Origin of the sequence: Actinokineospora inagensis DSM 44258, from assembly GCF_000482865.1 — a bacterium.
In the GTDB taxonomy this organism is placed as follows: Bacteria; Actinomycetota; Actinomycetes; order Mycobacteriales; family Pseudonocardiaceae; genus Actinokineospora; species Actinokineospora inagensis.
In genome coordinates this window covers 15,043-72,713 of record NZ_KI519521.1, presented here as the reverse complement: position 1 = coordinate 72,713, position 57,671 = coordinate 15,043, and the positions used below count along the sequence as shown (strand labels likewise).

Genomic DNA, 57,671 nt, shown 5'->3' with positions numbered 1-57,671 from the left:
CCGCCGCCGGGGAAGCCCATGCCGGTGCTCTGGGTGATCGTGGTCGCGGTGGCCGTGTCACCCGAGACGGTGGCCATGATGACGACCTTGTCGCCCTTCTTGGCCGAGTTCTGGGCGGTCTTCGCGTCGATCACGTAGGTCTTGGTGTAGCCGTCGGTGCTCTTGGCGGTGACGGCGGTCGCGGTGAGGTCGGTGATCTCACCGGTCTGGATGAGCTCGGTGCGGTACTTGCCGTTGCCGTCGGGCAGCACGAACTCGCCGTGCAGGGCGGACATCAGGCCCATGATCGCGCTCAGGCCGCCGCGGCCGTCGCCGCCGGGGAAACCGGGGAAGCCCATGCCGCGGCCGGGCTGGTTGTCGGCGGAGTTGCTCGCGGCGTAGACGGCGTACCCGCCACCGGCGGCGATGGCGACGGCCACCACCCCGGCGATGGCGGTCTTCTGCCAGGACCAGCGCGGTTGGGTGCGTTCCGGCAGCGGCGCGCCCCAGGCCGCGGGTTCCTCCCGGGGCCCGCTCGGCTCGGTGGTCGGCTGCTCGGTCATGCGTCCTCCTGGTTCGGGGCACGGTCGGGTGGACCGGGGTACCACACAAGATCACGCGCGACCCTGTGCGCGCGCTGTGTGAACCTTGGGCGGCCGCTATGACCCGTTCCCAGTTCAGGTGACCCAGTGTGGTCGAACACGAGGGAAACGGACACAGGTGGTACACAGGAACGGCACAGCGAGGGCCAAACCCGACCGAGCACCATCGAGGACATGACCGTGAACTCCCCGTCGAACCCGTCCCGCCCCGAACTGCGTCGGCCGGACGGCCAGCCCGTCCGGGTGCTGGTCGTCGACGACGAGCCGACGCTGGCGGAGTTGGTGACGCTCGCCCTGCGGTACGAGGGGTGGGACGTGCGCAGCGCGCTGGACGGCTCGTCGGCGGTGCGGGTGGCCAGGGAGTTCAAGCCGGACGCGGTGGTGCTGGACGTGATGCTGCCGGACTTCGACGGCCTGGAAGTGCTGCGCAAGATGCGCGCGGAGACCGACGCGCTGCCGGTGCTGTTCCTGACCGCGAAGGACTCGGTGGAGGACCGGATCGCGGGGCTGACCGCGGGCGGCGACGACTACGTGACCAAGCCGTTCAGCGTGGAGGAGGTCGTGCTGCGGCTGCGGGCGCTGATGCGGCGCACCGGGGTCACCGAGTCGGGTGGTGGTTCGGCGCTGGTGGTGGGCGACCTGACGCTGGACGAGGAGACCCGCGAGGTGTTCCGGGCGGGTGAGGCGGTGACGCTGACCGCGACCGAGTTCGAGCTGCTGCGGTTCCTGATGCGCAACCCGCGCCGGGTGCTGAGCAAGACGCAGATCCTGGACCGGGTGTGGAACTACGACTTCGGCGGCCAGGCCAACATCGTCGAGCTCTACATCTCCTACCTGCGCAAGAAGATCGACGCGGGCCGGGAGCCGATGATCCACACGATGCGGGGCGCGGGCTATGTCCTCAAACCCGCGGGCTAGGGCCGAGAAGCAGCCGCGGGCGATGTCGCTGCGGGCGCGGCTGATCGCCGAGCAGTTGGTGCTGCTCGGGTTGGTGCTGCTGGTGATCGGCGTGGTCACCGTCGTCGGGTTGCGGGCGTTCCTGGTGGACCAACTGGACTCGCAACTGGCCGACTCGAGCTTCCGGGCGGTCGGGTACTTCACCCGACCGGTGCAGACGCCGGACCTGAGCCAGGACCAGCACCCGCGGCCGCCGAGCCGGGCGCCCGCGCAGAGCGCCGGGACGATCAACGCCGCGTTCCGGGACAACGAGGCGATCTCGGCGCAGCGGCAGACCAGGGCGGGCGACCCGGAGGACATCGACGCGTCGCTGTACCCGATCCTGCTGGCGCTGCCGGTGGACCAGGGCGCGCGCGAACGCGACCTGGGCGACCTCGGCTGGTACCGGCTGCTGTCGGTGTCGACGCCGACCGGGGCGGTGGTGGTCACCGGGCTGCCGATGTCGCCGGTGGAGGACACGCTGTGGACGGCCGGGCTGGTGCTCGGCGGGGTGTCGCTGATCGGGTTGACCATCGCCGGGGTGGCCGGTGTGCTGATCGTGCGGCGCACGCTGCGGCCGCTGGACCGGATGGCGGCGACCGCGCGCCGGGTGGCGGAGCTGCCGCTGGACCGGGGCGAGGTGGCGCTGTCGGTGCGGGTGCCCAAGGCGGACACCGATCCGCGCACCGAGGTCGGCCAGGTGGGGTCGGCGCTGAACCGGATGCTCGGGCACATCGGGGCGGCGTTGACCGCGCGGCACGCGAGCGAGACCCGGGTGCGGCAGTTCGTCGCGGACGCCAGCCACGAGTTGCGCACGCCGCTGTCGGCGATCCGGGGCTACTCGGAGTTGGCCCGGCGCCGGTTCGACGAGGTCCCGCCGGACGTGGCGCACGCGATCTCCCGGGTGGAGTCGGAGGCGCGCCGGATGACGACCCTGGTGGACGACCTGTTGCTGTTGGCCCGCCTGGATTCCGGCCGCCCGCTGCTCTACGAGACGGTCGACCTGTCCCGCCTGGTCCTGGACGCGGTCGGCGACGCCGCGGTGGCCGGGCCGGAGCACAACTGGCGGATGGACCTGCCGGAGGAACCGGTGCTGGCGGTCGGCGACCAGGCCCGGCTGCACCAGGTCCTGGGCAACCTGCTGGCCAACGGCCGCACGCACACCCCGCCCGGCACGACGATCACGGTAACCCTGCGACTGGCCGACGCGGACGCCGTGTTCACCGTGGCGGACAACGGTCCGGGCATCCAGCCGGGCCTGCTGCCGGAGGTGTTCGAGCGGTTCGCCCGCGGTGACGAGTCCCGGTCGCGGGCGGCGGGCAGCACCGGCCTGGGACTGGCGATCGTGTCCGCCGTGGTCGCCGCGCACAACGGCGCGGTGACCGTGTCGAGCAAGCCGGGCCAAACCGTGTTCACGGTGCGCATCCCGGCGGCTGAGGCACCGGCGGGGACAGCGCAGGCCGAGGCCGCGCACGCCGGAGAGCTCGATCAATGAACGCCGTGGACAGGCCGTCCCCCGGCTCGGGCCGCTAGTCCACTCCTCGATCCGCCGCCGCCGCTGAGCGGTCCGCTCGCGGTGGCGGTGGGTGATGGGATTGCGGCATTCACTTAGCGACGCTTGGCAATTCCCCACGATCGGGTGCCTTTCCGGCGATCACGCGGGTACGGCGGGAACAATTCCGCATGAATGCGCATGAATTCACCGAGAGAGGGCCAATAGTGAAACATGTTCGCCGTCTGGTCGTCATCCTCCTCGCAGCGGTGCTCGGCGTGACCGCGATGGCTCCCCAGGCCGTCGCGGCCAGGGGGATTTTCCTGTACTACGAACCCGATGGCGGGCTCGGCATTGTCGACCCGGACGACGACTGGTGCTATCAACTCGGCTACACCGTGCGAGAACTCAACAACGACACAAACCGAACCGCTTTCCTGTTCGCCGACGACAGTTGCCTCGGCGGGCCATTCACCAGCATCCCGCCGCACAGCACCTTCCCCGCGCCCGACTCGACGCTGTCGGTCGTGTTCCACCGCGGTTCCAATTCCTGCTGCATGACCATCCGGAATCTCCCCGACAGCGCCCGCAAGGCCAAGACCACCAGGCACTGCACCCACTAGCGGCCCACTGGCGTTCACACAGGCGGCGCACAGGATCCACACACGCCCGCCCCAGCGCGGCCACCCATGGTGGGCCCATGACACTCGTCGCAGACCGCCCGGTCGTCGCCGCCACGGCGGCGCGGGCCAAGGCCCACCTGGGGAACCGGCTGTCCGTCGCCGCCATGCTCGTCGGCACCGCCCTGCTGTACCTGTGGGACCTCGGCGCGTCCGGGTGGGCCAACGCGTACTACTCGGCGGCGGCCCAGGCGGGTGGGCAGAGTTGGTCGGCGTGGTTCTTCGCCGCGACCGACAGCGCGGGCGGCATCACCGTGGACAAGACGCCCGCGTCGGTGTGGCTGATGGGCCTGTCGGTCCGGCTGTTCGGGCTCAGCTCGTGGAGCGTGCTGGTGCCGCAGGCGCTGGCCGGGGTCGCGTCGGTGTGGCTGCTGTACGCGGCGGTGCGCCGCTGGTCCGGCCACCACGCCGGGCTGATCGCGGGGGCGGCGCTGGCGCTGACCCCGGTGGCGACGCTGATGTTCCGGTTCAACAACCCGGACGCGCTTCTTGTCCTGCTGCTCACCGCGGGCGCCTACGCGACCGTGCGGGCACTGGAGAAGGCGAGCGTCAAGTGGTTGATGCTGGCGGGTGTCTTCGTCGGGTTCGGCTTCCTCACGAAGATGCTGCAGGCGTTCCTGGTGCTGCCCGCGTTCGGCCTCGTGTACCTGCTCGCGGCGCCGACCGGGCTGGGCAGGCGGATCGCGCACCTGGGTGCCGCGCTCGGCGCGATGGTCGTGGCGGGCGGCTGGTGGGTCGCGGTGGTCGAGCTGATCCCGGCCGGGTCGCGGCCGTTCATCGGCGGGTCGCAGACCAACAGCGTGCTGGAGCTGACCCTGGGCTACAACGGGTTCGGCAGGATCACCGGCGACGAGGTCGGCAGCGTCGGCGGCGGCATGGGCTGGGGCTCGGCGGGCTGGTCGCGGCTGTTCGGCACCGAGATGGGCAGCGAGATCGCCTGGCTGCTACCCGCCGCGCTGCTGGCGCTGGTCGCGGTCGGCTGGTTCGCCCGCCGCGCCGACCGGACCGACCGGGTGCGCGCGTCGGCCCTGCTGTGGGGGCTGTGGCTGGTGGTCACCGGCGCGGTGTTCAGCCTGATGGACGGCATCATCCACCCGTACTACGCGGTGGCGTTGGCCCCGGCGGCCGCGGCGCTGGTCGGCATCGGCGCGGTCGAGGCGTGGCGGCACCGGCACGAGGCGGTGGCGGTCGGGCTGCTCTCGGCCGGGGTCGCGGTGACCGCGCTGGAGTCGTGGCTGCTGCTGAGCCGGGCGTCGGACTGGCAGCCGTGGCTGCGCGCCGTGATCCTGGTCGGCGGAGTGGCCACCGCGATCATGATCGTGTTCGTGCCGGTGCTGCCCAGGCTCGCCGCGCGGGCGGTGGCGGTGCTGGCGCTGCTCATCGCGCTGGCCGGTCCCGCGGCGTACTCGCTGGCGACGGCGGCGCAGGCGCACTCCGGGGCGCTGCCCTCGGTCGGGCCGGCCTCGGCCCAGCGCGGTCCGGGCGGGTTCGGTGGCTTCGGTGGCGGCGGCCCGGGTGGTGGACAGGGTGGCGGTCGCGGCGGCGCGGGCGGGTTCACCGGCGCCGCGGGCGGGTTCGGCGGCCTCGGCGGTCTGCTGGGCGCCCCGACCCCGGGCGCGGAGCTGTCCTCGGTACTGGCCGAGAACGCGAGTGGCTACACCTGGGCGGCCGCCGTGGTCGGGTCCAACAACGCCGCCGGGTACCAGCTCGGCTCCGGCGCCCCGGTACTGGCCGTCGGCGGGTTCAACGGCACCGACCCGGCACCGACCCTGGCCGAGTTCCAGCAGCTCGTCGCCCAGCACAAGATCCACTGGTTCATCGGCGGCAGCTTGATGAGCGGCGGCTCCGGCAGCGACGACGCCGCCCGGATCGCCGAGTGGGTGGCCCAGACCCATCAGTCCACGACCGTTGACGGGGTCACCCTCTACGACGTGAGCGGTGGGTGAGCGGTCCGTGTCCGTCACCCGTTCATCCCACGCCGGTTCATTTCACACAGCGGACGCACAGGTTCAGCACACCGATCTCCCAGTGCGCCCCGAGACCGTGAGCACCATGACTCCCACTGAGATGGCGGCGGACGGGGCCGCGGACGGCTTGACGGGTGACACCGCCGTGGCCGGGGCACCGCTACCCCGGCAAGCGGCCACCCGCGGGCCGGTGCGCACCTCGGGACCGGCGCCCGTTCTGGACGTCGTGGTGCCCGTGTACAACGAGGAACGCGACCTGGAGCCCAGCGTGCGCAGGCTGCACGCGCACCTGCGCGACCACTTCCCGTACCGGTTCCGGATCACCGTCGCCGACAACGCCAGCACCGACCGCACCTGGTCGGTCGCCCAGGGCCTCGCCGACGAGCTGCCCGGGGTGCGCGCGGTGCGGCTGGAGCAGAAGGGCCGCGGCCGGGCACTGCACAGCACCTGGCTCGGCTCCGACGCCGAGGTGCTCGCCTACATGGACGTCGACCTGTCCACCGACCTGAACGCGCTGTCCCCGCTGGTGGCCCCGTTGATCTCCGGGCACTCCGACGTGGCGATCGGCAGCAGGCTGGCCCGCGGCGCCCGGGTGGTGCGCGGGCCGAAGCGGGAGCTGATCTCCCGCTCGTACAACCTGCTGCTGCGCGGGGCGCTGGCCGTGCGGTTCTCCGACGCGCAGTGCGGGTTCAAGGCGATCCGCGCGGACGTGGCCCGCACGCTGCTGCCGCACGTGGTCGACACGGGCTGGTTCTTCGACACCGAACTGCTGGTGCTGGCGCAGCGGGCGGGGCTGCGCATCCACGAGGTCCCGGTGGACTGGGTGGACGACCCGGACAGCCGGGTGGACATCGTCAGGACCGCGCTGGCCGACCTGCGCGGCATCGCCCGGCTGGCCCGGGGTCTGGCGACCGGCAGCCTGCCGATCGCGCAGTTGCGCGCCCAGCTCGGCCGGGACGCGATCGCGGTCGACCCGCCGGGTGTCCCCAGTGGACTGTTGCGGCAGGTGGTCCGGTTCGCCGCCGTCGGGGTGGTCAGCACGCTGGCGTACCTGGTGCTCTACGTGCTGCTGCGCGGCGAGTTGGGCGCACAGGCGGCGAACCTGGTCGCGCTGCTGGTGACGGCGATCGGCAACACCGCGGCCAACCGGCGGCTCACCTTCGGCGTGCGCGGGTCGGCGGGCGCGGCCCGGCACCAGTTCCAGGGGCTGCTCGTGTTCGCGCTCGGCCTCGGCCTGACCAGCGGATCGCTCGCCCTGTTGCACGGGATGACCGCACCGAGCAGGCTGACCGAGGTGGCCGTGCTGGTCGCGGCCAACCTGTTGGCGACCATCCTGCGGTTCCTGTTGATGCGTAGTTGGGTGTTCCGCCGCACCACCGATCCCGTCCTGGAGAACACGGAGAACACGCTGTGAGCACGGCAACGGCCGACTCCCTGTCGCAGCCCACCCCGGCCGACTCCCACCCCGGCACCACCACGTCGACCGCCACCGGGCGGCCGGGGTGGGAACTGCCCGCCGCCGTCACCCTGCTGGTGGCCACCGCGGTGCTGTACCTGTGGGACCTCAGCGCGTCCGGCTGGGCCAACTCGTTCTACGCCGCCGCGGCGCAAGCGGGCACACAGGACTGGAAGGCGCTGTTCTTCGGCTCGCTGGACGCGGGCAACGCGATCACCGTGGACAAGCCGCCCGCCGCGCTGTGGCTGATGGGCCTGTCCGGTCGACTCCTCGGGTTCTCCTCGTTCAGCATGCTGCTGCCCGAGGCGATCTGCGGGGTCCTCGCGGTGTGGCTGCTCTACCGCGCCGTGCGCCGCTGGTCGGGTCCGGCGGCGGGGCTGCTCGCGGGCGCCGGGCTGGCACTGACCCCGGTGGCGGCGGTGATGTTCAAGTACAACAACCCGGACGCGCTGCTGGTGCTGCTGCTGGTCCTCGGCGGGTACTGCACGGTGCGCGCGGTCGACAAGGCGAGCCCGGTGTGGCTGGCGCTCGCGGGCGCGGCGATCGGGTTCGGCTTCCTCACCAAGACGCTGCAGGCGTTCCTGGTGCTGCCCGCGTTCGCGCTGGTGTACCTGGTCGCCGCGCCGACCAGCCCGCTCAAGCGCGGGCTGCACCTGTTGTGGGCCGCGGTGTCGCTGCTGGTGTCGGCGGGCTGGTTCGTGCTCGTCAGCGACCTGTGGCCCGCGTCGTCGCGGCCGTACATCGGTGGTTCCACCGACAACACCGAACTGCAGTTGGCGTTGGGCTACAACGGCCTCGGCCGGATCTTCGGCGGTGAGGGCCCGGGTGGCGGCGGCGGTCCCGGCGGTGGCGGTGGCGGCGCTTTCGGCGGCAACTCGATGTTCGGCGGCACCAGCGGCATCGGCAGGCTGTTCGGGTCGTCGTTCGGGCTGGAGGTGTCCTGGCTGCTGCCCGCCGCGCTGGTCGGGTTGGTCGCCGGGCTGTGGTTCACCCGCCGGGCGCAGCGCACCGACCGCACCCGGGCCGGGCTGCTGCTGTGGGGCGGCTGGATGCTGGTCACCGGACTGGTGTTCAGCTTCATGCAGGGCATCGTGCACCCGTACTACTCGGTGGCGCTGGCGCCCGGCATCGTCGGCGTGGTGGCGATCGCGGCCCGCGAACTGTGGCGCGGCCGGGACTTCGTGCTGCCCAGAATCCTGTTGGCATTGATGATCGTTCTCAGTGCGGGCTGGGGCATCGTGCTGCTGCACCGGGTCGGGTCGTGGCAGCCGTGGCTGCCGTGGGTGGTCGGGATCACCGGCGTGCTCTCGGCGACGGCCGTCGCGGTTGGCGTGCACGCCTTCCGCCGGGCCGCGGCGCCGGTGGCGGTACTCGGCCTGGTCGCGTCGTTCGGCGCGACCGGGGTGTTCGCCATCGCCACCGCGACGACCGCGCACAACGGCCCGATCCCGACCTCCGGTCCGGAATCGTTCGCGAGCAGCACGGGCTTCCCCGGCGGCGGTGGCGGTGGTCGTGGCGGCATGGGCTTCCCCGGCATGGGCGGCGGCGAGGTGAGCCCCGACCTGGTGGCCGCGCTCAAGGCGACCACCGGTCGGTGGGCCGCGGCGGCCAACGGGTCGCAGGGCTCGGGCTCGCTGCAGTTGGCCAGCGGCAGGCCGATCATGGCGATCGGCGGGTTCAGCGGCAGCGACCCGGCGCCCACCCTGGCCGAGTTCCAGGCGTATGTCGCGTCCGGACAGGTGCGCTACTACGTCTCCGGTGGCGGCATGGGCGGCTTCGGCGGCGGGTTCGGTGGCGGCGGCCAGATCGCGACCTGGGTACAGGAGAACTTCACCCAGGTCACGATTGGCGGCCAAACGCTGTACGACCTGGCCAAGCCGTTGAGCTGAGCCCGCTGAGGTCTTTGGACCTCACGACAGCGGCGTCGGGCCCGCGTAGGCTGCCGTCCACTCGGTTCCGACGCCGCTGGGAGGGCTGGCCGTGCTGCACGACGCGACGCCGTCCCGGCACCCGCTGGGCGGTGGCGGCGATCACTGACCACCTGTCGTCCCCCGCGGTGAACCTCGACCAGGACCCCGCCCCGCCCGCGCGGCTGTCCGGCCAGGCCGACCTGCGCACCCGTCCGGACTTCGAGCAACTGTTGGTCGCGCTGTGCAGGCAGGCCACCGGGGACGTCCACTTGGACCTGGCCGAGCTGGACTTCATCGACGTGTCCGGTGTGATCACGCTGTTGCGCGCGGCCGACACGCTCCCCGAGTCCAGCCGCCTGGTCCTGCGCAACCCGCCCGCGTCGATGCGGCGGATCCTGGAACTGCTGGGACCCGCCGTCACCGACGCTGGTGTCGCCATCGAATAACGCGAACTCCGGTCAACGCGACAGCAGGTCGCGGACGACCGCGTCGTCGACCTGGGTGAAGTCCTCGTACCACTGGCCGACCGCGTCCAGGTCCACCGGGGCCAGCGGGCACACCACCTCGTCGGCGATCTCGCCGAGCCGGTCCAACACGGCCGCGGGCGCCACCGGGACGGCCAGGACAACCTGCTCGGCGCCCAGGTCGCGCACCACCCGGACGGCTGCCTCGATGGTGGACCCGGTGGCCACGCCGTCGTCGACCACCACGGCCGTGCGGCCGGCGAGCGACCGGGGTGCCACGTCGCCGCACAGCCGTCGCGCCCGGTCGGTCAGCTCCGCCTTGACCGCGGCGACCGTGTCGGCGACGTCCGACCAGGACAGTTCCAGCAGAGCGAGCACCGGTTCGGCGCGCACCTCCACCCACTGCTCGCCGTGCCTGCCGATCGCGCCCACCGCGAGTTCGACCGCGCCGGGAGCGCCGATCTTGCCGACCAGCACCACGTCCAGCTCCGCGCGCAGCAGGGCGGCGACCTCGGCGGCCACCGGCACTCCCCCGCGCGGCAGGCCGAGCACCACCGGGTCCCGCTCGCGCAAGTGCTCCAGGCGGGCGCCGAGCACCCGCCCGGCGTGCACGCGGTCGGCGTAGTGCATACGCCCAGTGTGCGACATCCCCGCCGTCGCCGCTGGTCGGACCGGGGTGGGCGAAAAACATGAATCACCGGACGAGTGATCCGGGTTCCCCCGGGGTACATCCCCGGCAGAACCGCTTGGCCCCACCCGACGAAGTCGAGGAGCGACGAATGACCGTCACCGGTATCTTCACCGCGCTGATCATCGGTTTGATCATCGGGGCCCTGGGACGCCTGGTGGTCCCGGGCAGGCAGCACATCCCGATCTGGCTGACCATCGTGGTCGGCATCGTGGCCGCGTTCCTCGGTACCGCCCTGGCGCGGGCGGTCGGGGTCGCGGACACCGCTGGTGTGGACTGGATCGAGATCATCTTCCAGATCGGTCTCGCGGCGATCGGCGTGTCCCTGGTGTCCGGCTACTACGGCCGCCGCCACCACGTGCACCGCTAAACCCCGGCGGGTCCCGACAGTCCCCGGGCGCGGCAAGGCCCCCGAACCTCCCCTTGGGTTCGGGGGCCTTGCCGCGTCCGATCAGCCGGTCAGCCGATCGGGGTCAGCTCGCGGGTCTCCTCGAACTCGTCGGCGACCGGGCGGCGCGGCTGGAGGAACCGCGGCACCCACCAGTTGCGCTCACCGAGGACCGCCATCAGGGCGGGCAGCACCACGGCCCGGATGATGGTGGCGTCCAACAGGATCGCGGTGGCCAGGCCGACGCCCATCTGCTTCATGTCGATGGTGCTGAGCGTGCCGAAGATGGAGAACACCCCGACCATGACCGCGGCGGCGCTGGTCACCACACCGGCCGAGGACGTGATGCCCCTGGCGACGGCGGCCCGGTTGTCCAAACCGGACTGGCGGGCCTCCCGGATGCGGCTGACCACGAACACGTGGTAGTCCATGGACAGTCCGAAGAGGACGACGAACAGCATCAGCGGCAGCCAGGCGGTGATGCCGCCGTTGGCGGTGAAGCCGAGCAGCCCCTCGGCCCAGTGGTGCTGGAAGACCAGCACCAGCACGCCGTAGGCGGCACCCGCGGAGAGCATGTTCAGCGCGATGGACGACAGCGCGATGACCGGGGCGCGGAACGTCCAGGTCATGATCAGGAAGGTGAGCAGCAGCACCACCGCGATCACCCAGGGCAGCGACTCGGTCATCTGGTCGACGAAGTCGTTCTCCCCCGCCGTCTGACCGCTCACCGCGAACTGCGCGCCCGCCACCGAACCGACCGTCTGCGGCAACGCGACGGTGCGCAGCCAGTTCAGCGAGTCGTCGGCGAGCTTGCCTGCCGCCGGGCCGGAGATGGCGGCGTCGAGCAGGAAGATCCGGCCGTCGGGCGAGCGCAGGACCTGGATCTCGCGGTCGTGGGCGAACGCCGGGTCGGCCTTGATCCGGCCCTCGAGCGCGCTGACCGCGGCCTCGGTCTGGGCGACCTTGTCGGCGGGCGCCCGGACGCCGATCTCGTGCGAGGCGCCGGTGCTCGGGAACGCGGCGGTCATCCGGTCGTAGGACTGCATGATCGGGATGCTGCGCGGCAGGTCGGAGGTCGACGGCGAGTTCAGGTTCATGCCGAACGCCGGGATGGCCAGGGCGATCAGCGCGATCGCGGCGACCAGCAGGGTGCTGCCGGGGCGGCGCAGCGACGGGCGCAGCACGGCCTTCCACACGCGGGGCTCGCCGCCGCGGTTGGACAGCCGCCAGATCAGCGGGACGCGCGGCTTGTCGATCCAGCGGCCCAACTTGGCCAGCATGGCGGGCAGCACGGTGATGGAGCCCGCGACGGCGACCAGCACGACCAGGATGGAGCCGATGGCCATCGAGTTGAACACCGAGTTGTTGGCCACGAACATGCCCGCCATCGCCACCACGACGGCGAACCCGGAGACCACGATGGCGTGGCCGGAGGTCGCGGCGGCCATCTCGACCGCGTCGAGGTGGGTGCGCCCCTTGGCGCGTTCCTCGCGTTCGCGCCGGACGTAGAACAGCGAGTAGTCGACACCGACGGCCATGCCGATGAGCAGGATCATGCTGGCGGTGTTGTCGGTCGCGGGCACCAGTTGCGAGACCAACGCGGACAGACCCATCGCCGCGCCCACCGCGGACAGCGCCAGCAGCACCGGCACCCCGGCGGCGATCACCGCGCCGAACGCGACCAGCATGATGACCAGGGTCACCGGCAAGCTGATCAACTCAGCCCGACCGAAGTCGTCGCCCAACGTGTCCGACAGCGCCTTGTTCAGCGACTCACCACCGACCTCCTCCACCCGCAGTTCCGGGTGCGCCGCCTGCACGGCGGCGGTCGCGTCGAGCAGTGGCTGCAGCCGCTCGTCAGCGGTCTTGCTGGCCCCCGCGATGTCGACGCTGACCAGCACCGCGGTCCCCTTGGGCGACGGAACCGGGTCGCTGACCTTGCCGACCTCCTTGAGGCCGGACATCTTCGCCTTGACCTCCCCCGCCACCGCGAGCGCCCCGCCCTGGTCAAGGGCGCCGTTCCTGGCGGTGATCAGGACGTTCTCGGTGGCCGGGCGGTTGAACCCCGCGTCGTCCACCATCTTCTGGAAGACCGCCATCTCGCCGGTCAGGTTGTCGTCGAAGTTGGTGGTCTTGGTGCCGACCATGTTCCCGACACCAACGCACACCGCGACGAACAGCAACCACGCGGTAATCGAGCGCCACGGGTGCTCCGCACTCCACCGCGCCACCCGAACGGTGAACATTGGTCTTGCCGAACGACTGGACATAACTGGGTTTCCCCCCACTGACCGGAAGCGGACTGCCCGTTCTCGGCGTGAAGGCTGCCGGCCCGAAGACGAACGCGAATCGGGACTCATCCCCGATCTTCACACCCGGAGCCACCCCTAGGGGTGACCCCCGTCACCCCCAACCCCGACACTTCCCGTACTGCGGTCCGGAATCACCCAGCCCACAGTCCACAGAAAACACGACCAAGCCCCACACCACACCCCTCGAAACCCGCCCCATATCGACGAAGCTCTACACCGACACTGCGCGCCGACAAACCCAGCCCTAATCGACGAAGCCCCACTCCCGCACCGCGCGCCCAAAAACCACCCCTCATCGACGAAGCTCCACACTGGCACCGCGCGCCTCGGGACCCGCCGATCCCAACCGCCCGTTGTGGTGAAGTTGTTTTGTTTGGGGGGAGCGGTGGCCTAAGCCAGCTGGCGGGTAAGGCCACGCTTTCCAGTGGCCCCGCCTTTTAGCCTTACCTGAGGCTGCCGCTAGGGGCCCCAAACAAAACAACTTCACCACAACGGGCACCCCCGCTTTATCTGGCGCCCGAGCGCCGGCGTCGCCGAAGGCGACCAGGCCGACCCCGAGGCGAAGCCGAGGCCCAGAGACCCCCAAACCCCAACAGTGGACACCCCAACCAACTCAAGGGTAACTTCCTGAACGATTGGTCAGCTCGACTCGGGGAGGGTGCGTGGACCAGCGCATCGCGATCGTCACCGGTGCCGCGCGAGGTATCGGAGCCGCGATCGCCCAACGGCTGGCACGCGACGGCTTCGCCGTCGCCGTACTCGACCAAAACGCCGCCACAGACACAGTCGACACGATCACCACCGCAGGCGGAACGGCGCTGGCAGTCGAGGCAGACGTGACCGTCACCGAGCAAGTCGACGCCGCCGTAGCCGAAGTGGCAGAGCGGCTCGGCCCACCAACAGTGCTGGTGAACAACGCAGGCATCACCCGAGACAACCTGATCTTCAAGATGGCCGACGACGATTGGGACGCGGTCATCGGCGTGCACCTGCGCGGCGCGTTCCTGATGAGCCGCGCGGTGCAGCGGTACCAGACCGAGCAGCGGTACGGCCGGATCGTGAACCTGTCCAGCACGTCGGCGCTGGGCAACCGCGGCCAGGCCAACTACGCCACCGCCAAGGCCGGGCTGCAGGGCTTCACCAAGACGCTGGCGATCGAGCTCGGCCGGTTCGGGGTCACGGTCAACGCGATCGCGCCCGGGTTCATCGAGACCGACATGACGGCGGCCACCGCCGAGCGGCTCGGGATGTCCTTCGCGGATTTCAAGGCCGGGATCGCGGCCGGGGTGCCGGTCGGGCGGGTCGGACAGCCGGAGGACATCGCGGCGACGGCGGCGTTCCTGGTCAGCGCGGAGGCCGGGTACGTGTCCGGCCAGGTCATCTACGTCGCGGGTGGTCCGACCGACTGAGCACGGACTGGTTCGACGAAGGGGGACGCGTGATCTCGCAACTGGTCGACGACCTGCTCGCCGCGCACGACCCGGCCACGACCGACCGGCTGGAGTTCCTGCGCGCCCGGTTCGACGCGGGCCTGGCGTGGGTGCACTTCCCGGTCGGGCTGGGTGGTCTCGACCTCCCGCGCGGGCGGCAGCAGGAGGTGGACGAGGCGCTGGCGGCGGCGGGCGCTCCGGACAACAACCCGCGACGGATCGGCATCGGGTTGGGCATGGCGGCGCCGACGATCCTCGCCTTCGGTTCGACCGAGCTGCGACAGCGCTTCCTTCGTCCACTGTGGACGGGCGAGGAGGTGTGGTGCCAACTGTTCTCCGAGCCCGGCGCCGGATCCGACCTGGCGGCGCTGGCGACCAGGGCCAGGCGCGACGGCGACGACTGGCTGGTGACCGGGCAGAAGGTGTGGACGTCCAGCGCGCACAACGCCCGCTGGGCCATCCTGGTCGCCCGCACCGACCCGGACCTGCCCAAGCACGCGGGCCTGAGCTACTTCGTGTGCGACATGACCGATCCCGGGGTCGACGTCCGGCCACTGCGCCAGATCACCGGTGAGGCCGAGTTCAACGAGGTGTTCTTGACCGACGTCCGCATCCCGGACGCGCACCGGCTCGGCGCCGTCGGCGACGGGTGGCGAGTAGCGCAGACCACGCTGATGAACGAGCGGGTCGCCATCGGTAGCCGGTCGGCCGCCCGGGAGAGCGGGATGATCGGCGTGGTCGCGGAGACCTGGCGGTCCTGTTCGGACGGTCGGACCGCCGCGGGGTTGGACCGCCTGCTGTCGCTGTGGGTCGAGTCGGAGGCGTTGCGGTTGGCCGGGGTCCGGCTGCGGCAACAACTCGCCGCGGGCGCGCCCGGCCCCGAGGGCTCGGCGATGAAACTCGGGTTCGCGCGGCTGTCGCAGGCGCTGTCCGGGTTCGAGGTCGAGTTGCTCGGCGCGGACGGGCTCCGCTACGACGACTGGACCCCGCGCCGCCCGGAACTCGTCGACTTCACCGGTCGCGGGGCCGGGTACCGGTACCTGCGCGCCAAGGGAAACTCCATCGAGGGCGGCACCTCGGAGATCCTGCGCAACATCATCGCCGAACGGGTCCTCGGCCTGCCCGCCGAACCCCGCGTCGACAAGGACGTACCGTGGAAGGACCTCCCGCGATGAACCTCCTCCACACCGACGTCGAGGACGACCTGCGGGCCAGCGTCGCGGGCCTGTTGACCCGGGGCGCGTCGTGGTCCGACCTCGTCGAGATCGGCGCGAACTCGCTGCACGTGCCGGAGGAACTGGGCGGGCAGGGCGCGGGATACCGGGAAACCGCTGTGGTGGCGGAGGAACTGGGACGGACGGTCGCCACGGTCCCGTTCCTGGGCAACGTGCTGGCGACGGCGGCGTTGACGCACCTGTCGGATGACGCGACCGCGCGGGAGACCCTGGGGCGAGTCGCCGGCGGGGAGATCACCGCTTGTCTGGTGGTGCCGCTTTCTTCTTGGGGCAAACAGGTTTCCGCCGACAGCGTGGTTCGGAGTGTGGCGGACGCTGACGCGGATGTGTTCCTCGTTCCGCGTTCCGGGGTGTTGCACCTGGTTTCGTCGGCCTCGGTCGTTCCGGTGACCTCATTGGACGAAACCCGCCCAGTGTCCGATGTAGATGCTTCGGGCGCCTCCGTGGCGCTCGCTGGTTCCGGCGACGACGCCGTTCGGGCCGCTTTGCTTGCCGGGGCTGGGATTCTGGCGTCGGAACAGGTCGGCATAGCACAGTGGTGTTTGGACACCACGGTCGCCTATCTGAAGGAACGCCACCAGTTCGGCCGGGTGCTGGGCTCCTTCCAAGCGCTGAAGCACCGACTGGCCGACGTGTGGCAGGACCTCGTCCTGGCCCGCGCCGCCGCCCGCAACGCCGCCGACGCCCTCACCACCGGCGTCGACGTGGAGATCGCCGTGTCCGTCGCCCAGTCGCTCTGCGCGTCGGTGGCCGTGCACGCCGCCGAGGAATGCGTCCAACTGCACGGCGGCATCGGCATGACCTGGGAACACCCGGCCCACCGCTACCTCAAACGCGCCAAGGCCGACGAGATCGCGCTCGGCACCCCGGCCCAGCACCGGGCCACCCTCGGCCCGCTGGTCAACCTCACCGTCTGACGCCGACCTGTTCGGCATGAGTCCCCGCGAGGCCGCGACCACCGACCCGCAGCAGCGGCTGCTGCTGGAGACCGCGTGGGAGGCGTTCGAGCGGGCCGGGATCGCGCCGAAATCGGTGCGCGGCAGCCGGACCGGCGTGTTCGCCGGGGTCATGCACAACGACTACGGCACGCGGCTACACCGGTCCGGTGCGCCGACCGCTCGTCCTACAGTGGGTGCATGAGCGCTTTCGGCGAACTGTTCCCCGGCCCCAAACTGCAGAAGGAATCCCCCGACGACCCCGGCTCCGGCCAGGACCCCGCCGTCGAAGACGACCCCACCACCGGCCCCATCGACCTCGACGCGGGCGTCATCTACATCCGCCGCCCACCATCCGAGCCCTAGTGGCTAGTGGCCCCGGCAGGCGTCATCGACCTCGCCCACCAACTTCTCGAACGCCGGCGCGTCGAAGGCCCCCTGGGCGATTCCCGTGCCCACCACGAGCGCCTTCGTCGCGGCGTCGTTGAGGGCCACGGAGACCCCGCTGTCCAAGTCCTTCTTGACCGCGTCCGCGCTGAAACCCGACAACGCGTCCGTCGCCCGGGTGGCCAGGTTCACGTCGATCGCCTGCCCTGACGCCCGTTGAGCGCGGAAGTCCTTGAGCGCCTTGTTGTCCGCGAACCGCTTGCACACCGCCGCCGTCACCTCCACGGATGCGGTGGACGTCGCCGTCGTGGTCCCCGCTATCGGCGTCCCCGCCGTCGGCCCCGCGTCACACCCCGCCAACGCCAGCAGAGCGGCCACCCCCACAACGACCGCTCGACCCACCACAACCCCCCGATCAGGCGAAAATCCCACCCGATCGAGTGTACTGAGCCCAGCCGCCCACCCACACCCAACTCAACCCGAGTCATCCACTCGGCCCGAGTTGTCCACAACCCTTCGACCCGCCCACAGCCCAACCGCCACCCCACCACCGACCCCGCCAAGCCGGTAGACTGGCCTCGGGGACGCCCCCCGGGAAGGGTGGGGGCCGCCCGGAGGGGTAGTGGTGGGGAGCGCCTGCTGTCAAGCGGGGTGGGTGGGTTCGGTCGGAACGGGTGGTGCGGGTCAGCCGATGCGGAGGGTGGCGTGCATTTCCCAGACCAGGACCTCCGCGCCTGCCGCGCCTGCGGTGAGGGTGCGAGGGCCCGCGTCGGTGAGGCGGACCGCGTCGCCGGTGGTGAGGGGGGTTGGGGTGGCTTCGAGGGTGGCGGCGCCCTGGGGGACGAACACGTGCACAAGGGGCGCGTCCGGCAGGGTGACGGTCGCGCCGGGGGCCAGGCGGGCGGCGTAGAGGGCGGCGTGGCGTTGGCCGATGCGGATGGCGGCGTGGTCCTGGTGTTTCGGCATGCCGGAGGCGACGGGGACGAGTCCGCTGGTCAACGTGTCGGCGGGGATTTCCAACTGCTCGTAGCCGGGGGTGCGGCCCGCCTCGTCGGGGACGACCCACATCTGGACGAAGTGGACGGGATCGGCGTGTTCGGGGGCGCCGGTGAGCCGCCAGGAGTCGTTCTTCTCGGAGTGCAGGATGCCGGTGCCCGCGCTCATCCGCTGGGCCAGGCCGGGGTAGATGACGCCGTTGTGGCCCTCGGAGTCCTGGTGGACGAGGGCGCCGCGCAGGACCCAGGTGACGATTTCCATGTCCCGGTGCGGGTGGGTCTCGAAGCCGGTGCCAGGGGTGACGATGTCGTCGTTGTTGACCAGGAGCAGGCCGAAGTGCGTGTTGGCCGGGTCCTGGTGGTGGCCGAACGAGAACGAGTGCTTGGAGTCGAGCCAGCCGAGGTCGGTCTTGAACCGGGTGTCGGCGGGGCGGATGTCGACGGTCATACCACTGCCTCTCCGTACATCTCGCCGAGCGGGTCGGCGATCAGTTCGACGCGGGCGCCGTCGGGGTCGGTCAGGTACACCGACGTGCCGCTTTCCTCCTGGTAGGTGACGCCAGCGGCGTCGAGTCGGGACTTCGCGGCGCGCCACTGGTCCAGCGCCATGGAGATCGCCAGGTGGTGCAGGCCGCCGAGGACCTCCGCGTACCGGCCGAGGTCGAGGCCGGGCAGGTCGAAGAAGGCGAGCGCGTTGCCGTTGCCCACGTCGAAGAAGAAGTGGGTGGACCCCGGGTAGTCGCGGTTCTCGAACACCTCGGTGAGCGGGAAACCGAGGACGCCCTGGTAGAAGTCGACGGTGCGGCGGACGTCGGCGGCGATCAGCGCGGTGTGGTGGATGCCGCGACCGGGGCTGGCCGGGCGGTCGGCGCGGTCGCGCAGCAGTTCGGCGCGCAGCCGGTCGCGGTCGGCGGTCAGCTCCGCGACCCGGCCTTCGGGAAGTCCCATGATCAGCTCCCGAGATGGTTAACGGTTTAACTACCTCGTACTGTAAGCCGATGTAATTGCGTTGTCAACAACCGCCGGGTTCTAGACTGACCGGGTGACGCCCTGGTTGGACCCCGCCCAGCAGCGGTCCTGGCGAGCCCTGGTCGAGGGGGCCGGTCAACTGCTCGCGCGCGTCGACCGGCACCTGCGCGACGCGCACGGCCTCACCCTCGCCGAGTACGAGATCCTGGTGCGGCTGTCCGAGGGCCACCTGCACATGTCCGAACTGGCCGACCAGGTCAGCCATTCCCGGGCCCGGGTCACCCAGACCGTCGACCGGCTGGTCCGCGCCGACCTCGTCCGCCGCTCCCCCTGCCCGGAAGACCGCCGCGGCGTGCACGCCGCCCTCACCGACCGGGGCCGCGCCGTCCTGGACACCGCCGCCCGCGACCACGTGCTCGAAGTCCGCCGACTCGTCATCGACGTCCTCGACCCCGACGAACTCACCGCGCTCGGCTCGGCCATGGCCAAGATCAGAGACGCCACCCAGGACTAGTGGCTCACCCACCGCGCCCACCGTCGAACTCGGCACCTCGGTGGCCTGCGCGGAACTGCCAGGTCGGGGACGATGCCGGGCGGGGACGAGGGGGCGGGTGGCGGGGGAGATTTATACCGTGTGTACTTCTACGCCCTCGTCCTCGAAGGCGATGACCGCTTCGGCCGGGGCGGCGGAGTCGGTGATGAGCAGTTGGATGGCCGACACGGGGCAGATCTGGGCGAAGGCGTGCCTGCCCAGCTTCGAGCTGTCCGCGATGATCACGACCTGGCGGGCGCGCTCGGTCATCAACCGGTTGATGCTGGCCTCGCCCTCGTGGTGGGCGTACGCGCCGTGCACCGGGTCGACCGCGTCCACGCCGAGGAACACCACGTCCAGGGTGATCTCGTCGAGGATGCGGGTGGCCAGCGGGCCGGACAGCTCGAACGACTGCGGCCGGGCCACTCCCCCGGTCACCACGATCTTCACGTGCGGGCGGACGGCCAGCTCGTTGGCGATGTTGAGCGCGTTGGTGACCACCGTCAGCGCGGGCTCGTCGTTCTGGCTGAAGTCGGGGCGGATGGCCAGCGCGCGGGCGATCTCGGTGGTGGTGGTGCCCCCGTTGAGGCCGACGACGGTGCCGCGGGCGACCATCGCGGCGGCGGCTTTCCCGATGCGTTCCTTCTCGGAGGCGTGCCGGGCGGTCTTGTAGCGCAGCGGCAGGTCGTAGGCCACGTTGTTGGCGACGGCGCCGCCGCGGGTGCGGGTGAGCAACTGCTGCTCGGCGAGGTGGTCGAGGTCACGCCGGATGGTGGCGGCGCTCACCGCCAGCTCGTCGGCCAGGTCGTCGACGTCGACCTTGCCGCGCTGACCGAGCATGTCCAGCAGCGTGCTGAGCCGCTCGTACCGGTCCACCCCACCCACCTCCAGATCACGCCGCGATCAGGCGCGGCGTTGCAAGGTATCGCCCCGTGAACGCACATTCAACGACCGAAACGCTTGGCATCGGCTGACCGATCACGCAGTATTCGTGGCGCGCGCGAGCAGATTCGAGCGTGTTATCAGGTTGCCCAGGGGAAGGAAGCGCATGGCAGCGGACCAGCACGTGGTCGCCGTTGACGTCGGAGGTACCTCGATCAAGGCGGCGCTGGTCGACCGGGACCTGCGCGCCATCACCACGTTGCGCGAGCCCACCCGCCGGGTCGGTGAGGTCGCCGACGTGGCGCAGATCGCCGAGCTCATCAACAAGTTGGGCGAGGGCCACGAGGTCGTCGGGGCAGGCGTCGCCGTCCCGGGCATCGTGGACGACAACCTCGGCCTGGTCCGTGCCGCCGTCAACCTGGGTTGGGTGGACGTGCCACTGCGCGACCAGGTCGCCGACGCCACCGGCGTCCCCCTGCTGGTCCGCCACGACGTCCGCACCGGTGGTCTCGCCGAGTTCACCGTCGGCGCGGGCAAGGGCGCCGACGACGCCCTGTTCCTCCCGGTCGGCACCGGCATCGCCGCCGCCGTCCAGGTCGACGGCCGCATGCTCGGCGCCGCCGGGTACGCCGGTGAGATCGGCCACGTCGTCGTCGACCCGGACGGCGCCGTCTGCGGCTGCGGCACCCGTGGCTGCCTGGAAACCCTCGCCGCCGCCCCCGCCTTCGCCCGCCGCTACGCCGAACGCACCGGCCGCACCGTCGCTGACGCCGCCGGGGTCGCCGCCCTGCTCTCCACCGACCCCGACGCCCGCGCCGTCTGGCGCGACGCGGTGGATGCCCTCGCCACGGCGTTGCTGGCAGCCGTCACCCTGTTCGGCCCGGCGGTGATCGTCATCGGTGGTGGGGTCGCCGAAGCCGGTGAAGCCCTGGTCGGCCCGGTTCGCGAGGAACTGTTGAGCCGCCTGCAGTTCCAACGCCGACCGGACGTCGTCCGCGCCGCCCTGGGCCAGGACGCGGGCCGCGTCGGCGCCGCCCTCCTCGGCTGGCAAGCCGCCGAGTCCCACTGAGTCGACGACCGCGCCTCACCGTGGCGGCGCGGTCAACTCGCAATCACCGACGCCCTGTCGTCAATCCGGGCGTTCTCCGCGTCGAAGACCCGCCGGAACGGGTTGTCCCGCACGCGATCCCACTTCCTCGCCAACCAGCCGCAGGCCCCCGCGGCCGCGGCCAGCGCGAATATGACACCCAGCAGTGTCAATGGCAGGGACTGAAAGCCGGAAACAACACCGAATACGAACAAGACGATGCCTGCCGCAATGCAGATGCCCATACCCAACAGGGAGTCATAGAGGAAGGTGAGAAGCTCGAACACCGCCCAGTCGAGCCCGTCGGTCACCGTGGCAACGCCGAACAAGACGACCGCGGCCAGAACGGACCAGGACAACCAGTCGGGACCCAACGGCCACAGACCCAGCAACGACAAGACGCACCTGATGGCACCTGCCAGCACTGTGCCGCCCCCGATCGCCCCCAGTCCCCACTTGCAGACGCGCCACAGGTGACTGGTCTGACCCCGGACGTCGCGGACCGTGGACCAGTCGGCTGTCCTGACCACAGCGCTCGTGCTCCACCCGAGTACCGCGAGAGCCGACCGGGTGTGTCTGCCCAGCAGTCTCTCCACCGGCGACACGACACCGATTCTCACGAGTGCTTCGCAAATGCGGAACACCAACTCGTCTGGTGTGGACCGATCCTCGAGAACAGTGGAGACCGGCCGGTCACCGGCGAGTCGACTGACCTCGTCCGCCTGAGTCGTGGTCGGGGTTCCCGACCGCTTGAGGCCCAACACCGCCAGCGGGATGGCGAGCCGGGAATCAATGGTGGTGATGTCCTGCGGGATGGCGGCGCCATGGAGCAACGCGGCCATCCGGCCGCAGATCGCCGTCAGCGGGTCATCTCGCCCCGACGCGAATGGCTGCCACACCCAGTCCCATTCGTGGTCTACGTCCGTGGGTGGGGTCAACTCGCGCAGTTGCTGCTCCACACCGGGATTGGGCAGGAGTTGCGCCAACCGCCACGCCGCCCGGACAGCGATCGCGTCCGGAGATGACCACAGCAGAAGTCCCGCCAGTACCTCGGCGGCCGCCGGAGTGCCCACCCGGCCGATGTCGTCCACCGCCGACACAACCGCGTTCGCCGCCTGCACCGCGAGGGCGGGCAAGGCCAACTCCCCCATTCCCCACAACGCGGCGCGAGCGGAATGGTTCTGATCGACCAGCCCCGCCAAGACATCGGCCGCTTGGGTCAGTCCAGACGCGGCCAGCGCCAACGCGGCATCCGCGTTACCCACTCGCGCCAATCGAGTGAGTTCGTCGAAGACCCGAATGCCTCGGGGTCGGGTGTCGGACGCGACCGCGCCCAGTGCGGCGATGATGGACTCCCAATCGGGATCGTCGCTGTCCAATCGGGCCAGGAAGTGCTGGATGACATCGTCGGCGAAGTCGGCGTCGACCCGGGTGGCCTCGGCCAGGCATTCCAGGGCGAGTATCCGGTGGTGTGGCTCGGTGGTGGCGAAGATGGCCCGGATCACCTTGGTCGAATCGCGGGTTGTGGCGCCACACCAGAGTTTGACCGTTTCGCGCCAGGCGGACGGGTCGGCGGCGTAGCGGCTGAGCAGGCCGTCCGGGTCGTCGGCCAGTTCGACGGCGGTCAGGTACTCCTGGAGGGTCAGGTGGCCGAAGGTGAAGTTGACGCCCACGCTGTCGACCGCCACCAGGAGTTGACTGCGCTCGATGATCTCGTCGATCAGGTCTTTGACGTGCTTCTGGTCCAGGTTGAGGTCGGGTAGCAGCTTCTTCGTGGTGGCTTCCAGCGAACGGCGGGCGATGGTGCGGCGGTCGTCGCCGGTCAGCTCCATCGAGCGCAGCGCGACCTGTTGCAGGACGGCCAGTTTCTCGCCGGGCTGGTAGATCGACCGGTCGCGGCCGAGTTGGGCGTCGCGGTCGAGGAGGTGCGCGATGGCCTCCTGGTAGAAGGCGGGGCGGGAGGTCGGCAGGCGGCGGCCGGATTTGGTGAGGACCTCGGTGTGCAGGTAGACGACCATGGTCAGCAGCAGCGGGCTGCGGGCCAGGCGCATCAGGGCGGGGTTGGTGCGCAGGCTGGTGAACAGTTCCGTGGGGTTGGCGAGGCCGCGCCAGTTGCGCAGGAACCTGACCACGGCGGCGTCGTCGAACTCGGCGACCCGGACGACGTGGGAAAAAGCGGGGCCGAGGGGTTGGCCCTGGTAGACGACGTCGCGGCAGGTGACGATGTACTGGCAGTCGGGGTATTCGCGGACCAGGTCGCGCAGGGCCTCGTGGACGCGGTGGCGGTCGTCCCGGCTGACCTCGTCGAGGCCGTCGAGCAGGAGCGCGAAAGACCCGTCGGTCAGGCCGCGCAGGACCAGGTCGCGGATGCGTTCGCCCCGGTTGAGGCGGGAGCGGGACAGTTCGGCGACGATGTGGTCGACCAGGGAGAGCTCGCTGGCGTTGCAGCGGTGCAGCTCGATGAGCACGGGGACGCGGGTCGAGCGGGGTTGGCGGGCCCACAACAGCATGGAGTGCTTGAGCAGCATCGACTTGCCCGCGCCTGCCGGACCGATGACGACCGAACAGGACTTCTCGCGGATGTTCTCGTAGATGTCCTGGCGTTCGCCGCCGCGTTCGTACTGGAGCGGGACGTAGACGTCGTCGATGTCGATGGTTCGGTCGGTGACGAAACCCATGGCGTGCGCGGGGAAGTCGCGGGCGATGGCCTCGGCGTAGCGGCGGACCAGGCGGCGACCGAACTTGGCGCGGCCGGAGAACCAACTCGCGGACCGGTCGAAGGCGGAGGCGCCCGACTTCTTGAAGTACTCGCCGAAGAACTGCTTGGCGGCGAAGGCGAGCACGACCGCGACAGCACCGAGCACAACCGTCACCACCGTGCCAGTCACGATCTTCACGTCGTGCCTGGCCGGTCAGCCGTTACAGCTGTGCGACTAGACCAAAGGGAGCAAGCTGGGTTTCCACACCCCGTCGGCGGCCAGGGCGGTGGTGCGGCGTTCGTCGGGGACCTCGCCGTACAAGGTGGTTCGTTGGCGGGCGGGGCGACCCGCGGCGGTGGCGAGGGCTTCGAGGTCGGCGATGGTTTTGTAGCTGCCGTTGTCGCTGCCCGCCATGCGGCTGATGGTTTCCTCCATGAGGGTGCCGCCGAGGTCGTTGACGCCGCCGTTGAGGACGTCGACCACGCCGGGGTCGCCGAGTTTGACCCAACTGGTCTGGATGTTGTGGACGCGGCCGTGCAGCAGGATGCGGGCGAGGGCGTGGACGGCGCGGTTTTCCAGGTGGGTGGGGCCGGGGCGGGCGATTCCGGCGAGGTAGAGGGGAGCGTTGGTGTGCACGAAGGGCAGCAGGACGAACTCGCTGAAGCCGCCGGTCTCGGCCTGGAGGTTGGCGATCAGCTTGATGTGGGCGACCCAGTGGGCGGGGGTGTCGACGTGGCCGTACATCATGGTCGACGTGGTCGGGATGCCGAGCCGGTGGGCGGTGGTGACGACCTCGATCCAGGTGGCGGTGGGGAGTTTGCCCTTGGTGAGGACCCAGCGCACGTCGTCGTCGAGGATCTCGGCCGCGGTGCCCGGCAGGGAGTCCACACCGGACTCTCGGGCGGCGGTCAGCCAGTCCTCAATGGACAGATTGGACCGAGTGGCGCCGTTGACGACCTCCATCGGGGAGAAGGCGTGCACGTGCAGCCCGGGTGCGCGTTTCTTGACCTCGGCGGCGATGTCGAAGTACGCGGTGCCGGGCAGGTCGGGGTGGATGCCGCCCTGCATGCAGACCTCGGTGGCACCGACCGACCAGGCTTGTTCGGCTCGGGTGCCGACCTGGTCCAAGGACAAGGTGTAGGCGTCGGCGTCGGTGCGGCGCTGCGCGAAGGCGCAGAAACGGCAACCGGTGTAGCAGACGTTGGTGAAGTTGATGTTCCGAGTGACCACATAGGTCACTTCGTCGCCGACGGCCTCTTGCCTTAAGGCGTTCGCGAACCCGGCCAATGCCTCGATCTCCGCGCCAGGGCCTGCGGACAAGAGCGTGAGTGCGTCCTCATCGGACAGTCCAACCGGGTTCCGTTCGGCATGCCGGAGAGCGGTGGCGAACTCGGGGCGCACCGCTCCCCCACCACCGACGACACGGTCCGCGTGGATCACCTGTTCGCGCAACGACTCCCAGTCGCCGTAGATGGAATCGAAGTCATCGCGGCGGTCGGCGGTGCGGCCCGTTGTGTCGATTGTGGAGTGGAGATCGGTTCGGCCGGAGTCGACGAGGGCGACTTCCGTTTCCTGCCAAGGTTTTCCGACCAGCGGGGCGTCCGCAATGGCCAGACCGGTGTCCGGGTCGGCGAGCGCGGCGACGTGCGCGGAGATCCTCGGGTCGAGCCAGGGTTCACCGCGCTTGATGTACTCCGGGTAGATGGTGAGCCGCTCGGCCAACCGGAAACCGGACTCGGCGGTGCGCGCGGCGAGGTCGTCGATCTGCGGCCACGGGCGTTCCGGGTTGACGTGGTCGGGGGTCAGCGGCGAGACACCGCCCCAGTCGTCGATTCCCGCGCGCAGCAACAAGGAGAACTCGCCGCCGATGAGGTTCGGCGGGGCCTGGATGCGGGCCTTCGGGCCGAGCAGGACCCTTGCCACCGCCACCGTCGCCGCCAGTTCCTCGGCCTCGGCGTCCGGCATGCCGCGCATCGCGGTGTCCGGTTTCGCCCGGAAGTTCTGGACGATCACCTCTTGGATGCCGCCGTAGCGCCGCGCGACCTGCCGGATGGCGAACAGCGACTCGACCCGGTCCGCCAACGTCTCGCCGATGCCGATCAGCACACCGGTGGTGAACGGGACCGCGGACCGCCCGGCCTCTTCCAGCACCCGCAGCCGCACCGCCGGTTCCTTGTCCGGCGAGCCGTAGTGCGGGCCACCTGGTTCAGACCACAACTGCTCCGCGGTGGTCTCCAGCATCATGCCCATCGACGGCGCGACCGGCTTGAGGCGCTGGAAGTCGGTCCAGGTCAGGACCCCGGGGTTCAGGTGCGGCAGCAGCCCGGTCTCCTCGAGCACGCGGATGGCCATGGCGCGGACGTACGAGAGGGTGTCCGGATAGCCCGCCGCCTCCAACCACTCGGCCGCCGCCGTCCACCGGTCCTCGGGCCGGTCACCGAGAGTGAACAGGGCTTCTTTACACCCCATCGCCGCACCCTGCCGCGCGATGTCCAGGACCTCGTCCGGACTGAGAAACGGCGCGGGCAACCTGCCGGGAACGGTGGCGAACGTGCAGTAGTGGCACCGGTCCCGGCAGAGGCGGGTGAGCGGGATGAACACCTTGCGGGAGTAAGTGATCACCCCCGGCCTGCCCGCCGCGTCGAGACCCGCGTCGCGAATCCGGGAGGCGGTGTCGAACAAGTCGGTGAGGTGCTCGCCGCGGGCGTGCAGCAGGACCTCGGCCTCGGTCTGGTCCACCGCGGCCCCGTCACGGGCCCTCCGCAGGGCACGGCGGAGCGCGGACTCGGTGGGCACGGCCACGGACACCTCCAGTGAGCGACTCCCACCAACCTATCCCGACCGCCCCACCGGTCCCGGTGATCCCCGACTCAGCGGAACCGGTCGCTTGACCCGGCCGGGAATCCACGCTGGTTACGGGTCTGGGCCCGAGTTGTCCACACTCCGTCCGGTCGTCCACAGCTCACCGACACAACTCCTGTCGATCATGGCTTACCGGTAGACTGGCCTCGGGGACGCCCCCCGGGACGGGTGGGGGCCGCCTGTTGGGGGTCGGATCGCCTGGCTGGGGGCTCTGGTTGATCTTGTGAATGTCTGAGTCTGCTGCTCCGGTTGCTGTTGCGGTGGATTCCGGTGTCTGATCGGCGCGGCGCTGGCCTGCGGGATTGTCGGTCGGGGCACCGATCCGCGGGGTGTGGGGGACCGCCGGTCGCGATGCCTGCGGTCGCAGTCGCCGTCGGGGGTGCGTGTGATCACGGCGATCGGGGAATGGCTGCGGGCGCCCAAGAGTGGGTGATGTGCGCGCTGGCGGCGTGGGGTGCGCTGGTGGCCGGGATCGCCTATGACGCCGGCGTGGTGATCGGTCGGCGATTTGGGTGGGCGGGCCCCTGTGTGGACCTGGGTGGCGGCGAAGCCGAGGGCCGGATCAGGCGGCTTTCCGGGAGGCATGAAGGGAGCCGCAGCCAGAGGACCGGGGTGAGCCGCGATGAGATGGGCGAGGTAGGGCGCCGGAGGCTCGCGTGCACGGTGTCGAGGCTCGCGTGCGCGGTGTCCAGGCTGGGTCAGGGGCGGCAGGCGAGCTCATCCGTGTGGTGGCGCCCGGCAGTGCGGAGATGCTCCCGGTCGCGTTGGTGGCGACCGGGAGCGGATGTGGTGGGTGGCTGGGTCAGCCGGGGAGGGCGTCGGCGAGAGCCTTGCGGGCCTTGTGGGGAGCGGCGGTCACCGCGTCGGTGACGGTGTCGGTGGTGTCGGAGAGCCAGTCGCCGAGGTCGTGGGTGGCGTGGCGGGTGCGCCAGGCCAGGGACGGCTTGCCGTGGGTGTCGGCGGTGGCCAGCAGGAGGCCGCCGAGGAGGCCCGCGTTCTTGAGGAAGTGGATTTGCTGCTGGCGGCGTTCCGCGGGGTCCTTCTCGTCCCAGAAGCGGTGTGCGGCCACTGTCGTGGGGACGATGCTGCCCGCGAGCAGCAACGCGGCCAGGCGGGGGGCTTTGCCGAGGGCCAAGGCGATCCCGGCGACGACCTTCACGGCGCCGTCGATGCGGACCAGGGTGGCCGGGTCGGTGGGGACCTGGGCGGGGAGGCGGGCGCCGAGCTTGGCGAAGGCCGGTTCCAGCAGGGGTTTGGCGGCCTCGGCGTGCGCGTCGGGGGCGCGCAGGGCGTTGACGCCGCCGCTGATGAAGATGGCGGCGAGCATCGGACGGGCCAGTCGGCGCAGGATCACGGTGTTGTCCTCTCTCGTCAGTCGACCCGGTCCTTGGTCTGTTCCACCAGGTCGCGGACGTGGGCGACGTCGCCGCAACCCGCGTCCAAGGCGAACTGGCGGGCGGTCAGGAACTTCTCGCCGAGCTCGGCGCGGCGCTGGTCGGGGACGGAGTCGCGCGCGGAGTTGAGAATGGTGCGCTCCTCCTCGTCCAGGTGGTGGTTGACGGCCTTGACCAGGTCTTCGAGCTTCTCGTCCCACTCCTCGGCGGCGGGGTCGGCGACCTCGAGGAGGGCGAGCAGGGCCTGGTGGCCCTCGGCGTGCTCCTCGGCACCGTGCTCGACCTCATGGTCGTCGACGTCGTCGAAACGGCGCAGTGCCGGGTAGACCTCGGACTCCTCGGCCTCGGCGTGCGCGACCAGCAGCGCGGACAAGTCCCGCAAGGCGGCGCGCTGGTCGGCCGAGTTGTCCCGCAACTGGCGGAACAGATCCTCGAACCGACGGTGATCGGCCAGGATCAACTCGATGACATCTCCGGACAACACGGCCTCCCTACGGTCGCTCTCACCCGGGTCAGTACCCCTCCACACGACCGGTCAACCCCCGCCAACGTAGGACGACCCTGCCGGCCCGGCCGCCCACGTCACACGATCGGGGACGCTGCCGGCGCTGGTGCTCGGCGCTGGGTGCTGGTGTCCGCGCTGGGTGCTGGCGCCGGTACCGGTGCTGACACTGGCGTCAGTGCTTGGCGCAGGTGCCAGCTCTGGAGTTGGGTGCTGGTGCCAGCGCTGGCACCCACGACCAGCATGGTGCGCTCACCACCCCGCACGCCGCCGATCCGCCGCGAGTTGTCCACACCCTCTTCGGCCGCCCACAGCCCACCACGACCGACCCTGTCGATCATGAAAGACCGATAGACTGGCATCGGGGACGCCCCCCGGGCAGGGTGGGGGCTGGGTTGGGGGCGGCCGGGGGTCAGTGGCGGTTGACAGCAGGGTGATGGGCTCGTGTGAAGCGGGCAGTGATCCCTGAGTGGTTGGGTGGTTGTCGACGCTGGTGGTGGGGAAGCCGCGTCTGGCGTGTCGTCGTGCTTGATTGGCGCAGGACGACGACACGCCGCGCGAGACTGGCGATTTCGACCACTCGGCAGCACCATCTGGTTAGCGCCGAAACCCCGCTGGGGAGCTACTCGGAACCGGCCTCGATGTCGCCCTCGACTTCCAGGTAGAGGGCCTGCAGGTGCCGCAGGGTGTCCGGGTCGGGGTTGGCCCACATCTTGCGGTCGGCGGCTTCCAGGAGGCGTTCGGCGATGCCGTGCAGAGCCCAGGGGTTGGACTCGGTGAGGAACTTGCGGTTCTCCGGGTCGAGCGCGTAGGTCTGGGCGAGTTGGTCGTACATCCAGTCGGCGACGACGCCGGTGGTGGCGTCGTAGCCGAAGAGGTAGTCGACGGTGGCGGCGAGTTCGAACGCGCCCTTGTAGCCGTGGCGGCGCATGGCCTCGATCCAGCGCGGGTTGACCACGCGGGAGCGGAACACCCGGTTCGTCTCCTCCGCGAGCGACCGGGTGCGGACCGACTCGGGGCGGGTGCTGTCGCCGATGTAGGCGGCGGGGGCGCGGCCGGTGAGCGCGCGGACGGTGGCGATCATGCCGCCGTGGTACTGGAAGTAGTCGTCGGAGTCGGCGATGTCGTGTTCGCGGGTGTCGACGTTCTTGGCGGCGACGGCGATCCGCCGGTACGCGGCCTCCATGGCGGGGCGGGCGGCGACGCCGTCGAGGTCGCGGCCGTAGGCGAAGCCGCCCCACACGGCGTAGACCTCGGCGAGGTCGGCGTCGTCGCGCCAGTTGTGGCTGTCGATCAGCGGCAGCAGGCCCGCGCCGTACGCGCCGGGTTTGGAGCCGAAGATGCGGGTGGTGGCGGTTCGGTCGTCCTTGTCGGCGTCGGCGAGGACGTGGGCGCGCACATAGTTGTCCTCTGTGGACTCATCGAGGGCGGCGACCAGCCGGACCGCGTCGTCGAGCAGGTACACGACGTGCGGGAAGGCGTCCCTGAAGAACCCGGAGATGCGCACGGTCACGTCGACCCGGGGACGGCCCAGTTCCGCCAGGGAGATGACCTCCAGGTCGCTGACCCGCCGCGACGCCTCGTCCCACACCGGGCGAACACCAAGCAGGGCAAGGACTTCCGCGATGTCGTCACCGGCGGTGCGCATGGCCGAGGTGCCCCACACCGACAGGCCGACCGACCGGGGCCACTCGCCGGTGTCCTTGCGGTACCGGGCGAGCAGCGACTCGGCCATCGCCGACCCGGTCTCCCAGGCGAGTCTACTCGGGACGGCTTTCGGGTCGACCGAGTAGAAGTTGCGGCCGGTGGGCAGCACGTTCACCAGGCCGCGCAACGGTGATCCGCTCGGGCCCGCCGGGACGTAGCCGCCGTCCAACGCGTGCAGGATGTTGCCGATCTCGTCGGTCGTCGCCGCCAGCCGGGGCACGATCTCCACGGCGGCGAACGTCAGAACCTCGACCACAGCAGGGTTTTCGGCGCCCAGAACGTCCACACAGACCTGTCGGGCGTCGCCCCAGCCCGCGTCTTCCATGCCCTGCACCAAAGCGAGCGCCTGCGCGTCGATCTCGTCGACCCGGGTGCGGCTCTCCGAGCCGTCCTCGGCCAGTCCCAACGCCTCGCGCAGGCCGGGCAGGGCCGCCGCCTGGCCGCCCCACATCTGCCGGGCGCGCAGCATCGAGTTGACCAGGTTGACCCGGGCCGGGCCGGTCGGGGCGTCACCGAGGGTGTGCAGGCCGTCGCGGATCTGCACGTCCTTGATCTCGCACAGCCAGCCGTCGACGTGCAGCAGGAAGTCGTCGAACTCGGCGTCGTGCGGACGGTCGGCCAGGCCGAGGTCGTGGTCGAGCTTGGCGGCCTGGATCAGCGTCCAGATCTGGGCGCGGATGGCGGGCAGCTTCGCCGGGTCCATCGCGGCGATGTTGGCGTGCTCGTCGAGCAACTGCTCCAGCCGGGCGATGTCGCCGTAGCTCTCGGCGCGGGCCATCGGCGGGACCAGGTGGTCGACCAGGGTGGCGTGCGCGCGCCGCTTGGCCTGGGTGCCCTCGCCGGGGTCGTTGACCAGGAACGGGTAGACCAGCGGCAGGTCGCCCAGCGCCGCGTCGGCCCCGCAGGACGCGGACAGGCCGAGGTTCTTGCCGGGCAACCACTCCAGGTTGCCGTGCTTTCCCAAGTGGACCACCGCGTGCGCGCCGAAGCTGCCCGCGATCCACCGGTACGCGGCGAGGTAGTGGTGACTGGGCGGCAGGTCCGGGTCGTGGTAGATGGCGACGGGCTTCTCACCGAAGCCGCGTGGTGGTTGGACCATCAGCACGAGGTTCCCGGCCCGCAGCGCGGCGAGGACGATCTCGCCTTCCGGGTCGCGGGACCGGTCGACGAACAGCTCACCCGGGGCCGGACCCCAGTGTTCCTCCATCGACTCGCGCAGGTCGGCGGGCAGGGTGTCGTAGAAGGCGCGGTACTCGGCGGCGGAGATGCGCACGGGGTTGCCGGTGAGCTGCTTCTCCGTGAGCCAGTTCGGGTCCTGCCCGCCCGCCTCGATCAGCGCGTGGATGAGGGCGTCGCCGTCACCGTTGGCCAGACCCGGCAGCGTGTCGGCGGGGCCGAGGTCGTACCCGGCGTCGCGCAGCGCGTTGAGCAGGCGGATCGCGCTGACCGGGGAGTCCAAGCCGACGGCGTTGCCGATGCGGGCGTGCTTGGTCGGGTACGCCGAGAGCATCAACGCGATCTTGCGCTCGGCGGGCGGGGTGTGCCGGAGGGCGGCGTGCTTGACGGCGATCCCGGCGACCCGCGCGGCGCGTTCCGGGTCGGCCACGTAGACCGACAGGCCGTCGGCGTCCCTTTCCTTGAAGGAGAAGGGAACCGTGATGACGCGGCCGTCGAACTCGGGCACGGCGACCTGGGTCGCGGTGTCCAAGGGCGACAGACCGTCGTCACTGTCCACCCAGGACGCCCGGTCCCAGGTGAGCGCGAGTCCCTGCAGGATGGGGATGTCCAGGTCGGCCAGGGCACCGACGTCCCACGCGCCGTCGTCGCCCCCGGCGCTCGCGGCGGCCGGGAGGGTGCCGCCTGCGGCGAGCACGGTGACGATCAACGCGTCCAGCGTGCCCAAGACGTCGAGCAGTTCGGCGGGCGCGGTCCGCAGCGACGCGCAGTACACGGGGACGGCCACTCCCCCGGCGTCTTCCACCGCGTCGGACAGGGTGGCGATGAACGCGGTGTTCCCGGACAGGTGGTGGGCCCGGTAGTAGAGGACGCCGACGCGCGGCCCCTCGGTGCGGTGGGCGACCCGGTCCAGGCGCCCCCACGGCGCGAGCTCGACCGGCGCGGCGAACCCGGTGCCGGTCAGCAGGATCGTGTCGGACAGGAAGTGAGCGAGCTCACGCAGGTTGTCCGGCCCGCCGTGCGCGAGGTACCGGTGGGCCTCCGCGACAACCCCGCCGGGCACGGTCGAGCACTCCATCAGCTCCGCGTCCGGGGCCTGCTCACCGCCGAGGACGACGACCGGGCGCGGTCCGGCGAGCAGCGCGGCCAGCCCGTCCTCCCAGGCCCGCCGCCCGCCGAGGAGCCGGACGACGACGACATCGGCGCCGTCGAGCAGGGCGGGCAGGTCGGCCAGATCGTTGCCGTGCAGCCGGGCGGGGTTGGCGAGCCGGTAGTCGGCCCCGCTGGCGCGCGCGGAGAGCAGGTCGGTGTCCGAGGTCGACAAGAGCAGGATCATGCGAGCCCTCCTGGGGTCCGCGCCCCGGGTCGTGGGTCGCGACGGCCGGAGTGTCCTGGCTCCCGGATCGACGCTCGCCCGGCCTTCCGGCGGTTGCCGTGGCTGGTTCAGGTCTGCTCCCCGGTGACAGTGGCGGGACCGCGCCGGATTCGCACCGGCTTCCTCCACCTGCCATCGCTGTGTCCCGCTCACCTTATATTCGGACGGTGGCCATCCCCCAGCGCCGAACGGGCGCAGACGCGTGCCCCGGCGCCCTCGACGTGCACCGGGCGGCCGATGGCGGCCTGGCGCGGATCAGGATTCCCGGCGGTCGGGTCAGTGGCGAGCAGGTGCGGCGGCTGGCGGATCTGGCCGTCGACCTGGGCGATGGCGGTCTGGAGTTGACCTCCCGGGCCAACCTGCAACTGCGCGGGCTGGCCCAGGGTGCCGAGGTGGAGCTGGGGGCGGAGCTGGCGGCGATCGGGCTGCTGCCGTCGCTGACCCACGAGAAAGTGCGCAACATCATGGCGTCGCCGCTCGGGTCCGGGGTGCTCGCGGCGGAGTTGGACGCGGCGGTGTGCGCGGAGCCCCGGCTGGCGGGGCTACCGGGGCGGTTCCTGTTCGCGGTGGACAGCGGTGCCGGGGACGTGGCGTGGCTGGGCGCGGACGTGGCGGCCATACCGGTCGACGGTTCGTTCGCGGTGCTGCTCGGCGGGGTGGACCACGGGGTGCGGGTGGCCGCCGGGGATGTGGTGGCCGCGCTGGTGGCGGTCGCGCTGGCGTTCCTCGACGTGCGGGACGGGCAGTGGCGGATCGCCGAGTTGCCGGATGTGGGCGGGCTCGCGCGCCGTTTTGCACCGGGCGTGGGACGGTTGGCCGCCCGGCGCCCCCCGACCGGTGGACCCGTGGGGCCGGTCGTGTTCGCTGACGGCGGACAGGGGGTCGGGGCGGCCGTCCCGCTGGGTCGGTTGACCGCCGAACAGGCCAGAGCGCTGGGCGATGTGGTCGTGACACCGTGGCGGGGGCTGGTGGTGCGCGGCGACCTGCCCGGCGGACTGGGGTTGATCACCGATCCGGCGGCGCCCGGTATCGGGGTGACGGCGTGCGCCGGGCGACCCGGGTGCCACCAGGCGCTGGCTGATGTGCGGGCGCTGGCGATGACGGTGTCGACGCCGGGGCGGGCGGTGCACTGGTCGGGTTGTGGGCGCCGGTGCGGACGCCCTGCCGGGGATGTACTGGACGTGGTGGCCGCGGAGACCGGGTTCCTGGTCGACGGGGTCGCGGTGGAACGGGTGGCCGAGGCGGTCGCCCGGGGAAGGCAGGAGTGAGGGTGACCGACTACATCCGGGACGGCGCGGAGATCTACCGCCGCTCGTTCGCCACGATCCGCGCCGAGGCCGACCTGGCCGGGCTACCGGTGGACGTGGCGCGCGTGGTGGTCCGCATGATCCACGCCTGCGGGATGGTCGACCTGGTCGACGATGTCGCCTACTCCCCCGATGTGGTCGTCTCGGCCCGCGCCGCGCTGCTCGGCGGGGCACCGGTGCTGTGCGACGCGCAGATGGTCGCCTCGGGCATCACCCGTCGGCGACTGCCCGCGAACAACGAGGTCGTCTGCACGTTGGGCGACCCACGAGTGCCTGACCTGGCGGCGTCGTTGGGCAACACGCGCAGCGCGGCGGCGGTCGAGTTGTGGCGGGACCGGCTGGCCGGGTCGGTGGTGGCTGTGGGCAACGCTCCGACGGCGTTGTTCGCATTGTTGGACATGATTGACGCCGGGGCCGAGCAGCCTGCCGCGATTCTGGGGTTGCCGGTTGGTTTCATCGGGGCGGCCGAATCCAAGGAAGCCCTTGCCGCGCACGGTGTTCCGTATTTGGTCGTCCGGGGGCGGCGTGGCGGTAGCGCTATGGCGGTGGCGGCCGTGAATGCGATCGCGAGTGAGGAAGAATGACCGGGACCCTTTATGGCGTCGGGCTCGGTCCCGGCGATCCGGAACTCGTGACGGTCAAGGCAGCCCGGTTGATCGGCGCGGCGGATGTGATCGCCTATCACAGTGCCCGCCATGGTCGGTCGATCGCGCGCGGGGTGGCGGCGCCGTATTTGCGTGAGGGGCAGATCGAGGAGCAGTTGATCTATCCGCTCACCGTTGAGACAACGGATCATCCGGGCGGTTACGCGGGTGCGATGGCGGAGTTCTACGAGCACGCCGCCGCTCGGCTGGCCGCGCATTTGGACGCGGGTCGCGATGTGGTGGTTTTAGCCGAGGGCGATCCGTTGTTCTACGGGTCCTACATGCACATGCACAAACGGTTGTGTGACAGGTATCCGACAGAGGTGGTACCCGGCGTGACCTCTGTCAGCGCCGCCGCCGCGGTGTTGGGTCGGCCGTTGGTCGAAGGCGAAGAGGTGCTGACTGTCTTGCCGGGCACGTTGTCCGGAGAGGACCTGGCCGAGCACTTGGAGCGCACGGACTCGGCGGCGGTGCTGAAGCTGGGTCGGACGTTCGGCAAGGTCCGGGACGCTTTCGCGGCGGCGGGGAAACTGGACCGGGCTTTGTACGTCGAGCGGGCGACGTGGTCGGAGGGACGGGCGCTACCACTGTCCGAAGTGGCCCCGTCGACCGTGCCGTATTTCTCGTTGGCGTTGTTGCCGAGTCCGTTGAATGACGGACCGGGGGCTGTCGTCGAGCCGTCGGGCGCTTCTCCGGCGGGTGAGGTCGTTGTTGTCGGCACGGGGCCCGCGGGGCGGCCGTGGTTGACGCCGGAGGTGCAGGAAGCGTTGTCCTCGGCCGATGATCTGGTCGGATACAAGACTTATCTGGATCGGGTTCCGGTCAACGCCCGGCAGCGGCGCCATGCGTCGGACAACCAAGTGGAGGCCGAGCGGGCCGCGTTCGCCCTGGACCTGGCCAAGCGCGGCCGTCGGGTGGTTGTGGTGTCCTCCGGCGATCCGGGCGTGTTCGCCATGGCCGCCGCCGTGTTGGAGGTGGCGGCGGACCCGGAATGGGCTTCGGTGCCGGTTCGGGTTTTGCCCGGTGTGACCGCCGCCCAAGCCGTGGCCAGTCGGGTGGGTGCACCGCTCGGGCATGATTTCTGTGTGATCTCGCTGTCCGACCGGCTCAAACCTTGGTCGGTCATCACCGACCGGCTCGCCGCCGTCGCCGCCGCCGACCTGGCGATCGCCATCTACAACCCGGCCTCCCGATCCCGAACGTGGCAACTCGGCGAGGCCAGGGACCTGTTGCTGCGCCACAGATCCCCCGACACCCCCGTCGTGATCGGCCGGGATGTCGGCGGCCCAACCGAATCAGTCCGCGTGGTCCGCCTCGTCGACCTGGACCCGACCACCGTCGACATGCGCTGCCTGCTGCTGGTCGGCTCGTCACAAACCGTCCACATCACCAAACCGGACGGCAGTTCCGTCGTCTACACCCCCCGGCACTACCCCGGCTGAGCCGCCGCTGTCGAGGCAGACCCTCGACAGCGGCGGGCTCTCACTTCAGGTGCCGGGCGAAGAACCGGTTCCCGGCGTCCCCCTCGAACTCGGGGACGCCGGTGTGTCCGCCCATGTTGGCGTGCAGCGTCTTTTCCTTGGAGCCGAAGGCGTCGAACAGGTCCAGGGCCTGTTGGCGGTCGTTCCCCTCGTCGTCCCACTGGAGCAGGACCTGCAGCGGGATGGTGACCTGCCGGGCCTCGTCGAACATGGCGCGGGGCACGAAACTCCCGGCGAACAGGATGGCCGCCGAGATCCGCGGTTCGACCACCGCCAACCGGACCCCGATGGAGATCACCCCGCCCGCGAACCCGACCGGGCCGCCGATCTCGGGCAACGTGAGCAGGACATCCATAGCAGCCCGCCACTCCGGAACCGCGGCCTCTACCAACGGCAGGACCAGCCGGTCGACGATCTCGTCGTCGACCGGGCCACCCGCCGCCAACGCCCGACGCAGGTCGGCGCGGGCCTCCTCGGCGGCCGGGGACCGGGGGCGGTCGCCGCTCCCGGGTAGCTCGATAGTGGCCGCGGCGTAGCCAGCCGCCACGGAACCCCGCGCCCGAGCCGCCAGTCGGGGGTACATCTTGCGCAGCCCGCCGGGATGACCGAGCAAGATCAACGGGACCGGCGCGGAGGGGGACGGGGGCGTCCACAGGACGCCGGGGATGTCGCCGAGGGTGAACTCGCGCTCGACGACACCATCGTCGAGGCGCTGTTCGGAAGTGAATCGCATGGTCGTGCCTTTCGGGAGTGCTCGTGAACGGCGCTCCCGGACGACCTACCGCCCGACCGTGACCCCAGAGGGGAGCACCCATGTCGATACGTTCACAGGTACCACCTCCCTCGCTCACTCGCACGGCAACCGGAAAGGTAGCAGCGCCCGCCACCGACCGCCAACGGGATTTCCCGCACCTCGCTCGCGACGGCCATCGCGTCGCCAAGATCGAGCCGGCCTGAGCAGCCCCCGAATCCAGCCTAGTGGTGGCTACCGACCCTCCGACCCCCTCAGCAAGCACCCTGTGGACAGCCCCACCCGCTGTGGACAACCGCAGGCCAGGGGTAGAGGTGCGCCGGCCCGCTGTCGGCAGCGGATCAGCCCACACGGGCGGAAGCACGCCGGCCCGGCCCGCCGTCGAGAACGGATCGGCACGCACAGGTGGAGGCACGCCCATCGGCAACGGGTCTGCCCGCAAGAGGGTGCAGCCAGCCGGGAACGGAGTTGTCCACACAGGGTGGAGCCGACCACAGGATGCTCGCTGAGAAGTCCGAGGGGTCGGTGGTGGTCGGTAGGCTGGATTCGGGGGCTGCTCAGAACGATCTTCAGGGAGCGGTGGTTGGGCCGGTCGCGGCGAAGGAGGCCGATCCGAACTCGTCGGGGGCTTGCCGCAGCAGAGGCGGGTGGCCGCGGTGAGAGTATGGAGAGCTTCGTGGGGTTGTCCAGCAAGGGGATCAGCCCGGTCACCCTGGGTCGGTCAGGTGCCATGCCGGGGCTCGGCTGGGGCAAGGTCGAATAGAACTGATGCGCTCGTCCCGCCAAGATCGGACCGGCCTGAGCAGCCCCCAAATCCAGCCTAGTGGTGGCTACCAACAGTCCGGCCCCTTCAGCGGAGCCTTGTGGACAACCCTGTGCACTGTGGACAACCGCCGATCGAGTCCGAGGGCGGTGTCGGTGGTGGTCAGTAGGCTGGGATTCGGGGGCTGCTCAGAGCGATCTTCAGGGAGCGGTGGTTTGGGCTGATCGCGGCGAAGGAGGCCGATCCGTACTCGTCGGGGGGTTGCCGCAGTGGAGGTGGCTGTGCGGAGAGCAAGGGGGGCTTCGTGGACGCGGGTGTCCAGCAAGGGGATCAGCCCGGTCACCCTGCGTCGGTCAGGTGCCGTGCCAGGGCTCGGCCGGGGGCAAGGTCGAATAGAACGCCGCCAAGATCGAACCGGGCTGAGCAGCCCCCGAATCCAGCCTAGTGGTGGCTACCGACAAGTCCGGACCCTTCAGCGGGGCGCTGTGGACAACCCTGCGCACTGTGGACAACCGCCGATCGAGTCCGAGGGCGGTGTCGGTGGTGGTCAGTAGGCTGGGATTCGGGGGCTGCTCAGGGCGATCCGGGGTCAACCGCGGAACTCCACCAATGCCGACAGTTCGTCGTTGTTGAGGTCGGAGATGGTCGGGTTGTCGGTGGGGAGCACGGTGGTGGCCAGGGTGCGTTTGGTGTGCAGGAGGGCCGCGATGCGGTCTTCGACGGTGCCCTCCGCGATCAGGCGGTGGACTTGGACCGGGCGGGTTTGGCCGATGCGGTATGCCCGGTCGGTGGCCTGGTCCTCAACGGCTGGGTTCCACCAGCGGTCGTAGTGGATGACGTGGTCGGCGCGGGTGAGGTTGAGGCCGGTGCCTGCGGCTTTCAGCGACAGGAGGAAGACCGGGAAGCGGCCCTCGGTGAAGTCGGCGACGAGGGTTTCGCGGTGGGGGACGGGGGTTCCGCCGTGCAGGAGGCCACAGGGGACGCCGCGGGACTCGAGGTGGTGGCGCAGGAGTTTGGCCATGGTGACGTACTGGGTGAAGACCAGCGCGGCCGAGTCCTCGGCGATGATCGTGTCGAGGAGTTCGTCCAGCAACGCCAGTTTGCCGGACCGGCCCGCCAGGCGGGTGGGGGGTTCGCGCAGGTAGTGGGCGGGGTGGTTGCAGATCTGCTTGAGCGCGGTGAGCATCTTGAGGATGTGGCCGCGCCGGGCGATGCCCTCGGCGGAGCGGATGTCGGCCATGGCGGTGCGGACCGCCGCCGTGTAGAGGCCGACCTGTTCGCGGGTCAGCGGGACCGGGTGGTCGGTGTCGGTCTTCGGCGGCAGCTCCGGGACGACGCCGGGGTCGGACTTGCGGCGGCGCAACAGGAACGGGCGGATCAGCCGGGCGAAGCGGGCCGCGACGACGGGGTCGGCGGTGTCCGACCAGCGCTGCCGGAACGCGGCGCGGGTGCCGAGCAGGCCGGGCGTTGTCCAGTCCACAATGGACCACAGGTCGGTGAGGCTGTTCTCCACCGGGGTACCGGTCAGCGCGACCCTGGCCGGGCAGGGAATCGCGCGCAAAGCCCTGGCGGTGGCGGAATCCGGGTTCTTGGCGTGCTGCGCCTCGTCGGCGACCACCAGGCCCCACGGTTGGGCCGCCAGCCGGTCGGTGTCCCGGCGGAGCACGGCGTAGGTGGTGAGCACGATGCCGGAGTCGACCAGCGCCCGCGCCGTGCCGTGGTAGCGGGTCACCGGGACGGACGGCGCGAAGCGGGCCACTTCCCGCGCCCAGTTCCCGAGCAGTGAGGCCGGGCACACCACCAGGGTTGGCTCCACAGTGGACCGGTGCAGGTGCAGCGCGATCACGGTGATCGTCTTGCCCAGGCCCATGTCGTCGGCCAGGCAGGCGCCCAGGCCGAGCCGGGTCATCCGCTCCAGCCAGCGCAGGCCGCGCAACTGGTAGTCGCGCAGGACGGCGGTCAGGCCGGGGGGTTGCGGCACCGGCGGACCGGACTCGGGTTCGGCGATCCGGGTCCGCAGCTCGTCGAGCCACCCGGTCGCGGCGACCGGCACCTCGCGCCCGTCGACCTCGGCCACCCCGGTCAGCGCGGCGTTCAACGCCTCCGCGACGGTGAACGGGCGCAGGGCCCGTGGCACCACGTCCGGCTCGACCAGGATCCAGCGGTCGCGCAACCGAACCGCGCCCGCGTGGGTGGCCGCGAGCCGGTCTACCTCGTCGGTGGTCAACGCGGTGCCATCCAGGACGAGCTCCCACTCGGCGGCCAGCACGCCGTGCGCGGACTCGGTGCGGCCGACGACCACCCGGCGGGACAACGAGCCCAGCATGTCGCGCGGCCAGTGCACGTCGACACCGAGGCGGACGGCGTTGACGAGCAGGTCGCCGACCTCGGCCTCGGTCAACGCCAACCGGTCCGGGAAGTCGTCCGCGAGCAGGCGCCGCAACGGGGGCCACCGCCGCGCGGCCCGGTGCACCAGGTCCGCCAACTCCGCCTTCGTGTCCTCGTCGCCGCGCTTGAACACCTCGACCGCGTCGACCACGACACCCGGACCGTGGGCCTGGGCGACACAGGTGCCGTCCGGGTCGAGCCGCAACGAGAGCCGGACGCCGGGCAGCCGCAGCACATCGATCGGACCGGCGATGGCCTCGACGAACAGCCGGACCGCCTCGTCGGCCGACGGGGCCAGGTGCGCGTCCGACGGCATCCGCGCGGCCAACTCGGCCAGCCGCGCCCGGTCGTCGTCGGACAACACGCCTCGGGTGAGCTGCCGGAGCGCGACGACCACGACGGCGCCCCAGAACGCGGCCGTCGGGTGGCTGCCGGGACCGCGGCGGGCCCGGGTCAGCACCGGCACCGCGTCCGCGAGGGGCAACCGGACGGCGGCGACGGTCCGGTCGGGCAGTTCGAGGGTGTCCAGTTCCACGTCATCCGGCAGGTCGTCGCCGTGGAAGGCCACGGTGGTGGCCGACTCCAGGGTCGCCGCGCACCGGTCCAGCCCGGGGATCACCGGCGCAGCCAGGCGAGGACCTGGTCGACCGACTCGACGACGGCCGCGTCCGGCGGGGCGGGCCTGCGCACGACGACGACCGGCAGCCCGACCTCCTCGGCGGCGTCGAGTTTGGCCGAGGTCAGCGACCCGCCGCTGTCCTTGGTGACCAGCACGTCGATCCGGTGCTCGCGCAGCAACGCCCGTTCGCCGTCCACTGTGTACGGTCCGCGGTCGAGCAGCAACCGTGCGCGAGCGGGCAGTGGTGGGTCCGGCGGGTCGACGCAGCGGACCAGGAACCAGCGGGCTGACCCGGCGAACGCGGCGAGGCCCTGCCTGCCGGTGGTGAGGAAGATCCGCTCGCCCAAGCTCGTCGCCACGGCACAAGCCTGGTCGAGGGAGTCCACCCAGTGCCACCCCGATCGCGAAGTCCAGCCCGGCCTGCGCAGCACCAGCAGCGGCCGCCCCACGGCGCGGGCGGCGAGCACGGCGGACGCGCTGATCCGTTCCGCGAACGGGTGCGTGGCGTCCACAATGGCGTCGACGTGGTGCGCGACAAGCCATTCGGCGAGCCGGTCGGGACCGCCGAAACCGCCGACCCTGACCTCGCCAACCGGCAGCCTCGGTTCGCGGACCCGTCCCGCGAGCGAAGAGACGACCTGGTGACCGGGGTGCTCGTGCAGGGCGGCCGCGAGTGCCCGCGCCTCGCCGGTGCCGCCGAGGACCAGCACCCTCACCCGCGGACCCGCTCCGCGGCGTAGAGGTGGCTCTCCCGGAACCCGGTGGGGTCGAGCACCCGCCCCACGATGATCACCGCGGTGCGCCGGATGCCCGCCGCCTGGACCTGGGTGGCGATGCTCGCCAGGGTGCCGCGCAGGATCACCTCGTCCTGGCGGGACGCGTAGGCCACGATCGCGACCGGGCAGTCGGCGCCGTAGTTCGGGACCAGCTCGGCGACGACCTCGTCGATCCGCTGGACCGCCAGGTGCAGCACCATCGTGGCCCGCGCGCGGCCCAGGCTCGCCAGGTCCTCCCCCGGCGGCATCGGCGTGGCCTGCGCGGCGATCCTGGTCAGCACCACCGTCTGCCCCACGGCGGGCACGGTCAGCTCCTGCTTGAGCGACGCGGCGGCGGCGGCGAACGCGGGTACGCCCGGGGTGACGTCGTAGGGCACTCCCGCCGCGTCGAGGCGGCGCGTCTGCTCGGCCATGGCGCTGAACACCGAGGGATCACCGGAGTGCAGTCTGGCCACATCGAGCCCGGCCCGGTGAGCGCTGACCATCTCGTCGACGATCTGGTCCAGCGCCAGCGACGCCGTGTTGATCCGGCGGGCCTCCGGTGGGCACAGGTCCAGCAGTTCCTCGGGTACCAGGGCGCCCGCGTAGAGGCAAACCGGCGCGGCGGCGATGATGTCGCGTCCGCGCACGGTGATCAGGTCCGCCGCGCCCGGTCCGGCGCCGATGAAGTGCACGGTCATGTTGACTCCTTCGTGGCCACCCACTGCGTTACCGGCATCGCCTGCCGCCACCCGGTGAACCCGCCGACCGGTTCGGCGCGGCCCACCGACAGTCGGGTCAGGGTGCCGCCGACGTCACTGTGCCAGCGGGCGACCAGGGTCTCGGATTCGAGGGTGACCGCGTTGACCACAATCCGGCCACCGGGCTTGACCGCCGCCCAGCAGGCCTGCAGCACCCCTTCGGCCGTCACTCCCCCGCCGACGAACACCGCGTCCGGCGCTTCGAGGCCGTCCAGCGCGTCCGGCGCCACCCCGCGCACCAGCGTCAACCCTGGTACGCCAAGGGCAAGGGCGTTGCGCTCGACCCGATCGGCCCGGTCTGCTCTGGGTTCGACCGCGATCACCCTGCAGGACGGGTGGGTGCGACCCCACTCGATGCCGACGCTGCCGGAGCCCGCGCCGACATCCCACAACAACTGGCCCGGCTCCGGCGCCAACGACGACACCGTGACCGCCCGGACCTCGCGTTTGGTGATCTGGCCGTCGTGCTCGTAGACATCGTCGGGCAGGCCTGGCACCCGGGGCAGCCGCCGCGCGCCCGGGTCGGCGGCGCACTCGATGGCGACGACGTTCAGCGCAGCGTTGTCGTGCAGGTCAGAAGTGATCCGCTCCCCCGGCCCGCCCAGTTCCTCCAGGACGGTGATCTCGCTGGACCCGAACCCGCGATCGCGCACCAGTGCGGCCACGGCGGCCGGAGTGGAGCCATCCGAGCTGAGCACGAGCACGCGGCGTCCCGGGTGCAGCACGGCGTGCAACCGTTCGACCGGTCGCGCAACGGTGCTCACGACCTCCACGTCTTGCACCGCCCAGCCCAGCCGGGCGCACGCGAGCGACACCGATGACGGATGCGGCAACACGCGCACCTCGGCGAACCGGCTCAGGGTGCTGCCGATGCCGTGGAACATCGGATCGCCGCTGGCCAGCACGCACAGGTCGTCGTGTTCGGCGAGCAAACCGGGGATGGCGGGGAGCAACGGTGACGGCCAGGTGATCCGTTCCGCAACGATGTCCGAGGGCAGCAGTGCGAGCTGACGGGCGGAACCGACGACGACCCGGGCGCGGTCCAACTCGGCGCGGGCCGACGGCGCCAACCCGGCCACCCCGTCCGCCCCGATCCCGAGCACCGTCACCGCCACGGGCCCAGACCCTAACCGACTCGAGATCCCGGCCACCCCACTCGCCCACGACTTGGCCAGGACCCCCTGGTCTGCGACGATGCCTGGGCCAACTCCAGACAGATCAGCAGGGTGTGCGAGGGAAACCGGTGTGAGTCCGGTGCGGTCCCGCCACTGTGACCGGGGTCAACCCGGGAGCCAGGACACTCGGCCCCGCTGCCCACCGATCCGGGCGCGGACCCGGAGTGAGGACCACCACGGCGTGTCAGCACCCATGACGTCACCCGGTTACCCGTTCTCGGCCGTCGTCGGCCACGCCGACCTGCGGTTGTCGTTGCTGCTCAACGCGGTGCACCCGGGGATCGGCGGGGTGCTGGTGCGGGGCGAGAAGGGCACGGCCAAGTCGACCGTGGTCCGCGCCCTCGCCGCCCTCTTGCCGCCCGCCGAGGTCGTCGCGGGTTGCCGGTTCTCCTGCGACCCGGCCCGACCCGACCCGCGTTGCCCGGACGGTCCGCACGCCGCCGTCGAGTCCGACACCCGGCCCGCCCGGCTGGTGGAACTGCCCGTGGGCGCGACCGAGGACCGGGTGATCGGCTCGCTGGACCTGGAGCGCGCGTTGACCGAGGGTGTCCGCGCCTACCAGCCCGGTCTGCTGGCCGCCGCGCACCGGGGCGTGCTCTACGTCGACGAGGTCAACCTGCTGCACGACCACCTGGTCGACCTGCTGCTCGACGCCGCCGCGATGGGCCGGGCGCACGTGGAGCGCGAGGGCGTGTCGGTGTCGCACGCGGCATCGTTCCTGCTGGTCGGCACGATGAACCCGGAAGAGGGCGAGCTGCGGCCGCAACTGCTCGACCGGTTCGGGCTGACGGTGGAGGTCCGCGCGGCCCGGGACGTGGACACCCGCGCCGAGGTGATCCGGCGCAGGCTGGCGTTCGAGGCCGACCCGGCCGGGTTCGCCGCCGCCTGGTCCACTTCGGACACCGAGCTGGCCGACCGGATCACCGTGGCCCGCAAGGCATTGCCCGAGGTTGCCCTGCCGGACGCGGAGCTGCGCCGGATCGCGGCGGTGTGCGCGGCGTTCGACGTCGACGGCATGCGGGCGGACCTGGTGGTGGCCCGCGCCGCCGTCGCGCACGCCGCCTGGCGCGGTGCCGCCGCGGTCGAGGAGGTCGACGTCGAGGTCGCCGCCCGGCTCGCCCTGCCGCACCGCCGCCGCCGCGACCCGTTCGACGAGCCCGGCCTGGACCAGGAGCAACTGTCGCAGGCACTGCGCGACGCCGCCGACGAGGCCGCCCGGGAGCCCGAGCCCGATGGACCCGGCGGCGGCAGCTCCCCGGAGCCCCAGGACTCACCGGAACCCTCGGGGGACCAGGGCAAACAGGACATCCAGCAGGGCGGCGACACCGGCGACACCACCAAGGCCCCCGCCCGCCCCGACGAGACCTTCCGGGCGCGGGTGCTGCAGATCGACGGCGTGGGTGAGGGTGCCCCGGGTAGGCGGTCCCGGTCGCGCGCGGGCGCGGGTCGGGCATTGCGGGCCTCGACGTCGCAGGGGTCGGGCATCCACCTGGTCGGGACGCTGGCCGCCGCCGCGCCGCACCAACTCGCGCGGGGCCGCAGCGGTCCTGGGCTTGTGGTGCGCGGCGGCGATGTCCGGCGGGCGGTGCGGGAGGGCCGCGAGTCGAACCTGGTGCTGTTCGTGGTGGACGCGTCCGGGTCGATGGCCGCCCGCAAGCGGATGACGGCGGTGACCGGCGCGGTGATCTCGCTGCTGCGGGACGCCTACCAGCGGCGGGACAAGGTCGGACTGGTCACCTTCCGTGGCGCGGACGCGGACCTGGCGCTGCCACCAACGTCCTCTGTGGAGACGGCGGTGGCCCGCCTGCGTGATCTGCGCACCGGTGGGCGGACCCCGTTGGCGGATGGATTGCTGCGGGCGCACAAGGCGTTGGCGGTCGAGCGGATGCGGGACCCGCGCAGGCGGGCGCTGTTGGTCCTGGTGACCGACGGCCGGGCGACCGTGGCGGTGAACCGGGGTGGTCGCACCTCTGGTGACGCCGTGGGTGACGCGGTGCGGGCCGCCTCGGTGATCGCCGCGGCCGGGGTGGCGAGCGTGGTCGTCGACTGCGAGAGCGGCCCCGTGCGGCTCGGGCTGGTCGACCGGATCACCGCCGCGCTCGGCGGAACCGGTCTGCGCCTGGACGAACTGTCCGCCGACGCCGTCGCGGGCGTGGTCCGCGCGGCCCGCGCCGCATAGGGGGAACCGTTATGCCGCAAGGAAAACCGACCGCCGTCCCAGAGGACGGGCTGACGACCCGGCAGCGCCGTAACCGGCCGCTGGTCGTGGTGCACACCGGGGAGATGAAGGGCAAGTCGACCGCCGCGTTCGGGCTGGCGCTGCGCGGCTGGAACCAGGGCTGGTCGATCGGGGTGTTCCAGTTCGTCAAGTCCGCGAAGTGGCGGGTCGGCGAGGAGTCCGCGTTCCTGGCGCTGGGCAGGCTGCACGAGCAGACCGGCGAGGGTGGCCCGGTCGAGTGGCACAAGATGGGCGCCGGGTGGTCGTGGTCGCGCAAGGCGGGCACCGAGGAGGACCACGCCGGGGCGGCGCGCGAGGGCTGGGCCGAGATCAGCCGCCGGTTGGCCGCCGAAGCGCACGACCTGTACGTGCTCGACGAGTTCACCTACCCGCTCAAGTGGGGCTGGATCGACACCGACGAGGTGGTCCGGACCCTGGCCGACCGACCTGGCCACCAGCACGTGGTGATCACCGGCCGGGACGCCCCGGAGTCCCTTGTGGACGCGGCGGACCTGGTGACACACATGACGAAGGTGAAGCACCCGATGGATTCCGGGCACAAGGGCCAGAAGGGCATCGAATGGTGACCGGCGGCGGCCTGGATGGTCATCACCGCACCCAGGTCCGGCAACGGCAAGACCGCGGTGGCACACCGCGCCACGCCCGCTCGGACCACAACACAGGTCTAGCACCAGCTGTAGGCGACGTGCACCTTGGCCCCGTCGACCTGCCAGCCGCTGATGAGTGCGTGCGCCCCGCTGGTGCCGCCCTTGGTTTCGCCGTAGGCCAGCACCCGATGAGCTCCGCGCGCAAGGGCATCGAATGGTGACCGGGTGGTAGCCCGGGTGGTCGTCGCCGCGCCCGGGTCCGGTAGTGGCAAGACCACGGTGGCGACCGGGTTGATGGCGGCGCTGCGGGGCCGTGGGCACGTGGTCGCACCGTTCAAGGTCGGTCCGGACTACATCGACCCCGGCTACCACACGCTCGCCGCCGGGCGGCCCGGCCGGAACCTGGACCCGGTGCTGGTCGGGACCGACCGGGTCCGGCCGCTGTTCCGGCACGGGTCGGCGGGCGCGGACATCGCGGTGGTCGAGGGGGTCATGGGCCTGTTCGACGGGCGGGTGGGCCACCACGTCGCGGAAGGCGGACTGGGGTCGACCGCGCACGTGGCCGGGTTGCTGGCCGCCCCGGTGCTGCTGGTGGTGGACGCGCGCGGGCAGAGCACGAGCCTGGCCGCGCTGCTGCACGGGTTCCGGTCGTTCCGGCCGGGGGTGCGGATCGCGGGCGTGGTGCTCAACCAGGTCGGGTCGGACCGGCACGACGAGGTGCTGCGCGAGGCGTGCGGGGAGGCCGGGCTGCCGGTGGTGGGTTCGGTGCGCCGGGCGGCCGCGGTCGACGTGCCGTCCCGGCACCTGGGCCTGGTCCCGGCGGCCGAGCACGGGGCGCGGGCGGTGCGGGCGGTGGCGGCGATGTCGGCACTCATCGAGTCCTCTGTGGACATCGATGCGGTGGCGCGGGTCGCCCGGTCGGCGGCCACTGTGGACTGCGCGCGGTGGTCCCCCGCCGATGAGGTGAGCCGCGTTCCCGGACGACCGGTGATCGCGGTGGCAGGTGGGCCCGCGTTCACCTTCGGCTACGCCGAACACACCGAGCTGTTGCGGGCGGCGGGCGCGGAGGTGGCCGTCGTCGATCCCCTGCGGGACGAGAAGCTGCCGGACGGCACCGCGGCGCTCGTCCTGCCCGGCGGTTTCCCCGAGGCACACGCGGAAGCCCTGTCCGCCAACGAAAGCCTGCGGACCGACGTCGCCGCGCTGGTCCGATCCGGCGCCCCGGTGCACGCCGAGTGCGGCGGCCTGCTGTTCCTGGCGCGGACCCTGGACGGCCACCCGATGTGCGGTGTCCTCGACGCGGCGGCCGTCATGACACCCCGGTTGCGCCTCGGCTACCGCGACGCCGTGGCCACCGCCGGGTCGGTGCTGTACCCGGAGGGCAGCCGGGTCACCGGGCACGAGTTCCACCGCACCCGGATCACCCCCGCGCACACCGACCGTCCATCGTGGACCTGGCGGGACCACGACGGACAGCCGCACCGCGAGGGCTTCACCCTCGGCGGGTTGCACGCCTCGTACCTGCACACGCACCCGGCGGGTAGCCCGGACGCGATCACCCGGTTCGTTCAGGCCACCACGACCTGAGCGGGCTTCTCCTCGCGCGGCGCCCACGACGCGGCCATCGCGCCCCGACCGCCCCGAACAAGGAACCGAGGAACAGGCCGCCCAGGTTGGTCAGCGGGAAGGCGGCGACCGCGACGAGCACAGCGATCGGGCCTGCGATCACCCGGGTCTGCACCCCTCTGGCGACCAGGACCTTGATCGGCGCCAGCCGGTGCAGGCACGCCAGAGTCCGGCCACAAGACCTCCCTCTCCGGCCTGCCCGGGGCGCCGGGGACGACGCTGAGGCTGTCGAGCTTGACACTGCCCGCGATCTGCGCCGACAGGGCGTCGGCGCGCAGGTTGGCGATGTCGGCCGGGTCGGTCGGCTGTGGCCGCCCGGCGCGGCGGCGGGCGGGGTCCGCCGGCGACCGGCCTGAGTGCGGCAGGATGGGCCCGATCGGACCACGACGGGATTTCGGGGGTGCGCGGGACATGTCCTCGCAGCGGGTGGTCTTGGTGTGCCACGCGGCGACGGCGGCGACCCGGGGAGCGGTGTTCCCCGGCGACGAGCCGGTGGAGGCGGTCCCGGCGGTCGTCGACCTGGGCGAGTTCGACCAGGTACTGCGCGGGCCGACGCTGCGCTGCGCGCAGACCGCGCACGGGCTGGGGTTGGCCGCGGAACCGGACGAGCGGCTGCGCGACCTGGACTGCGGGCACTGGCGGGGCCGGGGCCTGGACGAGGTGGCGGCCGCCGAGCCGGACGCGATGACGCTGTGGCTGACCGACCCGGACTCCGCGCCGCACGGCGGCGAGTCGGTGGCGGCGCTGACCCGGCGGGTCGGGGCCTGGCTGGACGAGCGGTCGGCCAGGCGGACGGCGGCGGTGACCCACCCGGCGGTGGTGAAGGCGGCGGTGGCGCACGCGCTGGGCGCGGGCCCGGCGGCGTTCTGGCGGGTGGACGTGGCACCGCTGTCGCGGACGACGCTGCGCGGCGGGCCGGGTCGCTGGACGCTGCGCTGGATTGTCTCGGGAACCGGTTGAGTTCCCATTTCAACAATGCGCTCGCCGATTCGGGATAAAACGCGCGCGGGAATCCGCCATGCCATTTGCACCGAACAGGTCATCAGCCGCGTGTATCGGTGGTCACGGACCGGGATCGCCGGTGCGGACGTCCGGGCGGCGGTCGCCCCCGTGGGCGGAGCCGGATCGGCACGCCCCGGCCGGGGCAGGCGACAGCGGGTGATCATGACGGCCGCGCTGAGCCATAAGGTCACCAACCACCCCCGGACCGGGCGAGGGGGCAACACGACTGGTCAATTCGGGGGCATCATCCCGGCCGGTCGGGACGCGCCCTTGCGCGGTGCGCGAATGTCGTGGACGCTCAACGCACCGATCACACCCGAGCAATTCCCCGGCGAGCCGTCGCGGGCGGGCGCCGGTCACCCGGCCCCCGGGGGTGTGCGCACAAGGGACACGGGAAAGAGCGGTGAACACCGTGGTGGAGGCTGGTGCGGGCAGCCCGGACGGGGCCGCGACCGGGCAGGCCGACCCGCACCCGCACCGGGCCAACCTGTTCCGCGGGCTGGTCGACCGGGCCGCGGCGGCCGAGGTGTCCCAGGAGCGGATGCGCCACCTGCTGGACGCGGTGCTCTCGGTGGCGAGCGACCTCTCCCTGCCGGACGTGCTGCGCCGCATCGTGACCGCGGGCTGTGAATTGGCCGGGGCGCGCTACGGCGCGCTGGGGGTGCTCGGGCAGGACGGCCACCTGGTCGAGTTCACCCACACCGGACTGGCCGAAGGGGACGGGGCGGTGATCGGCGCGCCGCCGGTCGGCAAGGGCGTGCTCGGCCTGGTGATCAAGAACCCGGAGCCGCTGCGCGTCACCGACCTGGCCGAGCACCCGGACACCGCGGGGTTCCCGGCGCACCACCCGGCGATGGGGTCGTTCCTCGGGGTGCCGATCCGGGTGCGCGGTGAGGTGTTCGGCAACCTGTACCTGACCGAGAAGGTCGACGGGCGGGCGTTCACCCAGGAGGATGAGGACGTGGTGGTGGCGTTGGCGGCGGCGGCCGGGATGGCGGTGGAGAACGCCCGCCACTTCGACCGCAGCCACCGGCGGGAGCGCTGGCTGCGCGCCACCACCGAGGTCACCGCCGTGCTGCGGACCAGCGCGACCGCCGCCGAGGGCTACGACCTGCTGGTGCGCCGGGCCAGGGAGACCGCGGGCGCGGTGTTCGGCTTCGTGGCGGTGCCCGACGACGGCGAGCACCTGCGGCTGGCCGCGGTGGACGGCTTGATGGCCAAGGAGTTGACCGGTGAACAGATGTCCATCCGGGACAGCCTCACCGGTGACGTGCACGGCACCGGTCGGGCCAGGATGATGACCGAGGTGGCCGAGGCGACGCTGACCCGGTCGCTGTCCACCTTCCAGCAGTTGCCGCCCGGCATCAACGCGCTCGGGCCCGCGCTGTTCGTGCCGCTGATCGCGGGCGCCCGGCCGAACGGGGTGCTGATGGTGGCCCGCGAGGAGGGCGGCACCCGGTTCGACGAGGACGACCTGCGGATGGTCATCGACTACGGCGCGCACGCCGCGCTGGCCATCGAGTTCGCCGAGGCGCAGCAGGACCGGCAGCGGCTGGCGCTGTTCGAGGAGCGCGACCGGATCGCCCGCGACCTGCACGACCTGGTGATCCAGCGGCTGTTCGCGCTCGGGCTCGGGCTGCAGGGCCTCAAGCGCGCCCCGGAGGACGCGGCGCGGCGGCTGAGCGGGTTCGTCGCCGAGATCGACCAGACCATCCGGGAGATCCGGCGCAGCATCTTCTCCCTGCAGCAGCCCGCGGGCGGCCCGTACAGCCTGCGCGGCGAGGTGCTGCGGGTGATCTCCGAGGCGAGCGTCGCGCTGGGCTTCGAGCCGACGGTCCGGCTGGAGGGGCCGCTGGACTCGGTGGTGCCCGCGGACGTGGCGCTCGACCTGATCGCCACCCTGCGGGAAGCTCTGTCGAACGTGGTCCGGCACGCCAGGGGCGGGTCGGTGGCGCTGACCGTGTCGGTGGACCGGCACGCGCGGCGGCTGCGGTTGCTGGTGCAGGACGACGGGCGCGGGCTGCCCGAGGAGGTCGGCCACCGCGGTGGCCTGGCGAACATGGTCCAGCGGGCCCGCCGCTGGGACGGTGACTGCGTGATCGACTCGCCCGCGGTGGGCGGGACCAGGGTCGACTGGGACGTGCCGTTGCCGGCCCGCCCCGGGTCGGCGACACGAGGCCAGGAGGCGCGTGGATGAGCATTTCCGTGTTCGTGCTCGACGACCACGAGGTCGTCCGCCGGGGGCTGCGCCAGTTGCTGGAGGTCGAGCCGGACATCGAGGTGGTCGGCGAGGCGGCGACCGCGGCGCAGGCACTGGCCCGGATCCCGGCGGTGCGGCCCCGGGTGGCCATCCTGGACGTGCGGCTGCCCGACGGCGAGGGCGTGTCGGTGTGCCGGGACGTGCGCTCGTCGGTCGAGCCGCCGCCCGCGTGCCTGATGCTGACCTCGTTCTCCGACGACGAGGCGCTGTTCGGGGCGATCATGGCCGGGGCGGCCGGGTACATGCTCAAGCAGGTCAGCGGGGACGACCTCGTGTCGGCGGTGCGCACCCTGGCCGAGGGCGGGTCGCTGCTGGACGCCGGGGTGACCGCGACCGTGCTGGACCGGCTGCGCGCCGGTCGGGTGGAAGACCCGCGGTACGCGACGCTGAGCCCGCAGGAGCGCAAGATCCTGGACCTGATCGCCGAGGGGATGACCAACCGGCAGATCGCGGGGGCGCTGTACCTGGCGGAGAAGACGGTGAAGAACTACGTGTCGACCCTGCTGCACAAGCTCGGCTTCGACCGGCGCACCGAGGCCGCCGTCTACGCGACCCGCCTGCAGCGCGGAATGGCACCCGACCGGCAGCTCTGAGCCCCCGTTCGGGCGGCCCAGGTTGGTGATCGGCATGTCCGCGGTCGGCCGCTCGCCCACCGGTTCGACGTCGGCGACGCCGAGGTGCGCTCACTGAGTTCTTCCTGCGCGGCCCGTCGCGCCTTCACCGCAGCCGCGTACAGCCGCCCGCACCGTACCGCGACCGCGGTCAGCCCCAGCCAACTCGCCTGCGATACCGGTGGCAGCCGTTTCGGCAGGAGCAACGGCACGGCCAGGACGACCGGGGCCACGCCGATCCCGTTGGCGGGCGCGTGCCCGGGGGTTCGCCGGGGTCGGGCAGTGTCTCGTAGGCGGACTTCACCAGCCGGAACGTGCCCGTTCGGGCGGGCGTGTCGGAGGCGATTGGCGCGACCACGGTCGGTAACGTTCCCGGCGTCCATCGCTATACCGCAGGCAGGGAACGCCGGACGCGAGTGGGGGTGTCCGCCGTGGGAGCGGAAGGGGCGCCGTGCCGAACACGTTGGTGCCGTTGCCTTCTCCGGCCGCGCCCGGGTGCGCCCCCGAGGTGTGCCTGGTCGCCGGGGACGCCGCCGCCGCGGTGAAGTTGGCTCCGCTGGCGGCCGCGATGCGGGCCCGCAGGCGGGTCCGGCCGGTGCTGCTGGCCTGCGGTGACGACGCCCGCGCGGCCACCGAGGTGCTCTCCGGGTACGGCCTGGCCACCGACGTGCTGGTCGAGTTGGCCCGCGACGGCCTGGCGACCTCCCGCGCCGCCGCGCAGTTGTTGGCGGGCCTCGACCACGCGTTCGTCGACCGGCCGCCTGCCGCGGTGGTGGTGCAGGGCGACTCGGCGACGGCGTTCGCGGCGGCGATGGCGGCGTTCTGGCGGAGGGTGCCGGTGGTGCACCTGGACGCGGGCGTCCGCTCGTTCGACCTCACTGCCCCGTTCCCGCAAGAGGGGCACCGCCGGTTGATCGCGCAGGTGTCGTCGCTGCACCTGGCCGCCACCCCGGGCGCCTCGGCGAACCTGGTCGACGAGTGCCACGGCGGCCCGAAGGTGGTGACCGTCGGCAGCACCGCCGTCGACGCCGGGTTCGACGCGCTGGACCGCTACGTCCGGCACCGCGACGACCGGGTGCAGGCCGTGGAGAACGCGGTGGTGGCGGGCGAGGTCCGGTTGTGCCCGGTCGTGCTGGCCGACGGCCACTGGCCGGACGGGCGCGCGGCGCAGGTGCTGCACGGGATCGCGGACCTGGTGTTGGCCTGCCCGGACCTGGAGGTCGTGCTGCCGGTCGCCCGCGGCCCGCTGCGCCACCTCGCCTACGACATGCTGGGCAGGCTGGTGCGGGTGACGATCACCGACCCGCTGCCGCAGCCGGAGTTGGTGTGCCTGCTGTCGGTGTCGGCCGCGGTGGTGACGGACTCGACGACCCTGGCCGAGCAGGCGCCGAGCTTCGGGGTGCCGGTGCTGCTGGTGGGCGGCGAGCCGGGGACCTGGGCGGAGCCGTGCGCGCCGGGCTACCCGTGGACGGCGGGCGCGGACCGGGCGGTGGTGGCCCGCACGGCGGAGAAGCTGGTGCTCACCCACGTGGAACGCCGTTCGGTGGCGCCCGCGGTCAACCCCTTCGGCGACGGCTTCGCGGCGGCCCGCTGCGAGCAGGCCGTGCAGTGGTTGCTCGGCCTGCGCGACCGCCCGAGCGAGTTCGACCCGAGCACGGCCTGATCAGCGGGCCTGACCGGCGGGGCTTGACCCCCGAACGCCCTTCTTGACCGGTCTACCCCGAACACCGATTCTTGTTCGGGTTTCAACGTCCGGGTCGTCCGGGAGGTCAAGTGGGCGGGCCGGGTGGTCGGTGGGTCGCCGGATTCAGCCTGGCGACGGCGGCGGTGTTCGTCGGCTGGTACGGGCCGCTGCAGATCCTGTTGGCCAGGCAGGCCGACGCGCTGTCCCCCGCGTCCAAGGAGTCCGTGCTGGCCGTGGTGGCGGCGGTCGGCGCGGCGTGTTCGATGGTGGCGAACCCGGTGTGGGGCGCGCTGTCGGACCGGTCGCGGCGGCGGACGCCGTGGGTGCTGTGGGGCGCTGTGGCGGGCGCGGGTGGGCTGGTCCTGTTGGCCACGGCCACTTCCACCGCGATGATGGTGGTCGGCTGGTCGGTCACCCAGGTCGCGCTGAACGCGCCGTTCGCGGCGTTGAGCGCGGTGATCCCGGACCAGGTGCCGCCCGAGCGCCGGGGGACGGTCGGCGGCTGGTTCGGTCTGGCCCAGACGGTCGGGATCATGGCCGGAACCGGGCTGGCGCTGGTCGGCGGGACTGTCCTGAGTGGATACCTCGCGTGCGCCGTGTTCGTTGTCCTCGGGCCGATCCCGTTCTTCCTGGTCAACCGGGACGACGTGCCCGCGCGGGGCACGGGGACCCGGTCCCGGCCGACGCCGGACTTCCTGTGGGCGTGGGCGACCCGGTTCCTGATGAACCTGGGCAACGCGCTGGCGCTGCTGTACCTGCTCTACTACCTCAAGGACCGGGTGCGGGTCGCGGACCCGGCGGGCGGGGTGTTCGTGCTGACCGCGGTCTACGCCGTCGCGTTGCTGGCCACGGTGCTGGTGGGTGGCGTGTGGTCGGACCGGGTGGGGCGGCGCCGGGTGTTCGTGTGCGGGTCCGGGGTGGTCATGTCGGTGGCGGCGGCGCTGCTGGCGGGGTGGCCGACCTGGACCGGGGCGGTGTGCGCGGCCGTCGTGCTCGGCATCGGGTTCGGCGCCTACACCTCGGTGGACTTCGCCCTCGTCACCCAGGTGTTGCCCACCGCGGCCGACCGGGGCAAGGATCTCGGGGTGATCAACGTCGCGAACGCGCTGCCTCAGGTGCTGGCGCCGGTGCTGGCCGCGCCGGTCGTGGCGCACCTGGGTGGGTACCCCGTGCTGTACGCGCTCGCCGCGGCGGTCGGCCTGGCCGGTGCCGTGCTCGTGTTCCGCATCCGCTCGGTTCGTTAGGAGCCCCCATGCCGTTCCCCGGTTTCCCCGCCGACTTCCTGTGGGGTGTGGCGTCGGCCGCGTACCAGGTCGAGGGCGCGGTCGACGCCGACGGTCGCGTCCCCTCGGTGTGGGACACCTTCTGCGCCGAGCCCGGCCGGATCGCGGGCGGCGACACCGGCGCGGTGGCGACCGACCACTACCACCGGTACCGCGAGGACGTGGCCCTGCTGAAGGACTTGGGCGTCGGCGCCTACCGGTTCTCCGTCGCCTGGCCGCGGGTCATCTCGTCCGGCTCGGGACTGGACTTCTACGACCGCCTGGTCGACGAACTGTGCGCGGCCGGGATCGCGCCCGCGGTGACACTGTTCCACTGGGACACCCCGCAGAGCCTGGAGGACGCGGGCGGGTGGCTGAACCGGGACACCGCCGCCCGGTTCGCCGACTACGCCTCGGTTGTCGGCTCCCGGCTGGGCGACCGGGTCAAGTTGTGGATGCCGCTGAACGAGCCGGTCGTCGTGACCATGTACGGGTACGCGCTGGAGGTCCACGCGCCGGGTAAGGGGTTGGGGTTCGCCGCACTGCCGGTCGCCCACCACCTGCTGCTCGGCCACGGCCTCGCCGTCCAAGCACTGCGCGCGGCCGGGTGCGACGGGATCGGGATCGCAGGCAACCACGGCCCGATCTGGCCCGCGTCCCAGTCCGAGGTCGACACGGGGGCCGCCGAAACCTACGACGTCCTCGCCAATTGGCTGTTCGCCGACCCGATCCTGCGCGGCGAATACCCGGCCCCCGAACTCGCCGCCGCCATGCCCGGACCCGTGCTCGCGGACCTGAAGGTGATCTCCGAACCCCTGGACTTCTTCGGCATCAACTACTACCAACCCACCCTCGTCGGCGCGGGTGACTCGGCAGGCTCCATGCTGCCCCCCGGCCTGCCGTTCGCCCCCCAACCGATCGACGGGTACCCGATGACCGACTTCGGCTGGCCGGTCGTCCCGGACGGGCTCAGCGAGATCATCGGGACCTTCCGGGCCCGGTACGGGGACGCGCTGCCGCCGCTGTACATCACCGAAAGCGGCTGCTCCTACCACGACCCGGACCCGGTGGACGGCCGGGTGGCCGACCCGGACCGGATCGCCTACCACGACGGCCACCTGCGCGCGCTGGCCGCGGCGATGGCCGCCGGTGCGGACGTGCGCGGTTACTTCGCGTGGTCGGCGACCGACAACTTCGAATGGGCGGCCGGATATCGGGAGCGGTTCGGCTTGGTCCACATCGACTATCCGACCCAGCGGCGAACGCCGAAGGATTCCTATTACTGGTACCGCGATGTCGTGCAGTGAGCCCGGCTCGGGAAGCGGACCACCTGCGCCGCGTAGGTGAGCCCGGCTCCGAAACCGACCAGCAGGGCCAGTCCGCCCGGGTCGACCAGGCGGTCGGACAGCAGCCGCTCCATCGCCAACGGGATGGAGGCGGCGGAGGTGTTGCCGGACTCGACGATGTCGCGGGCGATCGTCGCCTTCGGAGCGTCCAGTTTGCGCGCCAGCGCCTCGACGATCCGCAGGTTCGCCTGGTGCGGAACGATCGCGGCCAGCTCGGACGGGTCGACCCCGGCGCGTTCGCAGGCGAGGCGGGCGATCAGGTGGACCTCGGTGGTGGCCCAGCGGAACACGGCCTGGCCCTGCATCCGCATCTGCCCACCGACCGGGATCTCGATCAGCTCGGCGGCCTCTTCCGCGCCGTCGCTGCCCCAGACGACCGGGCCGATGCCGGGCTCGTCGGCGGCCTCGACGACGGCGGCGCCCGCTCCGTCGCCGAAGATGATCGAGGTGCCCAGGTCGGCGGGGTCGACCCATTCGGTCATGCGTTCGGTGCCGACGACGAGCACGCGGCGGGCCGAGCCCGCGCGGATGGTGTCGGCGGCGACGGCCATGGCGTAGCAGAAGCCGGAGCAGGCGGCGTTGAGGTCGAAGGCGGCTGCCGTGGTGGCGCCGAGTTCCTTGGCGATTTCAGCGGCGCGGACCGGGACTGGGCTGCGGGCGCTGCAGGTGGCGGCGATGACGAGGTCGATGTCGGTGGGGGTACAGGCGGCTTGGGCGAGGGCACGGGTGCCGGCGGAGGTTGCCATCGCGGCGAGGGTCTCGGCGCGGGCGAAACGGCGGGAGACGATGCCGGTCCGTTCCTGGATCCACTCGCCGGTACGGCCGAAGCGAGCGGCGATCTCGGCGCTGCCCACGGCGGTGGCCGGACGGTGCGCGCCGAGGCCGACCAGGCGTGCGCCCACGGGGCCAGGGCGCGATGCGATGACGGTCACCGGGACACTGTGGTCAACTACCATCGGGTAGCAGGGGGGCTGTGATGGATTTCTCACCGAAAGTGTTAGTGGGTAGGGAGTTTGGGGGGTGTGATCGGACGGCGGACGCTGGTGGGCGGGTCGACTCCACACTGGACTGTCGGTGGGGTTGTCCAGGCTGTGTATTTGGGGGGCTTTGCGGTGGGTTGATCATGGTTGTCGGTCGGTGGGCGGATCTTGTCGGTGGGCTTGGTTAGGCTGTGTATTCGGGGGCTTTGGAGCTGGTTGATCATGGTTCTTGGTCGGCTGGGCGATCTTGTCGGTGGGGTCGTTTAGGCTGTGTATTTGGGGGCTTTGTTCTCGGTTGATCTTGGTGTGAGGGGGCACTGGGCCTCGGCTGCGCCTCGGGGGTCGGCCTGGTCGCCTTCGGCGACGCCGGCGCTCGGGCGCCAGATAAA

Annotated in this window: 45 protein-coding genes, 1 pseudogene and 2 riboswitches (1 of these 48 running past the window's edge); of the genes and pseudogenes, 27 read left to right on the top strand and 19 right to left on the bottom strand. The window is 71.6% G+C overall.

Going from position 1 to position 57,671, the window contains the following annotated elements; all coding sequences use genetic code 11:
- Positions 1-542, bottom strand: partial view of a hypothetical protein gene (locus H504_RS38105; protein ID WP_084468502.1) — the 5' portion only. The gene continues 223 nt to the left of window position 1, outside the view; the window shows 542 of its 765 coding nt (coding positions 1-542); it begins with the start codon at positions 540-542; the stop codon falls past the left edge of the window.
- A gap of 213 nt (positions 543-755) precedes the next feature.
- Between H504_RS38105 and H504_RS0131970 the strand changes: the two genes are divergently transcribed.
- From H504_RS0131970 to H504_RS42245, 7 genes are all read left to right on the top strand, one after another.
- Complete coding sequence (locus tag H504_RS0131970; protein ID WP_026426122.1) at positions 756-1,499, top strand: response regulator transcription factor; 744 nt, start codon at positions 756-758, stop codon at positions 1,497-1,499.
- Positions 1,477-3,012 carry a sensor histidine kinase gene (locus H504_RS0131965; protein WP_051386480.1) on the top strand — a complete coding sequence of 512 codons (1,536 nt, stop codon included), beginning with the start codon at positions 1,477-1,479 and terminating at the stop codon, positions 3,010-3,012. Before H504_RS0131970 ends, H504_RS0131965 begins: the two co-directional genes overlap by 23 nt.
- Before the next feature lie 224 nt (positions 3,013-3,236).
- Positions 3,237-3,632, top strand: coding sequence for a hypothetical protein (locus H504_RS0131960; RefSeq protein WP_026426120.1), 396 nt, complete (start codon positions 3,237-3,239; stop codon positions 3,630-3,632).
- Between the two features lie 77 nt (positions 3,633-3,709).
- Complete coding sequence (locus H504_RS0131955; protein ID WP_084468501.1) at positions 3,710-5,635, top strand: ArnT family glycosyltransferase; 1,926 nt, start codon at positions 3,710-3,712, stop codon at positions 5,633-5,635.
- 106 nt (positions 5,636-5,741) lie between these two features.
- Positions 5,742-7,070 carry a bifunctional glycosyltransferase family 2/GtrA family protein gene (locus H504_RS38100; protein ID WP_245614542.1) on the top strand — a complete coding sequence of 443 codons (1,329 nt, stop codon included), beginning with the start codon at positions 5,742-5,744 and terminating at the stop codon, positions 7,068-7,070.
- Positions 7,067-9,001 carry an ArnT family glycosyltransferase gene (locus H504_RS38095; RefSeq protein ID WP_245614541.1) on the top strand — a complete coding sequence of 645 codons (1,935 nt, stop codon included), beginning with the start codon at positions 7,067-7,069 and terminating at the stop codon, positions 8,999-9,001. The genes H504_RS38100 and H504_RS38095 overlap by 4 nt, the downstream gene beginning before the upstream one ends.
- Positions 9,002-9,132: 131 nt before the next feature.
- On the top strand, positions 9,133-9,468 hold the full coding sequence (locus H504_RS42245) for an STAS domain-containing protein (RefSeq protein ID WP_035307247.1): 336 nt from the start codon (positions 9,133-9,135) through the stop codon (positions 9,466-9,468).
- Between the two features lie 12 nt (positions 9,469-9,480).
- Here H504_RS42245 and H504_RS0131935 read toward each other — a convergent pair whose 3' ends face one another.
- Positions 9,481-10,116: a phosphoribosyltransferase gene (locus tag H504_RS0131935; RefSeq protein WP_026426117.1), complete on the bottom strand. Its 636-nt coding sequence runs from the start codon at positions 10,114-10,116 to the stop codon at positions 9,481-9,483.
- A gap of 149 nt (positions 10,117-10,265) precedes the next feature.
- Here H504_RS0131935 and H504_RS0131930 point away from each other — a divergent pair, with 149 nt between their 5' ends.
- The gene (locus tag H504_RS0131930; RefSeq protein ID WP_026426116.1) at positions 10,266-10,544 is read left to right on the top strand and encodes a GlsB/YeaQ/YmgE family stress response membrane protein; all 279 of its coding nucleotides are present in this window, start codon (positions 10,266-10,268) and stop codon (positions 10,542-10,544) included.
- 89 nt (positions 10,545-10,633) lie between these two features.
- Here H504_RS0131930 and H504_RS38090 read toward each other — a convergent pair whose 3' ends face one another.
- A complete protein-coding gene (locus H504_RS38090; RefSeq protein WP_084468498.1) occupies positions 10,634-12,808 on the bottom strand; it encodes an MMPL family transporter in 2,175 nt (724 codons plus the stop codon).
- 728 nt (positions 12,809-13,536) lie between these two features.
- Between H504_RS38090 and fabG the strand changes: the two genes are divergently transcribed.
- From fabG to H504_RS41755, 5 genes and pseudogenes are all read left to right on the top strand, one after another.
- Positions 13,537-14,283 carry a 3-oxoacyl-ACP reductase FabG gene (fabG, locus tag H504_RS0131920; protein WP_026426115.1) on the top strand — a complete coding sequence of 249 codons (747 nt, stop codon included), beginning with the start codon at positions 13,537-13,539 and terminating at the stop codon, positions 14,281-14,283.
- A 29-nt stretch (positions 14,284-14,312) separates the two neighbouring features.
- Positions 14,313-15,479, top strand: coding sequence for an acyl-CoA dehydrogenase family protein (locus tag H504_RS0131915; RefSeq protein WP_035307242.1), 1,167 nt, complete (start codon positions 14,313-14,315; stop codon positions 15,477-15,479).
- Positions 15,476-16,456, top strand: a complete 981-nt coding sequence (locus H504_RS0131910) for an acyl-CoA dehydrogenase family protein (RefSeq protein ID WP_035307240.1) — start codon at positions 15,476-15,478, stop codon at positions 16,454-16,456. Before H504_RS0131915 ends, H504_RS0131910 begins: the two co-directional genes overlap by 4 nt.
- A pseudogene (locus H504_RS0131905) lies at positions 16,455-16,634 on the top strand (beta-ketoacyl synthase N-terminal-like domain-containing protein); the annotation flags it as partial. The gene H504_RS0131910 and the pseudogene H504_RS0131905, both read left to right, overlap by 2 nt.
- A 41-nt stretch (positions 16,635-16,675) precedes the next feature.
- Positions 16,676-16,840 (top strand): hypothetical protein, encoded by a 165-nt coding sequence (locus tag H504_RS41755; RefSeq protein WP_157440748.1) that lies wholly within the window; start codon positions 16,676-16,678, stop codon positions 16,838-16,840.
- A 3-nt stretch (positions 16,841-16,843) separates the two neighbouring features.
- On the opposite strand, the gene H504_RS0131895 is transcribed toward H504_RS41755, so the two are convergent.
- The 3 genes from H504_RS0131895 to H504_RS0131885 form a co-directional block, all read right to left on the bottom strand.
- Entirely contained in the window at positions 16,844-17,239 is a 396-nt protein-coding gene (locus H504_RS0131895) for a hypothetical protein (protein ID WP_157440747.1), read from the bottom strand.
- Between the two features lie 306 nt (positions 17,240-17,545).
- A complete protein-coding gene (locus tag H504_RS0131890; protein ID WP_026426110.1) occupies positions 17,546-18,304 on the bottom strand; it encodes a pirin family protein in 759 nt (252 codons plus the stop codon).
- Positions 18,301-18,804: a VOC family protein gene (locus tag H504_RS0131885; RefSeq protein WP_026426109.1), complete on the bottom strand. Its 504-nt coding sequence runs from the start codon at positions 18,802-18,804 to the stop codon at positions 18,301-18,303. The genes H504_RS0131890 and H504_RS0131885 overlap by 4 nt, the downstream gene beginning before the upstream one ends.
- 94 nt (positions 18,805-18,898) lie before the next feature.
- Here H504_RS0131885 and H504_RS0131880 point away from each other — a divergent pair, with 94 nt between their 5' ends.
- Entirely contained in the window at positions 18,899-19,339 is a 441-nt protein-coding gene (locus H504_RS0131880) for a MarR family winged helix-turn-helix transcriptional regulator (RefSeq protein WP_026426108.1), read from the top strand.
- A gap of 111 nt (positions 19,340-19,450) precedes the next feature.
- Here the strand turns inward: H504_RS0131880 and H504_RS0131875 are convergent, their stop codons facing one another.
- Positions 19,451-20,233 (bottom strand): DeoR/GlpR family DNA-binding transcription regulator, encoded by a 783-nt coding sequence (locus H504_RS0131875; RefSeq protein ID WP_026426107.1) that lies wholly within the window; start codon positions 20,231-20,233, stop codon positions 19,451-19,453.
- Positions 20,234-20,405: 172 nt separating this feature from the next.
- Between H504_RS0131875 and H504_RS0131870 the strand changes: the two genes are divergently transcribed.
- A complete protein-coding gene (locus H504_RS0131870; protein WP_026426106.1) occupies positions 20,406-21,308 on the top strand; it encodes an ROK family protein in 903 nt (300 codons plus the stop codon).
- Positions 21,309-21,340: 32 nt separating this feature from the next.
- Here H504_RS0131870 and H504_RS0131865 read toward each other — a convergent pair whose 3' ends face one another.
- The 5 genes from H504_RS0131865 to cobN form a co-directional block, all read right to left on the bottom strand.
- Positions 21,341-24,214 (bottom strand): NACHT domain-containing protein, encoded by a 2,874-nt coding sequence (locus H504_RS0131865; RefSeq protein ID WP_026426105.1) that lies wholly within the window; start codon positions 24,212-24,214, stop codon positions 21,341-21,343.
- A gap of 45 nt (positions 24,215-24,259) precedes the next feature.
- Entirely contained in the window at positions 24,260-26,827 is a 2,568-nt protein-coding gene (locus H504_RS0131860; protein ID WP_026426104.1) for a bifunctional FO biosynthesis protein CofGH, read from the bottom strand.
- A gap of 862 nt (positions 26,828-27,689) precedes the next feature.
- Positions 27,690-28,241, bottom strand: coding sequence for a DoxX family membrane protein (locus H504_RS38085; RefSeq protein WP_051386479.1), 552 nt, complete (start codon positions 28,239-28,241; stop codon positions 27,690-27,692).
- 17 nt (positions 28,242-28,258) lie between these two features.
- Positions 28,259-28,765 carry a hemerythrin domain-containing protein gene (locus H504_RS0131850; RefSeq protein WP_342668823.1) on the bottom strand — a complete coding sequence of 169 codons (507 nt, stop codon included), beginning with the start codon at positions 28,763-28,765 and terminating at the stop codon, positions 28,259-28,261.
- Positions 28,766-29,405: 640 nt separating this feature from the next.
- The gene (cobN, locus tag H504_RS0131845) at positions 29,406-33,002 is read right to left on the bottom strand and encodes a cobaltochelatase subunit CobN (protein WP_026426102.1); all 3,597 of its coding nucleotides are present in this window, start codon (positions 33,000-33,002) and stop codon (positions 29,406-29,408) included.
- 48 nt (positions 33,003-33,050) lie between these two features.
- Positions 33,051-33,167, bottom strand: a riboswitch (cobalamin riboswitch).
- Between the two features lie 41 nt (positions 33,168-33,208).
- Between cobN and H504_RS0131840 the strand changes: the two genes are divergently transcribed.
- Genes H504_RS0131840 through cobJ form a run of 3 tightly spaced genes read left to right on the top strand, consistent with a single transcriptional unit; the run spans position 33,209 to position 36,434 of the window.
- Positions 33,209-34,309: a hypothetical protein gene (locus H504_RS0131840; protein ID WP_026426101.1), complete on the top strand. Its 1,101-nt coding sequence runs from the start codon at positions 33,209-33,211 to the stop codon at positions 34,307-34,309.
- 2 nt (positions 34,310-34,311) lie between these two features.
- A complete protein-coding gene (locus H504_RS0131835; RefSeq protein ID WP_026426100.1) occupies positions 34,312-34,932 on the top strand; it encodes a precorrin-8X methylmutase in 621 nt (206 codons plus the stop codon).
- Complete coding sequence (gene cobJ, locus H504_RS0131830; RefSeq protein ID WP_026426099.1) at positions 34,929-36,434, top strand: precorrin-3B C(17)-methyltransferase; 1,506 nt, start codon at positions 34,929-34,931, stop codon at positions 36,432-36,434. The genes H504_RS0131835 and cobJ overlap by 4 nt, the downstream gene beginning before the upstream one ends.
- 40 nt (positions 36,435-36,474) lie before the next feature.
- Here the strand turns inward: cobJ and H504_RS0131825 are convergent, their stop codons facing one another.
- From H504_RS0131825 to cbiE, 5 genes are all read right to left on the bottom strand, one after another.
- The gene (locus tag H504_RS0131825) at positions 36,475-37,206 is read right to left on the bottom strand and encodes a dienelactone hydrolase family protein (RefSeq protein ID WP_026426098.1); all 732 of its coding nucleotides are present in this window, start codon (positions 37,204-37,206) and stop codon (positions 36,475-36,477) included.
- A 1,370-nt stretch (positions 37,207-38,576) separates the two neighbouring features.
- A complete protein-coding gene (locus H504_RS0131815) occupies positions 38,577-40,994 on the bottom strand; it encodes a DEAD/DEAH box helicase (protein ID WP_026426097.1) in 2,418 nt (805 codons plus the stop codon).
- Positions 40,991-41,710, bottom strand: a complete 720-nt coding sequence (locus tag H504_RS0131810) for a cobalt-precorrin-6A reductase (protein ID WP_026426096.1) — start codon at positions 41,708-41,710, stop codon at positions 40,991-40,993. The genes H504_RS0131815 and H504_RS0131810 overlap by 4 nt, the downstream gene beginning before the upstream one ends.
- A complete protein-coding gene (gene cobM / locus H504_RS0131805) occupies positions 41,707-42,450 on the bottom strand; it encodes a precorrin-4 C(11)-methyltransferase (RefSeq protein ID WP_026426095.1) in 744 nt (247 codons plus the stop codon). The genes H504_RS0131810 and cobM overlap by 4 nt, the downstream gene beginning before the upstream one ends.
- A complete protein-coding gene (gene cbiE / locus H504_RS0131800) occupies positions 42,447-43,625 on the bottom strand; it encodes a precorrin-6y C5,15-methyltransferase (decarboxylating) subunit CbiE (RefSeq protein WP_245614540.1) in 1,179 nt (392 codons plus the stop codon). The genes cobM and cbiE overlap by 4 nt, the downstream gene beginning before the upstream one ends.
- A 92-nt stretch (positions 43,626-43,717) precedes the next feature.
- A riboswitch (cobalamin riboswitch) is annotated at positions 43,718-43,834 on the top strand.
- 44 nt (positions 43,835-43,878) lie between these two features.
- Between cbiE and H504_RS0131795 the strand changes: the two genes are divergently transcribed.
- From H504_RS0131795 to H504_RS0131775, 3 genes are all read left to right on the top strand, one after another.
- Entirely contained in the window at positions 43,879-45,864 is a 1,986-nt protein-coding gene (locus H504_RS0131795; RefSeq protein ID WP_026426093.1) for a putative cobaltochelatase, read from the top strand.
- An 11-nt stretch (positions 45,865-45,875) separates the two neighbouring features.
- Positions 45,876-46,490 (top strand): cob(I)yrinic acid a,c-diamide adenosyltransferase, encoded by a 615-nt coding sequence (gene cobO, locus H504_RS0131790; RefSeq protein WP_026426092.1) that lies wholly within the window; start codon positions 45,876-45,878, stop codon positions 46,488-46,490.
- A gap of 246 nt (positions 46,491-46,736) precedes the next feature.
- Positions 46,737-48,098: a cobyrinic acid a,c-diamide synthase CobB gene (locus tag H504_RS0131775; protein ID WP_026426091.1), complete on the top strand. Its 1,362-nt coding sequence runs from the start codon at positions 46,737-46,739 to the stop codon at positions 48,096-48,098.
- Here H504_RS0131775 and H504_RS44155 read toward each other — a convergent pair.
- Positions 48,067-48,252 (bottom strand): DUF6114 domain-containing protein, encoded by a 186-nt coding sequence (locus H504_RS44155; protein ID WP_425394097.1) that lies wholly within the window; start codon positions 48,250-48,252, stop codon positions 48,067-48,069. The genes H504_RS0131775 and H504_RS44155 overlap by 32 nt on opposite strands.
- A 296-nt stretch (positions 48,253-48,548) precedes the next feature.
- Here H504_RS44155 and H504_RS0131770 point away from each other — a divergent pair, with 296 nt between their 5' ends.
- The 6 genes from H504_RS0131770 (at position 48,549) to H504_RS0131745 (ending at position 56,263) form a co-directional block, all read left to right on the top strand.
- Positions 48,549-49,097 carry a histidine phosphatase family protein gene (locus tag H504_RS0131770; protein WP_035307232.1) on the top strand — a complete coding sequence of 183 codons (549 nt, stop codon included), beginning with the start codon at positions 48,549-48,551 and terminating at the stop codon, positions 49,095-49,097.
- 445 nt (positions 49,098-49,542) lie between these two features.
- Positions 49,543-51,336 carry a sensor histidine kinase gene (locus H504_RS38080; protein ID WP_051386478.1) on the top strand — a complete coding sequence of 598 codons (1,794 nt, stop codon included), beginning with the start codon at positions 49,543-49,545 and terminating at the stop codon, positions 51,334-51,336.
- Positions 51,333-51,992, top strand: a complete 660-nt coding sequence (locus tag H504_RS0131760; RefSeq protein ID WP_026426089.1) for a response regulator — start codon at positions 51,333-51,335, stop codon at positions 51,990-51,992. The genes H504_RS38080 and H504_RS0131760 overlap by 4 nt, the downstream gene beginning before the upstream one ends.
- Positions 51,993-52,461: 469 nt before the next feature.
- A complete protein-coding gene (locus tag H504_RS0131755; protein ID WP_084468492.1) occupies positions 52,462-53,673 on the top strand; it encodes a UDP-N-acetylglucosamine 2-epimerase in 1,212 nt (403 codons plus the stop codon).
- Positions 53,674-53,783: 110 nt separating this feature from the next.
- Positions 53,784-54,938 (top strand): MFS transporter, encoded by a 1,155-nt coding sequence (locus tag H504_RS0131750; RefSeq protein WP_026426087.1) that lies wholly within the window; start codon positions 53,784-53,786, stop codon positions 54,936-54,938.
- Positions 54,939-54,946: 8 nt separating this feature from the next.
- Positions 54,947-56,263, top strand: coding sequence for a GH1 family beta-glucosidase (locus H504_RS0131745; RefSeq protein WP_026426086.1), 1,317 nt, complete (start codon positions 54,947-54,949; stop codon positions 56,261-56,263).
- On the opposite strand, the gene H504_RS0131740 is transcribed toward H504_RS0131745, so the two are convergent.
- Positions 56,236-57,234, bottom strand: coding sequence for a beta-ketoacyl-ACP synthase 3 (locus H504_RS0131740; RefSeq protein WP_245614539.1), 999 nt, complete (start codon positions 57,232-57,234; stop codon positions 56,236-56,238). The two genes, H504_RS0131745 and H504_RS0131740, sit on opposite strands and share 28 nt — an antisense overlap.
- Positions 57,235-57,671: the final 437 nt, after the last annotated feature.

Coding starts and splice junctions, on each gene's coding strand:
- H504_RS0131970 (WP_026426122.1), top strand. CDS start 756: ATGACCGTGAACTCCCCGTCGAACCCGTCCCGCCCCGAACTGCGTCGG.
- H504_RS0131965 (WP_051386480.1), top strand. CDS start 1,477: ATGTCCTCAAACCCGCGGGCTAGGGCCGAGAAGCAGCCGCGGGCGATG.
- H504_RS0131955 (WP_084468501.1), top strand. CDS start 3,710: ATGACACTCGTCGCAGACCGCCCGGTCGTCGCCGCCACGGCGGCGCGG.
- H504_RS38100 (WP_245614542.1), top strand. CDS start 5,742: ATGACTCCCACTGAGATGGCGGCGGACGGGGCCGCGGACGGCTTGACG.
- H504_RS0131935 (WP_026426117.1), bottom strand. CDS start 10,116: ATGCACTACGCCGACCGCGTGCACGCCGGGCGGGTGCTCGGCGCCCGC.
- H504_RS0131930 (WP_026426116.1), top strand. CDS start 10,266: ATGACCGTCACCGGTATCTTCACCGCGCTGATCATCGGTTTGATCATC.
- H504_RS38090 (WP_084468498.1), bottom strand. CDS start 12,808: ATGTTCACCGTTCGGGTGGCGCGGTGGAGTGCGGAGCACCCGTGGCGC.
- H504_RS0131910 (WP_035307240.1), top strand. CDS start 15,476: ATGAACCTCCTCCACACCGACGTCGAGGACGACCTGCGGGCCAGCGTC.
- H504_RS41755 (WP_157440748.1), top strand. CDS start 16,676: ATGAGCGCTTTCGGCGAACTGTTCCCCGGCCCCAAACTGCAGAAGGAA.
- H504_RS0131890 (WP_026426110.1), bottom strand. CDS start 18,304: ATGACCGTCGACATCCGCCCCGCCGACACCCGGTTCAAGACCGACCTC.
- H504_RS0131885 (WP_026426109.1), bottom strand. CDS start 18,804: ATGGGACTTCCCGAAGGCCGGGTCGCGGAGCTGACCGCCGACCGCGAC.
- H504_RS0131870 (WP_026426106.1), top strand. CDS start 20,406: ATGGCAGCGGACCAGCACGTGGTCGCCGTTGACGTCGGAGGTACCTCG.
- cobN (WP_026426102.1), bottom strand. CDS start 33,002: ATGATCCTGCTCTTGTCGACCTCGGACACCGACCTGCTCTCCGCGCGC.
- cobJ (WP_026426099.1), top strand. CDS start 34,929: ATGACCGGGACCCTTTATGGCGTCGGGCTCGGTCCCGGCGATCCGGAA.
- H504_RS0131825 (WP_026426098.1), bottom strand. CDS start 37,206: ATGCGATTCACTTCCGAACAGCGCCTCGACGATGGTGTCGTCGAGCGC.
- cobM (WP_026426095.1), bottom strand. CDS start 42,450: ATGACCGTGCACTTCATCGGCGCCGGACCGGGCGCGGCGGACCTGATC.
- H504_RS0131795 (WP_026426093.1), top strand. CDS start 43,879: ATGACGTCACCCGGTTACCCGTTCTCGGCCGTCGTCGGCCACGCCGAC.
- cobO (WP_026426092.1), top strand. CDS start 45,876: ATGCCGCAAGGAAAACCGACCGCCGTCCCAGAGGACGGGCTGACGACC.
- H504_RS0131770 (WP_035307232.1), top strand. CDS start 48,549: ATGTCCTCGCAGCGGGTGGTCTTGGTGTGCCACGCGGCGACGGCGGCG.
- H504_RS0131760 (WP_026426089.1), top strand. CDS start 51,333: ATGAGCATTTCCGTGTTCGTGCTCGACGACCACGAGGTCGTCCGCCGG.
- H504_RS0131745 (WP_026426086.1), top strand. CDS start 54,947: ATGCCGTTCCCCGGTTTCCCCGCCGACTTCCTGTGGGGTGTGGCGTCG.